This is a genomic window from Nodosilinea sp. FACHB-141 (genome assembly GCF_014696135.1).
In the GTDB taxonomy this organism is placed as follows: domain Bacteria; phylum Cyanobacteriota; class Cyanobacteriia; order Phormidesmidales; family Phormidesmidaceae; genus Nodosilinea.
Window position 1 is genome coordinate 574,142 of the sequence record NZ_JACJPP010000007.1, and the last position, 56,831, is coordinate 630,972.

General features: G+C 55.2%; 52 protein-coding genes, 2 tRNA genes and 1 riboswitch (2 of these 55 running past the window's edge). Of the genes, 24 read left to right on the plus strand and 30 right to left on the minus strand.

Going from position 1 to position 56,831, the window contains the following annotated elements; all coding sequences use genetic code 11:
• A protein-coding gene (locus H6F59_RS06020; protein WP_190696396.1) for a chemotaxis protein CheB crosses the window boundary here: on the plus strand, positions 1 to 1,468 show its final stretch. 2,660 nt of this gene lie to the left of the window's left edge; the window shows 1,468 of its 4,128 coding nt (coding positions 2,661-4,128); the start codon falls outside the window, past its left edge; its stop codon occupies positions 1,466 to 1,468.
• A 478-nt stretch (positions 1,469 to 1,946) separates the two neighbouring features.
• On the opposite strand, the gene H6F59_RS06025 is transcribed toward H6F59_RS06020, so the two are convergent.
• The 7 genes from H6F59_RS06025 to H6F59_RS06055 form a co-directional block, all read right to left on the minus strand.
• Positions 1,947 to 2,180: a hypothetical protein gene (locus tag H6F59_RS06025; RefSeq protein ID WP_190696401.1), complete on the minus strand. Its 234-nt coding sequence runs from the start codon at positions 2,178 to 2,180 to the stop codon at positions 1,947 to 1,949.
• A gap of 384 nt (positions 2,181 to 2,564) precedes the next feature.
• Entirely contained in the window at positions 2,565 to 2,780 is a 216-nt protein-coding gene (locus tag H6F59_RS06030) for a lysozyme (protein ID WP_190696403.1), read from the minus strand.
• Positions 2,781 to 3,130: 350 nt separating this feature from the next.
• A tRNA-Val gene (locus H6F59_RS06035) sits at positions 3,131 to 3,204 on the minus strand.
• A gap of 469 nt (positions 3,205 to 3,673) precedes the next feature.
• Positions 3,674 to 4,054 (minus strand): hypothetical protein, encoded by a 381-nt coding sequence (locus H6F59_RS06040; RefSeq protein ID WP_190696406.1) that lies wholly within the window; start codon positions 4,052 to 4,054, stop codon positions 3,674 to 3,676.
• Positions 4,055 to 4,447: 393 nt separating this feature from the next.
• The gene (locus H6F59_RS06045) at positions 4,448 to 5,662 is read right to left on the minus strand and encodes a SpoIID/LytB domain-containing protein (protein WP_190696410.1); all 1,215 of its coding nucleotides are present in this window, start codon (positions 5,660 to 5,662) and stop codon (positions 4,448 to 4,450) included.
• Positions 5,663 to 5,818: 156 nt separating this feature from the next.
• Entirely contained in the window at positions 5,819 to 7,177 is a 1,359-nt protein-coding gene (locus H6F59_RS06050; RefSeq protein WP_190696413.1) for an N-acetylmuramoyl-L-alanine amidase, read from the minus strand.
• A gap of 155 nt (positions 7,178 to 7,332) precedes the next feature.
• Positions 7,333 to 7,830: a GNAT family N-acetyltransferase gene (locus H6F59_RS06055; RefSeq protein WP_190696416.1), complete on the minus strand. Its 498-nt coding sequence runs from the start codon at positions 7,828 to 7,830 to the stop codon at positions 7,333 to 7,335.
• Positions 7,831 to 8,629: 799 nt separating this feature from the next.
• On the opposite strand from H6F59_RS06055, the gene H6F59_RS06060 reads away from it, so the two are divergent.
• The gene (locus H6F59_RS06060) at positions 8,630 to 10,108 is read left to right on the plus strand and encodes an alpha-amylase (RefSeq protein ID WP_190696419.1); all 1,479 of its coding nucleotides are present in this window, start codon (positions 8,630 to 8,632) and stop codon (positions 10,106 to 10,108) included.
• A 128-nt stretch (positions 10,109 to 10,236) separates the two neighbouring features.
• Here H6F59_RS06060 and truB read toward each other — a convergent pair whose 3' ends face one another.
• Positions 10,237 to 11,124, minus strand: coding sequence for a tRNA pseudouridine(55) synthase TruB (truB, locus tag H6F59_RS06065; RefSeq protein ID WP_190696422.1), 888 nt, complete (start codon positions 11,122 to 11,124; stop codon positions 10,237 to 10,239).
• Positions 11,125 to 11,167: 43 nt separating this feature from the next.
• Complete coding sequence (gene msrA / locus H6F59_RS06070) at positions 11,168 to 11,827, minus strand: peptide-methionine (S)-S-oxide reductase MsrA (protein WP_190696424.1); 660 nt, start codon at positions 11,825 to 11,827, stop codon at positions 11,168 to 11,170.
• A gap of 309 nt (positions 11,828 to 12,136) precedes the next feature.
• On the opposite strand from msrA, the gene H6F59_RS06075 reads away from it, so the two are divergent.
• From H6F59_RS06075 to H6F59_RS06090, 4 genes are all read left to right on the plus strand, one after another.
• Complete coding sequence (locus H6F59_RS06075) at positions 12,137 to 12,841, plus strand: FCD domain-containing protein (RefSeq protein ID WP_190697222.1); 705 nt, start codon at positions 12,137 to 12,139, stop codon at positions 12,839 to 12,841.
• An 80-nt stretch (positions 12,842 to 12,921) separates the two neighbouring features.
• Entirely contained in the window at positions 12,922 to 13,209 is a 288-nt protein-coding gene (locus H6F59_RS06080) for a DUF4090 family protein (protein ID WP_190696427.1), read from the plus strand.
• Between the two features lie 184 nt (positions 13,210 to 13,393).
• Positions 13,394 to 14,494 carry a hypothetical protein gene (locus H6F59_RS06085; protein ID WP_190696430.1) on the plus strand — a complete coding sequence of 367 codons (1,101 nt, stop codon included), beginning with the start codon at positions 13,394 to 13,396 and terminating at the stop codon, positions 14,492 to 14,494.
• A 250-nt stretch (positions 14,495 to 14,744) separates the two neighbouring features.
• Positions 14,745 to 15,683: a DUF3365 domain-containing protein gene (locus H6F59_RS06090; protein WP_190696433.1), complete on the plus strand. Its 939-nt coding sequence runs from the start codon at positions 14,745 to 14,747 to the stop codon at positions 15,681 to 15,683.
• Positions 15,684 to 15,749: 66 nt separating this feature from the next.
• Here H6F59_RS06090 and H6F59_RS06095 read toward each other — a convergent pair whose 3' ends face one another.
• From H6F59_RS06095 to H6F59_RS06105, 3 genes are all read right to left on the minus strand, one after another.
• The gene (locus tag H6F59_RS06095) at positions 15,750 to 17,789 is read right to left on the minus strand and encodes a protein kinase domain-containing protein (protein WP_190696436.1); all 2,040 of its coding nucleotides are present in this window, start codon (positions 17,787 to 17,789) and stop codon (positions 15,750 to 15,752) included.
• 334 nt (positions 17,790 to 18,123) lie between these two features.
• The gene (locus H6F59_RS06100) at positions 18,124 to 19,002 is read right to left on the minus strand and encodes a phosphate/phosphite/phosphonate ABC transporter substrate-binding protein (protein ID WP_190696439.1); all 879 of its coding nucleotides are present in this window, start codon (positions 19,000 to 19,002) and stop codon (positions 18,124 to 18,126) included.
• A 144-nt stretch (positions 19,003 to 19,146) separates the two neighbouring features.
• Positions 19,147 to 19,728, minus strand: coding sequence for a thioredoxin family protein (locus tag H6F59_RS06105; RefSeq protein ID WP_190696442.1), 582 nt, complete (start codon positions 19,726 to 19,728; stop codon positions 19,147 to 19,149).
• A gap of 51 nt (positions 19,729 to 19,779) precedes the next feature.
• On the opposite strand from H6F59_RS06105, the gene H6F59_RS06110 reads away from it, so the two are divergent.
• The 3 genes from H6F59_RS06110 to H6F59_RS06120 all read left to right on the plus strand — a co-directional run bounded on the left by H6F59_RS06110 (position 19,780) and on the right by H6F59_RS06120 (position 22,046).
• Entirely contained in the window at positions 19,780 to 20,229 is a 450-nt protein-coding gene (locus tag H6F59_RS06110) for a protein tyrosine phosphatase family protein (protein ID WP_190696445.1), read from the plus strand.
• Between the two features lie 86 nt (positions 20,230 to 20,315).
• A complete protein-coding gene (locus H6F59_RS06115; RefSeq protein ID WP_190696448.1) occupies positions 20,316 to 21,026 on the plus strand; it encodes a J domain-containing protein in 711 nt (236 codons plus the stop codon).
• A 66-nt stretch (positions 21,027 to 21,092) separates the two neighbouring features.
• Positions 21,093 to 22,046 (plus strand): pseudouridine synthase, encoded by a 954-nt coding sequence (locus H6F59_RS06120; RefSeq protein ID WP_190696451.1) that lies wholly within the window; start codon positions 21,093 to 21,095, stop codon positions 22,044 to 22,046.
• A 29-nt stretch (positions 22,047 to 22,075) separates the two neighbouring features.
• Here the strand turns inward: H6F59_RS06120 and H6F59_RS06125 are convergent, their stop codons facing one another.
• A complete protein-coding gene (locus H6F59_RS06125; protein WP_190696454.1) occupies positions 22,076 to 22,498 on the minus strand; it encodes a GNAT family N-acetyltransferase in 423 nt (140 codons plus the stop codon).
• A gap of 274 nt (positions 22,499 to 22,772) precedes the next feature.
• Between H6F59_RS06125 and H6F59_RS06130 the strand changes: the two genes are divergently transcribed.
• Entirely contained in the window at positions 22,773 to 23,204 is a 432-nt protein-coding gene (locus H6F59_RS06130) for a pentapeptide repeat-containing protein (RefSeq protein ID WP_190696457.1), read from the plus strand.
• A gap of 114 nt (positions 23,205 to 23,318) precedes the next feature.
• Here the strand turns inward: H6F59_RS06130 and H6F59_RS06135 are convergent, their stop codons facing one another.
• The 3 genes from H6F59_RS06135 to H6F59_RS06145 all read right to left on the minus strand — a co-directional run bounded on the left by H6F59_RS06135 (position 23,319) and on the right by H6F59_RS06145 (position 25,526).
• A complete protein-coding gene (locus tag H6F59_RS06135) occupies positions 23,319 to 23,774 on the minus strand; it encodes a DUF6220 domain-containing protein (RefSeq protein WP_242021285.1) in 456 nt (151 codons plus the stop codon).
• Between the two features lie 713 nt (positions 23,775 to 24,487).
• A tRNA-Cys gene (locus H6F59_RS06140) sits at positions 24,488 to 24,558 on the minus strand.
• A 149-nt stretch (positions 24,559 to 24,707) separates the two neighbouring features.
• Positions 24,708 to 25,526, minus strand: a complete 819-nt coding sequence (locus H6F59_RS06145) for a creatininase family protein (protein ID WP_190696460.1) — start codon at positions 25,524 to 25,526, stop codon at positions 24,708 to 24,710.
• Between the two features lie 158 nt (positions 25,527 to 25,684).
• Positions 25,685 to 25,740: riboswitch (Glutamine riboswitch) on the plus strand.
• Positions 25,741 to 25,780: 40 nt separating this feature from the next.
• Between H6F59_RS06145 and H6F59_RS06150 the strand changes: the two genes are divergently transcribed.
• The 4 genes from H6F59_RS06150 (at position 25,781) to H6F59_RS06165 (ending at position 29,230) form a co-directional block, all read left to right on the plus strand.
• Positions 25,781 to 25,951 carry a DUF4278 domain-containing protein gene (locus H6F59_RS06150; RefSeq protein WP_190696463.1) on the plus strand — a complete coding sequence of 57 codons (171 nt, stop codon included), beginning with the start codon at positions 25,781 to 25,783 and terminating at the stop codon, positions 25,949 to 25,951.
• Positions 25,952 to 26,127: 176 nt separating this feature from the next.
• Positions 26,128 to 27,486, plus strand: a complete 1,359-nt coding sequence (locus H6F59_RS06155; protein ID WP_190696465.1) for a PAS domain-containing sensor histidine kinase — start codon at positions 26,128 to 26,130, stop codon at positions 27,484 to 27,486.
• A gap of 165 nt (positions 27,487 to 27,651) precedes the next feature.
• Positions 27,652 to 28,419, plus strand: a complete 768-nt coding sequence (locus H6F59_RS06160) for a pseudouridine synthase (RefSeq protein ID WP_190696469.1) — start codon at positions 27,652 to 27,654, stop codon at positions 28,417 to 28,419.
• Between the two features lie 31 nt (positions 28,420 to 28,450).
• Complete coding sequence (locus H6F59_RS06165) at positions 28,451 to 29,230, plus strand: RodZ domain-containing protein (RefSeq protein ID WP_190696471.1); 780 nt, start codon at positions 28,451 to 28,453, stop codon at positions 29,228 to 29,230.
• Positions 29,231 to 29,308: 78 nt separating this feature from the next.
• Here the strand turns inward: H6F59_RS06165 and H6F59_RS06170 are convergent, their stop codons facing one another.
• Together H6F59_RS06170 and purM are read right to left on the minus strand one after the other, a co-directional pair.
• Positions 29,309 to 30,130 carry a prohibitin family protein gene (locus H6F59_RS06170; protein WP_348251273.1) on the minus strand — a complete coding sequence of 274 codons (822 nt, stop codon included), beginning with the start codon at positions 30,128 to 30,130 and terminating at the stop codon, positions 29,309 to 29,311.
• Positions 30,131 to 30,285: 155 nt separating this feature from the next.
• Positions 30,286 to 31,338 (minus strand): phosphoribosylformylglycinamidine cyclo-ligase, encoded by a 1,053-nt coding sequence (gene purM / locus H6F59_RS06175; RefSeq protein ID WP_190696477.1) that lies wholly within the window; start codon positions 31,336 to 31,338, stop codon positions 30,286 to 30,288.
• A gap of 619 nt (positions 31,339 to 31,957) precedes the next feature.
• On the opposite strand from purM, the gene H6F59_RS26130 reads away from it, so the two are divergent.
• The 3 genes from H6F59_RS26130 to H6F59_RS06190 all read left to right on the plus strand — a co-directional run bounded on the left by H6F59_RS26130 (position 31,958) and on the right by H6F59_RS06190 (position 35,892).
• A complete protein-coding gene (locus H6F59_RS26130) occupies positions 31,958 to 33,073 on the plus strand; it encodes a septal ring lytic transglycosylase RlpA family protein (protein WP_190696479.1) in 1,116 nt (371 codons plus the stop codon).
• A gap of 255 nt (positions 33,074 to 33,328) precedes the next feature.
• Positions 33,329 to 34,900 (plus strand): bifunctional pantoate--beta-alanine ligase/(d)CMP kinase, encoded by a 1,572-nt coding sequence (locus H6F59_RS06185; protein WP_190696481.1) that lies wholly within the window; start codon positions 33,329 to 33,331, stop codon positions 34,898 to 34,900.
• 131 nt (positions 34,901 to 35,031) lie between these two features.
• The gene (locus H6F59_RS06190; protein ID WP_190696485.1) at positions 35,032 to 35,892 is read left to right on the plus strand and encodes a shikimate dehydrogenase; all 861 of its coding nucleotides are present in this window, start codon (positions 35,032 to 35,034) and stop codon (positions 35,890 to 35,892) included.
• A gap of 90 nt (positions 35,893 to 35,982) precedes the next feature.
• On the opposite strand, the gene H6F59_RS06195 is transcribed toward H6F59_RS06190, so the two are convergent.
• Together H6F59_RS06195 and H6F59_RS06200 are read right to left on the minus strand one after the other, a co-directional pair.
• Positions 35,983 to 37,326 carry a serine hydrolase gene (locus tag H6F59_RS06195; protein ID WP_190696489.1) on the minus strand — a complete coding sequence of 448 codons (1,344 nt, stop codon included), beginning with the start codon at positions 37,324 to 37,326 and terminating at the stop codon, positions 35,983 to 35,985.
• Between the two features lie 118 nt (positions 37,327 to 37,444).
• Positions 37,445 to 37,816: a hypothetical protein gene (locus tag H6F59_RS06200; protein WP_190696491.1), complete on the minus strand. Its 372-nt coding sequence runs from the start codon at positions 37,814 to 37,816 to the stop codon at positions 37,445 to 37,447.
• Between the two features lie 66 nt (positions 37,817 to 37,882).
• On the opposite strand from H6F59_RS06200, the gene recR reads away from it, so the two are divergent.
• The 4 genes from recR (at position 37,883) to H6F59_RS06220 (ending at position 41,301) form a co-directional block, all read left to right on the plus strand.
• On the plus strand, positions 37,883 to 38,476 hold the full coding sequence (gene recR, locus H6F59_RS06205) for a recombination mediator RecR (protein ID WP_190697227.1): 594 nt from the start codon (positions 37,883 to 37,885) through the stop codon (positions 38,474 to 38,476).
• Positions 38,477 to 38,642: 166 nt separating this feature from the next.
• The gene (locus H6F59_RS06210) at positions 38,643 to 39,287 is read left to right on the plus strand and encodes a histidine phosphatase family protein (protein WP_190518490.1); all 645 of its coding nucleotides are present in this window, start codon (positions 38,643 to 38,645) and stop codon (positions 39,285 to 39,287) included.
• Positions 39,288 to 39,300: 13 nt separating this feature from the next.
• Entirely contained in the window at positions 39,301 to 39,954 is a 654-nt protein-coding gene (locus tag H6F59_RS06215; RefSeq protein ID WP_190696494.1) for a histidine phosphatase family protein, read from the plus strand.
• A 129-nt stretch (positions 39,955 to 40,083) separates the two neighbouring features.
• On the plus strand, positions 40,084 to 41,301 hold the full coding sequence (locus H6F59_RS06220) for a PQQ-dependent sugar dehydrogenase (protein WP_190696497.1): 1,218 nt from the start codon (positions 40,084 to 40,086) through the stop codon (positions 41,299 to 41,301).
• A gap of 366 nt (positions 41,302 to 41,667) precedes the next feature.
• Here H6F59_RS06220 and H6F59_RS06225 read toward each other — a convergent pair whose 3' ends face one another.
• From H6F59_RS06225 to grpE, 6 genes are all read right to left on the minus strand, one after another.
• Positions 41,668 to 41,892, minus strand: a complete 225-nt coding sequence (locus tag H6F59_RS06225) for a DUF2811 domain-containing protein (RefSeq protein WP_242021286.1) — start codon at positions 41,890 to 41,892, stop codon at positions 41,668 to 41,670.
• Between the two features lie 607 nt (positions 41,893 to 42,499).
• Positions 42,500 to 43,660 (minus strand): small ribosomal subunit biogenesis GTPase RsgA, encoded by a 1,161-nt coding sequence (rsgA, locus tag H6F59_RS06230; protein WP_190696500.1) that lies wholly within the window; start codon positions 43,658 to 43,660, stop codon positions 42,500 to 42,502.
• A gap of 3 nt (positions 43,661 to 43,663) precedes the next feature.
• Positions 43,664 to 43,906, minus strand: a complete 243-nt coding sequence (locus H6F59_RS06235) for a sulfurtransferase TusA family protein (RefSeq protein WP_190696503.1) — start codon at positions 43,904 to 43,906, stop codon at positions 43,664 to 43,666.
• Entirely contained in the window at positions 43,903 to 45,030 is a 1,128-nt protein-coding gene (gene dnaJ, locus H6F59_RS06240; RefSeq protein WP_190696506.1) for a molecular chaperone DnaJ, read from the minus strand. The genes H6F59_RS06235 and dnaJ overlap by 4 nt, the downstream gene beginning before the upstream one ends.
• 95 nt (positions 45,031 to 45,125) lie before the next feature.
• Positions 45,126 to 47,081, minus strand: a complete 1,956-nt coding sequence (dnaK, locus tag H6F59_RS06245) for a molecular chaperone DnaK (RefSeq protein ID WP_190696509.1) — start codon at positions 47,079 to 47,081, stop codon at positions 45,126 to 45,128.
• 223 nt (positions 47,082 to 47,304) lie between these two features.
• The gene (grpE, locus tag H6F59_RS06250) at positions 47,305 to 48,006 is read right to left on the minus strand and encodes a nucleotide exchange factor GrpE (RefSeq protein ID WP_190696512.1); all 702 of its coding nucleotides are present in this window, start codon (positions 48,004 to 48,006) and stop codon (positions 47,305 to 47,307) included.
• Positions 48,007 to 48,337: 331 nt separating this feature from the next.
• Here grpE and H6F59_RS06255 point away from each other — a divergent pair, with 331 nt between their 5' ends.
• The 3 genes from H6F59_RS06255 to H6F59_RS06265 all read left to right on the plus strand — a co-directional run bounded on the left by H6F59_RS06255 (position 48,338) and on the right by H6F59_RS06265 (position 53,082).
• On the plus strand, positions 48,338 to 50,341 hold the full coding sequence (locus H6F59_RS06255) for a GspE/PulE family protein (protein ID WP_190518470.1): 2,004 nt from the start codon (positions 48,338 to 48,340) through the stop codon (positions 50,339 to 50,341).
• A gap of 144 nt (positions 50,342 to 50,485) precedes the next feature.
• Entirely contained in the window at positions 50,486 to 51,610 is a 1,125-nt protein-coding gene (locus tag H6F59_RS06260) for a type IV pilus twitching motility protein PilT (protein WP_190696515.1), read from the plus strand.
• 251 nt (positions 51,611 to 51,861) lie between these two features.
• Positions 51,862 to 53,082, plus strand: coding sequence for a type II secretion system F family protein (locus tag H6F59_RS06265; RefSeq protein WP_190696518.1), 1,221 nt, complete (start codon positions 51,862 to 51,864; stop codon positions 53,080 to 53,082).
• A gap of 98 nt (positions 53,083 to 53,180) precedes the next feature.
• On the opposite strand, the gene H6F59_RS06270 is transcribed toward H6F59_RS06265, so the two are convergent.
• The 4 genes from H6F59_RS06270 to H6F59_RS06285 form a co-directional block, all read right to left on the minus strand.
• Positions 53,181 to 54,332 carry a geranylgeranyl reductase family protein gene (locus H6F59_RS06270; protein WP_190696521.1) on the minus strand — a complete coding sequence of 384 codons (1,152 nt, stop codon included), beginning with the start codon at positions 54,330 to 54,332 and terminating at the stop codon, positions 53,181 to 53,183.
• Positions 54,333 to 54,366: 34 nt separating this feature from the next.
• Complete coding sequence (locus tag H6F59_RS06275; protein WP_190696524.1) at positions 54,367 to 55,365, minus strand: homogentisate phytyltransferase; 999 nt, start codon at positions 55,363 to 55,365, stop codon at positions 54,367 to 54,369.
• Between the two features lie 90 nt (positions 55,366 to 55,455).
• Positions 55,456 to 56,541: an AI-2E family transporter gene (locus tag H6F59_RS06280; protein WP_190696526.1), complete on the minus strand. Its 1,086-nt coding sequence runs from the start codon at positions 56,539 to 56,541 to the stop codon at positions 55,456 to 55,458.
• On the minus strand, positions 56,531 to 56,831 hold the 3' portion of the coding sequence (locus tag H6F59_RS06285; RefSeq protein WP_190696528.1) for a DUF2288 domain-containing protein. It continues 5 nt past the right edge of the window; the window shows 301 of its 306 coding nt (coding positions 6-306); its start codon lies off the right edge, out of view — the gene reads right to left on this strand; its stop codon occupies positions 56,531 to 56,533. Before H6F59_RS06285 ends, H6F59_RS06280 begins: the two co-directional genes overlap by 11 nt.

Below are 56,831 nucleotides of genomic sequence, written 5' to 3' on the forward strand. Positions count from 1 at the left end.
GTTCCGCGACATGTTTCAGACGTCAGCATCAACGTTTGTGCGCTCGTCCCTGTTTGACCTCAGCAACGGACAGTGGAATAGTCACCAACTGCGATCGCGCTTAGCAGACGTGCTCAGCCATGACAGTCGGCTGCAAAATTTTGAGATGGACTATTGGTCTGAGCAAACTGGGCAAAAAACGCTGCTGTTCAATGCCTGCAAGCTACAGCGCGACGATGAGACGGCGATGGTTTTGCTTGCGATCGAAGACATTACCGAGCGCCAGCGTTCTGAAAGCGAGCGCTCCCAACTCCTCGCCCAAGAACAGGTCGCCCGTCAGCAGGCCGAAACAGCCAACCTCGCCAAAGATGAGTTTCTCTCCAACCTCTCCCACGAACTCCGCAATCCCCTCAACGCCATACTCGGCTGGGCGCAGCAGCTCCGTGCGCGCGCCCTCGAAGAAACGACTATTATCCGTGCTTTAGAGACGATTGAGCGCAATGCCAGGATGCAATCCCAACTGATTGAGGATATTTTAGATACCTCTCGGATTGTTAACGGCAGGCTCATTCTTCGCCCGGCTCCGCTCGAACTGCGCTCAGTGGTGCAGGCGGCGATCGAGACCGTTCAACTTTCAGCCGACGCCAAACAGATTGAAATTGTGGCTCAGCTCAATGCTGGAACGGTAGTTGGGGATGCCAATCGATTGCAGCAAGTCTTTTGGAATTTGCTGTCAAACGCGATTAAATTTACCCCGCCCAACGGGCGCATTGAAATTACCCTAGAGCGGGTGCAGGGGCAGGCTCAAATTCGAGTTACTGATACCGGGCAGGGCATTACAGCCGATTTATTGCCGCATGTTTTTGAGCGCTTCCGTCAGGGCGACTCTAGCACCACCAAAGCAAAGCCCGGTTTGGGCCTAGGGCTCGCGATCGCCCAGCAGCTGGTAGAACTGCACGGCGGTACCCTGCAAGCCACCAGCCCCGGTGAAGGACAAGGCGCGACATTCATCGTCAGGTTGCCGCTGGACGGGCGCTCCCAAGCACCGCCATTCAGTGTAGAGCCTGCATTAGAGAGTTCAAGCGCTCCAGTTGCGTCGGTAGACGGCCTGCAAATTTTGGCAGTCGATGACGAAATTGATACCCTTGAGCTATTCAAATTTGTGCTAGGAAACTATGGGGCTAACGTGGCAACTGTGGCCTCTGCCAGCGAAGCCCTAGCGGCTTTGAACGACAATCCCAATCGGTACAACATGCTGATCTGCGATATTGGCATGCCCGAGCAAGACGGCTATTGGTTGATTCAGCAAGTGCGATCGCTGAGTGCAGATGCTGGAGGGCAAATTCCAGCCATCGCGCTGACGGCTTATGTGGATGAGGCCGACCGACAACGGGCGATCGCCGCCGGATTTCAGCGTCATCTCGCAAAACCCGTGGACCCAGAAGACCTCATCAGAGCGATCGTGTCAGTCCATAGCGACTCTATGTAAACCGTGCTGTAGAGTTAGGTCGTTTCGCCTGCACAGGCAAAATACCCGTTCCATCGACTAAGTCAGCTAGCCGAGCGCATTTGTCTCCTGCTACTGCACCCAGCAAGCAGGGCACCATCGCTCCACAGCGGCGATCGCTTCGCTATTTGTGTAAATGCAATATGATGCGACGGGTGCGGCTATGGTTTCTGGGGAATAGCCATCTAATTGGCTAATGTATACCGTGCTGGGCTTTGACCTACTCTAGCTGATGGGCGTTGCTGTGCTGGCGGGGCTAGCGGACGTAGGCAGCAAAAAGCCCCAACGCTGACCAGAGGCTAAAGTGAAGTTCCGTTGGCCCTATTTTGCCTTCAATTGCTCCAATGTTACGATCACGTTTTCGATGCCTGCGCAGGTTTTATCTAACAGCGCTGCTTAAGCTTTGTCGGCGGGTTCGGCGTGCAAAATGCGGTTAAGAATTTGTTCTAAGGTCTGAATGTTAGTGTTCATCTTTGATGCCTCGCTGGCGTGGTTGCCTGCTTTGAGGTAGCGAATCTCGACGGGTACTACCCACCGTCCATCCCTTGTTTTTTTCTGTGTTCAAGCGATCGTGCTGGGATAGTACAACTATGCCATCTAGCTCTTTCATCAGCGTTTCAGCAGTAGCCGTGTCCCCGTCATTCGAAGCCTGAGTGTAGGCTTCTATCAAAATTCGAAATTCGTTGTTCATCATTTGCTATTCCTCTCAATGCTGCGTTAGTTGGTTTTCTCCATATACGAAGTAACACTCTTAGTTATTGAGGAGGCACAACCAAACGACAGATTCCTCAGTAATTTCTAACAACTTATACGCATCTAAAACATTTTCATCTAATAAGTTATACATGCCATCAAATAACTGCTAAATTGCAAAATTCAGATCCATCGGGGTGATTTTTCTCCAATAGGATGGCCGAACATACCGTAAGATTCTGAGATCAGCGTTCTGTAAAAATAGACCGCATCTTCCTCCCCTCGTGCTCAATCACCGTTGATTGATTGGGGTCGGTCGCGTTCAGCGTTATAACAACGTCAAACTCAGGAAACTCATATCTCATAACAAGGCCCGAAATAGTGGTTAACCTCCGAAGTAAACGGCTCGCTCTTTCTCGCGGCGCTTGACTAGGCGGCCCGGTGGCACCTTGCCCCCGGCCTTTGTCCAGCTCATTAGGGCATCGGCTTGGCGGTTGCTCGCCTGTGCGTGGCGGTAGGTTTCGCTGCCTATAAACTGGTGCGGGCCCACGTTGTAGCAGAAGCTGTCCAGGGCACTGGCCTGATACTCAGCGAGGCCCAAGGGTGCGATCGCAGGTAGGCATTTGCGCTCCAGGTAGGCCAGCAGCTCCCGCTCTGCTCTTAATCAGTTCCGTCATCCCCGGTGCATCGATAGCGGGGTTTGAGGCTGCGATCCTCATCGTCTTGCGCTGCCCCTGATGCCGCCACCTCAGGCGAATCCAGCCGTCTATGTTCCCAATTGAAACTTCACCTTTGGGAGTTCTAGCCATTTCGGGTACCCATTCTGTACCCATTGAAGCGCTAAAACCCTGATCGTTCCGTTTAAATCCGTTAAGTGCACACCCGTTTCTAGATGCGATCGCACCCCAGTGTCAATCATTAAAGGCCTTGAAATGGCGGCTTTTCAAGGAATGGACGTAACTGGACTCGAACCAGTGACCCCCACGATGTCAACGTGGTGCTCTAACCAACTGAGCTATACGTCCGGGCAGATATAGAAATTAGCACAATGGGTGGGGCGACCGCAACCTCTATCGCCACCGATCTAACGAGCCAGAGCAGGCTGGAGGGAGCGCGGTTGTTTAAGGCACCCACGAAATAGACGTTTCAGGAGGATAGGAGATATGTAAGAGATATATCTTATAGCTAGTGGGGGTTCTCGCAAGGGGTCGGTGTCGGTGCAATTGTTTCGTGGGTGATTGCGATCGCTAGTGGGCTGATCAAGCAGGGGGTAACAAACTTCACTTTAGGAGACGAAGTGACTGACAACTAATGTGCCACTCATTATTTAGGTGCGCAGTAAATAGAACACCCTCAGCCATAGCTAAGGGACAGTATTAGTAGGGGCGTGAATGGCAGTACTGAAGCTAGGTAAGGTTGTTGTAGATGGCTTGTGGACAGCTCACAACAGCCAGAGGGTTCCACACTAATATTTCTTTATTTCACAACAGTAAGTTAATAGGAGTCAAACAAATAGACAAATTCATTTGAATAATATCTATTAAAGGCATCATAGGTACCTTGTTCTGACTCGTAGTATAGGTCGCCCTCTTTATCCAATAGGACAAAGCGTAAATCCTCTTCGCCTTCTAGCTTGATTGACATGAGAGGGCGTTCTGAGATGATGCTTACGCCTATAGTGACTAGACCCTGATCAGAATTAACAATCAGATATCTGAATTCATTATCATCTACAGATTTTACGCAGATATTTGAGTTAATTACCCGACCTTCACAAACGCTTTCTAAATTGTTATAAGGGATAGTCTGCGCTTGGGCGGCTACGGGGAAAAGAACGGCTAAAGCCGTACCAAGAACCAATGAATGTTTGAGCATATTGAGCCTAGCAGGTGCTTCTCAAGTCTTCCCTAAAGAATCCGATGGATTGGAGCAGAAAGAATAATCTTTAATCAAATTAATACTTTCGCTCACAGAACCCCTATCCTAAGCGCTCCGCTCTGGTATGTCTGTCACTGGCATCACTTTTTCAACCCTTACTAAGCGAACAAGGCAGGGGTTGAAAGTTTCTTTGAAAGATGTGGTTTAGAGATGCACCTGAGACACGCTAGTTGCTGTATGAAACATAAAACGCTCTAATTTTCAAGCGTTCTAAGGGCTTACTATTCCCACGGTTTCAACGTGGTGCTCTAATCAACTACGCCATACGTCCGGGCAGACATGGAAGTTGGCATATCGAGCGGCGCGATCGCAACCTCTACCACCGCCGATTTAGCGAGCCAAGCCAGGTTGAAGCCCTCTAGGATTTAGCAGCAGCGGCCCATCTTGCTTAGGGGTAGCGGCTACTCGCAGATTAGAAAGGGCAGTGCCCTGATAGTAGTGGGCCAAAATTTGCTGGTAGTTGTGGCCTCGGGTGGCCAGCCCGCGCGCGCCCCACTGGCTCATCCCCAGGCCGTGGCCATAGCCGCGCCCATCAACCCGCAGGGTGTCGCCTGCCAAGGTGAGAGAACACAGTGAGCTGCGCAGCCCTAATGCCTGACGCAGCTCGGTGCCGGTCATGGTGCGGCTGCCCTGGGTTCCCTGGAGCCGAATGGAGGTGATGCGCCCCTGGGGAGTGGCGCGCTCAGTGACAACTCCGGTCAGGCGGCCAATGCCGGTAATGCGCTGCGCAACCTGCTGGGTTGAAAAGGTCTCAGACCACTGAAATACCGGGGCCTCTTGGTCGTAGTCGGCCACGCCGCGCAGGTAAGGGGTAGCGCGCTGCCAAATATCTTCGGAGTTTTCGGTATAGCCGCCGGAGGAGGAGTGGAATACAGCTTCAATTACCCGGCCTCCATAGGTCAGCACCTGGCCCTGGGTGGCGTTGACCGCAGCTTGTACAGAGGGAGCTTCGGCAGCCAGCCCTCCATAAACCTGGTGGGCCGTGGTGCCCCCCACATCAAACAGGTCGCCCTGGGTGCGATCGCGCCGATAAAGGGCATAGGAGCGAGCTGCTACCGCCTGGGCCTTAAGTGCTTCCTGGGGCCAGCTGGCGGGCATTTCGCCGCCAACAACGCCGTAGAGATAGGCTTCGAGATCCACCCAGTTGACGGCCGTCACTTTGCCCTCAATGGGCACCACCAGCACCTTACCCCGATACCATTTGTCGTTGATGAAGATGTAGCCACCACCAGTCGGCTCTACCCAAAAGGCTTGCCCCTGCCAGTCGGCTAGCTTCAGCCCGCCTCCCTGAGGAGTGACGGTGACCGATCGCCCCTGGGGAATCTGACCCACGCCCTGACCCGTGCCATTTTTGACCACCGCTGGAGTAGAGCTGCCCACCACCGCTTGATTGAGGCGATCGCCCACGGCCACCCGCATTTCGACCGCTGCTTGCACCGGCAGCGTCGCCAGCCACCACAGCACCGACAGACTGAGACCGTGCTTAAGAAAGCCTCGGGAGCGGCTGAGCAGCAGCCCAAACAGGGGTTGGCGAAGTAAAGTCATCGGTTGCGGCAGAACGTAGAGAACGTAGGGATCACCGGACAGCGCTTTTTACGGTATCACCGATGGCTCAGCCCGGCACATTAGGATCCAATCATCCCTGTGACGATCTCGGTACTCACAAGTTGCCCCAAAAGGGACAGCGATCAAACTGGTTGCTTAGGGCGGCACGATCGGCTCGTAAAGCCTTCTCAGGAAAGCCATAATTTTGCGGCCATATTCTGGGTCGGCGCTCCAGCGGCCGCTGAGCTGATCCACTAGAGGGGCAACTCCCCGCACCACAAACAAAAAGCGAGGATCGACCTGGCGCTGCACCAAGGGGTCGAGGCTAGCGTAGGCCTTGAGGTGCTGAATCTGCGCCCGCACCCCCACCCGAGCGCTGGGGAAGGATGATCCCTCTGGCCCGCCCGTGGGTGAACCAATGCCGCCAAAGTTGTTTTGGGCCGGGTTGAGGCTGCCGCCAAAGTTAAGGGAGTTGGTTTCGACCAGCATTTGGCAAAAGGCAATGTCGTGGTTGACCCCCTCGATCGCCGCTTCTTCTCGGTAAAGCTTGGGCAGGTCGCGATAGGTATTGACGGCACCCTGATTAACGCTCTGCAAAAACAGGGTCAACTGTGTATCTGACGTGCTGCCGTTGCCCATAATGCGATCCATCGAGCCAGGGCAGAATTGAGTGCCCGTGCGCGATCGCAGCCGAATCGTGCGGTTAGCCGCATCCCAGGTCACCGTCACGTTGTAGTTTTGCAGATCCACCGCTTTGATGTAGACCACGTTGGCGTAGCGAATGCGGGTGATGTTGGGAGAACTGGTCGCGTCCACCCCCAGCAAGTCGGCAATGTCGATGGGCACGTAGGCATTGCCGTTGACGATAATGCCGGTCTCTGGATAAATGCCGCCGTTAAGATTAATGCGAATTTCGGGCAGGTTGCTCCCCGGCGCAGTGGGGGTACCGCTGCCTACCGCCCGGCTCCAGGAGGCCAGCCCATCGGCAACACCCAGGGCCACATCGCGCCGCTGCCGCTGAATGACGGCCAAATCTTGGGGATTGCTCAGGTAGCCCACCTCCATCAGCAACGAAGGGCAGCCCAAGTTGCGACAAAAGGGCAGCAGACCCGTCGGCGACTCGGTGTCGGGCTTGACGCCGCGGCTGGGCACCTGGGGTATGCGGCGCAGCAGGGCCAGCAGCACAATCTCAGCGTGGGTGCGGCGCGTGTCGTTTTTAGCAATGTAGAATACCGCCGAACCCCTCACTGCTGGGTCACTGTAGACCCCGGCATGGATTTCGATGGCCACATCTTCAGGGCGACAGCGGGCGTTGATCCAGGCCAGGGTTGCGGCGGCGCTGAGGTCATCGGGCACAGACAGCACCGCTAGCTGGCGCGACCTGAGCTCAGCCACCACCAAGTCGCGAATCTGAATCATCTCCGCCGCTTCGGTGGTGTTGGGCAGCACGGCACCGGGGTCTACCACCCCATTCTCAAAGCCGCCGTGGCCCGCCGAGATAAAAATCTGTGCCATATAGAACCGAATTCTGAGACTCTCTGGCCAGAATCATACCTATGAAATGGGGAAGGGGAGTGAGAGAAAGTTTTGAGTGTTTAGTTTTGAGTTTTGAATTTCTGATCCTGGGCGTGAATTCAAAACCCAAAACTCAAAATTGAGAACTTGAATTTCTACATCTCCCCAAACGCCGCCAACGCTGCCCCCGTCACCCGGCAGGTCTGCCACTCGGGCTTAATCTCGGCCCCCATGCTTTGGTAAAACTCGATCGCGGGGGTGTTCCAATCGAGCACGCTCCACTCAAAGCGACCGCAGCCGCGCTCAAGGGCCAGCTTGCCCAAATGCACTAGCAACGCTTTGCCAATGCCCTGGCGGCGGTAGTCGGGGTACACGAAAATGTCTTCCAGGTAAATGCCGGGCTTCATTAAAAAGGTCGAAAAGTTGTGGAAGAACAGGGCCATGCCCGCTGGCTGGTTGTCAACCCAGGCCAATAGGGCTTCGGCGTAGGGGCGATCGCCAAACAGAGCAGCGGCCAAATCGTCGGGGCTGCCGGTCACCTCGTGGGCCAGCTTTTCGTAATCGGCTAGGGCTTTGATCAAGTCCACTAGGGCTGGCACATCGGCGGGAGTGGCGGGGCGAATCTCAAGCGGGCGATCGGCGGTGGAGGTCATATGCTCTAATTCAAGCTGGATGGAAACATGGGGTCGGGCGCGATCGCAGTATGAACTGGCTTACCGGTAAACCGCTAGGCCTGCCAACGATGGCTGGTAACGATTTGATCAATACATTCCTTTAGGGAAGCTGCTCAGAGCCATGGCAGAACGAGATATCCCGCGAAGCGGTAAAGCCTCCAGGCTGCGTGTAGCATACGCTTACCCCGGCGGTCTGGGGGTCGAGATGAGTAGGGCGGGGCTTAGCCCAGGAGAACTGAGGTGCCAGCGGCGATCAGCATAATTTTAGGCTTGGTACTGAGCTTAGAACTCACCGCATTTTTGTCGCACCCACCTCATCCATCGCGGAGCCAAGGCCTACTGGGATCAGTTTGAGAATTTTCCCGAGTTTGCGGTTCGGTTAAAGCCTTTAACCAGACGACGGGCTGTGTGGAGAACCGGGTGCTAGTGACAACGCGTAAATTCAAAGAATTGAGAGCAGCGATTGAGACGCTGGAGGGGTGCGATCGCATTCCCTGCTGCCTTGAAGGTGAACTGGCTGAAACTAACGCTCTTTAAGTTCTATCATTCACAAAAAAGAGTGCGTCTACGTATTAGGTAATGCATGTGAAGATGCCTATTTAGTGATGTCTAGAAACTAATAAAGCAGCATGCCTTTCCTACCCAAAAGCGTAACAGTAAACAGCTAAGCAGAAATCAGAACCTTTGGCAATACTCCAATAGGCAGACTAGAAAACCAAAAACATCTGCCATAATCGCGGAGCTAACATTTCTTATTGTTTAACGGAGCCCAAGGGTTATGTCTGAGCCGAATGGCGTGATGATGCAGTATTTCCATTGGTACATTGAGCCCGATGGTAACCTTTGGAATGAGCTTGCCAACAACGCAAAGGATTTGGCAGAAGCAGGCATTACCTCACTTTGGCTACCTCCTGCCTACAAAGGTAGCGCCGGTGGTTATGACGTAGGTTATAGCGTCTACGATTTATACGATCTCGGCGAATTTGACCAAAAAGGCAGCGTTCGCACTAAATACGGCACCAAAGACGAGTATATCCAGGCCATCAAAACTGCTAAAGAGGCTGGCATACGCGTCTACGCCGATGTGGTATTTAACCACATGATGGGCGGCGATGAAGCCGAAGAAGTCGAAGCCACTCCCATGAGCCACGATAATCGTCATGAGCAAATTGACGAAAATCGCACGGTTAAAGTGTGGACACACTTCAAATTCCCCGGTCGCCAGGGCAAGTATTCTGACATGGAGTGGCATTGGTGGCATTTTGATGCCGTTGACCACGACGAAAACGATCCCAGTTACGATGCGGTTTATCTCTTCAAAGGCAAATCTTTTGACGAAAATGTAGACCTCGAAAAAGGTGCCTTTGACTACCTAATGGGCTGCGACCTCGACATGGAATCGGACGAGGTGCGCAACGCCCTCAAGGAGTGGGGAACTTGGTACACCGACACCACTCAGGTCGATGGCTTTCGCTTTGACGCGGTCAAGCACGTGCGAGCCGGCTTCTTTCCCCACTGGCTACAGCACTGCCGATATCAAGCGGGCCGCAGGCTGTTTGCAGTGGGCGAATATTGGTCCTACGAAATTGAGGCGCTGCACCACTTCATTGAAGTAACCGAAGGCGATGTGCATCTATTTGATGCACCCTTGCACTACAACTTCAGCGAGGCCAGCAAAGCCGGTGGCGACTACGACCTCACCACCATTTTTGACAACACCCTAGTCAAAGAGCAGCCCGCTCTCGCCGTTACTCTAGTCGACAACCACGACTCGCAACCCCTACAATCGCTTGAATCGGTGGTAGAGCCCTGGTTTAAGCCCCTGGCCTACGCGCTGATTTTGCTGCGCCAGGATGGCTACCCCTGCATTTTCTACGCCGACTACTACGGGGCCCACTATAAAGACACCGGCAATGACGGCGGCGAATATGAGATCTGGCTCGATAGCCACAAATGGCTGATCGATAAGTTCTTGTATGCCCGCAGCACCTACGCTTTTGGCGACCAGTACGACTACTTCGACCACCCCAGCACTATTGGCTGGACCAGGCTTGGCACCGAGGCCAACCCCGGCGGTATGGCCGTGGTGCTAACCAACGGCGGCGACGGCCACAAATGGATGGAGGTGGGCCGAGCCAACTGCGTCTACTACGATATTACCGAACACATTCAGGAGCCGGTCACCACCAACGACGAGGGCTGGGCTGAGTTTAGCTGTCAGGCGGGTTCAGTTTCGGTGTGGGTGCCGAAGGAGTAGATGGGTGAAGGGGTAGATGGGTAGCGGGTGGATGGATAGGGGCGAATGGCATTCGCCCCAGTGCAGCAGCTATAGCGTCCGGTTAGAAGATGATTCCAACGGAGATATAGCAAGCACTCTACCTGTCCCTAGAGCACCATTTTGGCTTTGAGAATCGGCCCTTCTTCCCGTTCTTCGAGCTGGGCGATGCCTAGAAAGGTGCCGTCTGGCTCGTTGAGGACTCGGTAGGGAGTGTTAGGCGGTATCACCATGGTGGGTGGAAACTTTTGCCCCTGCTGCCAGCGCAGGGCAAGCTCGGCGGGGAGGACGATCGCCGGCAAATGCTCCAAGGCGATCGCTGGATCTACTAGCTCAAGCGTCTGCTTCTCCAGCAAATTCGTCACATCGTCCAGCGTGAGACTGTGCGACGAGTCAAAGCCGCCGCTGCGAGTGCGGATTAAGTGGGCCAAGGTGGCTCCGGTGCCGAGGCGATCGCCCAAATCCCGTGCGATCGAGCGAATGTAGGTGCCAGGGCCGCAGTCTACATCCAGTGTTAGCTCCGGCTGTTCCCCCGGCTGCCAGTGCTGCACTGTGAGGTTGTGGATCGTCACCACGCGCGAAGGCGGCGTGACGACTCGACCCTTGCGCGCCAGATCGTAGAGGCGCTGCCCCTGCACCTGAATGGCGCTAAAGGCCGGAGGCACCTGATCGATTGTCCCTTGGAACTCGGGTAGGCAAGCAGCAATATCCTCCACTGTCAGGCGATCGGCGGCTTGCTGGGTCAGCATTTCCCCTTCTAAATCGTCGGTGGTGGTGGTGAGGCCAAAGCGAATGATTGCACGATAGGCTTTGCCCTCGGGCAGGTAGGGCAGCAGGCGCGTGGCCCGGCCCACAGCTATGGGCAAAACGCCCTCGGCCAAAGGGTCTAACGTACCTCCGTGGCCTACTTTTCTAATGCCCGTCAGCCGCCGCACCGCCCCCACACAATCGTGGGAACTCATGCCCTGGGGTTTATAGAAATTCAAAAATCCCTGCACAACGTTGTATCCTGCTCATCCACCCGCCTACCCATTCACCTATCTACTCCCCGTCAGCGCCCCAAACTTCAGCCAACCGCTGGTCGCGCCCGCATGCCGTGCGGTAATACTTGTAGCGCAGCGGGTGCTTGAGGTAATAGTCCTGGTGGTAGTCTTCAGCGGGGTAAAAGGTCTGGGCGGGCTCAATGGCCGTCACGATGGGAGTTTTCCGAAACTTCGGCCCGGCGCTGAGCACCTGTTTAGACTGTTCTGCCAACGCCTGCTGATCGTCGTCGTGGACAAAGATTTTGGCCCGATACTGGCTGCCCTTGTCGCAGAACTGGCCTCGATTATCTACTGGGTCTACATTCTGCCAAAACACCTGAAGCAGCTTGTCGTAGCTGACTTTTGCAGGGTCGTAGACCACTTGCACCGCTTCCACGTGGCCAGTGCCCCCAGCGGAAACTTCGGAGTAGGTGGGGTTAACCTTGGTACCGCCGGTATAGCCAGAGGTGGTCGACACTACGCCGTCTAGCTTGTCAAAGGGGCCTTCCATGCACCAAAAACAGCCCCCGGCAAAAGTGGCGGTGGCTAAGCTGGGGTCAGAGACTGTAGTGGACTCGGGCATCGAGTCGGCATTGGCGTAGAAGGGTAGGGCGTCCCATATCAGCCCTAGGGTGGCTAGCAGCAGTAGGCCCAACAGCAGCCTGCGCACAATTTGCATAGTTACGTTCGTTACGGTTGATCTCAATTATCAGCTTACGGCAACAAGCTGAGATTCTCTTGAAGGGCTTGGCCGCCCGGTGCTGAGGCTAACGATAGGATGATGGGTCGGGAGGACTGAGGCAATGGCAGCTAGACTCTGATGGCGTTATTGCCGGTTTAGGGCAGCGTTTCTGCACCTTGAGAACTTTTTCAGCCCTCATTACGAGTCAACTTTGTATGATTAGGGAGTATTGCCGCTGTGGTCGCACCCCGCGTTGCGGCAGTCCATTGGGCCAGTATTCGCCCTGCTCCAGAGGTTAAGCCCCCCGTGATTTTATCGTCTCCCCCTACTATCAACCGCGGCAAGTCTCTGTATGAGCAGGTTTACCACGCGCTGCGATCGGCGATTTTGACCGGGGCACTTTCGCCAGGCGATCGCCTAGTAGAAACCCAGCTAGCTGAGTGGCTCCAGGTCAGCCGCACCCCCCTGCGGGAGGCCCTGCGCCAGCTCCAGCAAGATGGGTTGGTAACCGCCGATGTCAGCGGCGGCCTGCGGGTGACCACCATTACCGCCGCCGATGCCGAAGACCTCTACGACTGCCGTCTGGCCCTAGAGGCGCTGGCGGTGGCTGGGGCTTGTACCCACGCCACTGAAGAGCAGCTTGAGGCGATCGCAGCCTGCGTGGCCAAGGCTGAAGGGGCCGTCGCCAACAGCCACGGTAGCCTCTCGGCCGAGAGCCTGCTCGATGTCGACTACCAGTTTCACCATCTCATTGCCGAGGGGTCGGGCAATCGGCGGCTGGTGTCGCTGTTAGATAGCTTGTTTGACGCCATGGCGCTGCTGCGCATTCAAACCCTGCAGCAAAACCCCAACGTGCTCGACATTCGCCTAGAGCATCGCCAAATCTACGAGGCCATTCTCAGCCGCGATCCCGATGTGGCGGTGGCGGCCATTAGCCAACACCTGCGCGCTAGCAAGACCCGCGTGGTCAAAGAAATTGAGGGCCACCAGCCGATGGCGGCAAAGTTATAACCGCTGACTCTGCCCAGGCAACGCGGGGATCGCGGTCTGGTAGGATTTTGGGACTACTCACGTTAGCAGGACTAGCCGCTATGTCTCAAACACCAACCACCGGGGCCGATGCCGTCGATGCCGCGATCGCCGAGGGCATTGACCTCGATGGCACCCCCATTCCCGCCGCTAAGCTCGACCTCTACCACACCGTGATGGCCAAAGAAGCTGGGCGGCAGCGCAGTGGGGTGTCAAACTCGATGCGATCGCGCATTGTGCGCATTGGGGCCAAGCACTTCGCCGTCGATGAGCTCAACGCCATGCTGCAAGCGGCCGACTTTGCGCCCCTCAAAGACAAAGAGATCGCCTACTTTTATGGCGGCAAGTAGCCTCGGTTAGCTGTTTAATTGTGAACCCCCTGTATCCCAGTTCCGGGATGCAGGGGGTTTTGTAAGTTCTGAAGCGGTTCGAGCGATCGCTGAATCAACACAACTAGATGGCCACTCAAAGCAACAGAGCTGAACCCCCAGGGAACACTGAAATAGCTTTTGCGCTGATCGAGAAACAACGGTTATGGTGGCTCGTACATTTGGTTGTTTGGGTTCTGCACTGGTTACGGTGGCGGGGCTAGCTGGGGTAACGTGGGTACTCAACCTGCCCTACCCCATGATTCGCTGGCCCGTAGCCAAAACGGTCCCCCTAATTCTGCTGCCCAGCTACATCAAGATGGATCACGACTACCGGCAAGCGGTGTCGCTGGTAGAGCAGGCTGACCAATTGGTGAATCAAGCCACCTCGGCTCAAGATATTGAACTAGGCGAAGAAAAAGTCACCCAGGCCCAGACGCATTTAGACGGGCTGCCAGTGTGGTTTTTGGGCTACTATCCCCAGGGCTACTGCGGCTTCGTGGGCTGTAGCTGGCGGTTCACCCTAGATGAGTTTGAGACCGCCCGCGCCGAGATTGGCCGCATGGAAGCCGTAGTGTTTCAAGAGCGCAACGCCCAAACCTTACTGACAGCTGGGACAACAGCCGTCGATGGGGCACAGCAGGCTTTTCAAACGGCGGCATCTAGCTCCGACCGAGCCACAGCTCTCACCACCTGGCAGCAGGGGATGGATCGACTGAGCGAAATTCCGCCCGAGACATTGGCGGGGCGGCAGTCGGCTACCAAGCTAGACGCCTACCAGCGCGACTATCAGCAGGTGGCAGGCAACGTCGCCGGAGGCAACCGCTCTGGCACATTGGTCGATGCGGCTAAAGCCTTTGGGTATGAAGCGGCTGTCGCCGGCCAAAACCCGCCCCACAGTGCCGCTCGTTGGGAAACCGTTGCGGGGCTTTGGGAAACGGCGATCGCCCGCTTAGACGACATTCCCATCGATGACCCTGGCTATAGCGAAGCCCAGATCCTGCTAGCCCAATACCAAACCAATCTGGGCATCGTTCAAGAAAACATTGGCAAAGAAGAAGCCTCAGCTAGAGCCTTTGATAGTGCCACCGAAAAAAGCACCTACATGCTGGCCCAAAACTTAAAGGGCATGGAGCGCAATCAAATCGCCAGCCTGCTCCAAGACATCATTAATGACTTAGAAAAAGTTCAGCCCAACACCACCAACCATGCCCGAGCCAGCGAAATGCTCAGATCTGCTAACCAAAAGCTAGCTCAGCTTGAATAAAAAGCTTGACTCAAGCAAGGTTGTTGCGTCTCAGACAAGGCGGCAACCCAAGGCCAATTTTTGCAGATGTTGAACTGTTGTTAACCCCTTTGGAGAGGGCAGATTTCATCCTACAATCGGCCGCATCTGCGTCGCAGACGAGGGCAAGGGTAAAGGGAGTATTTCTCTTCTTTGCAAAACCCCTGGTGTCTCCGGAAGCAGGTCGGGTGCAGGTGTATTTGATGACGGAACCATCCACCCATGCCACTCCATGCCAAAGCTCAATAACTTACAACTCGGCCAAAAATTCACCTTGCTGCTGCTGCTCGTATTTTTGGGGGGCATCATTGCCAGCAGCATCGCCCTGTCTTCGGTTCTCAACAAGAGCGCCCAGGCTCAACTTACCACCAACGCCCTAATGTTGATGGAAACGATGAACTCTGTGCGAGATTACACCACCAACCAAGTCAACCCAGAACTGGTGGCGCGGCTAGATACCGAATTTTTGCCGGAAACCGTGCCTGCTTATTCGGCACGAGAAGTATTTGAAACCTTTCGTGGCAACCCCATCTATGCTGACTTTTTCTATAAAGAAGCTACCCTCAACCCTACCAACTTAAGAGACAAAGCTGATGGCTTTGAGGCTCAGCTCGTCGAACAATTTAAGCAGCAGAGCACGGCCCAAGAGACCAGTGGTTTTCGCCGTACCCCAGCGGGTGACCTCTACTACATTGCTCGCCCGATTAAAATTAGCAAGCCAAGCTGCCTAGAATGCCACAGCACCCCGGCCGCTGCCCCAGCCAGCATGATCGAGCGCTACGGAGCCAACAACGGGTTTGGCTGGCATCTAGATGAAATTATTGGCGCCCAGATGATCTCCGTACCGGCTGAAAAGGTGCTGAAGAGTGCCCGTCAGTCTCTGGTGCTGATCCTCGGCATTTTTGTGATTGCGTTTTCACTGGCGATCGTGCTGGTCAACCTCTGGCTCAAGCGCTACGTGGTGCGCCCCCTCAACCGCATGGCGTTGGCGGCGGAAGCGGCCAGCATGGGCGACCCGATGGCGGAGTTTAGCCAAGACTCTAACGATGAAGTCGGCAAATTAGCAGTGGCCTTCAACCGCATGCAAATGAGTTTACAGATGGCTATGCAGCGTCTAGAGCGCTACCGGGAAGGGCGACGCAGCTCAGGAGATTTCTCGGGTAAACAATAGATATTGATAGACGTCAGCCTAAATCAAATATCAAGTACTTTTTATCGGGGCTCAGCCTACTGGGTTCTACTGCATTTGTCGGCAAAATTCCTCTGCCTTTTTGGAGTCAGGAATTTCAGCGGCGAGGCGGTTAATCAGCTCTTGAGGCGAAAGCTGAGGAAAGTCGGCCAGGGTATCCTCGATTAGGTAGTTGGCCATGGGGCCAATGCAGCGGGTCAGGGTTTGCCGACAGCGGTTCAAAAATTCTGGGCTGGGGCGCTCTGCGGCTGGGGTGACAACACCCAATATTGACTCTGGATCGGCCGCCGTAAGCTCCTTGGAACTGTCTATTAGGCTGACAGCATTTTCGTCTACGGCGACCTGAATGCGACTGACAAAGTCTGTGGCCTGACGTCCGTTAGAAAGCTGACTCGCCAAAATTTCGACAAATTCCTCCGGTGTAGCCTGGGGGTGTTGCTCGATCATATCTTCGACAATCACGCTGGCCATGGGGCCAATGCAGCGGGCGAGTTCCTGGCGGCAGGCCTCCATGAATGATGGATTGCGCTGCTGGGGAAGGGTTGTTTTTGATGTGGCCCCTGGAGCATCCAGCCGATGGGCAGCTGGAGTCCAGGCCGGTTCAACGGTGAGGGGAGAGATAGGAGCTTTAATTGTCTTGGCTAGGGGCGCTAAGCGCTGCATTACGTCGCGGGCTGTTTGAAACCGGGCTTTTGGTTTCTGCTGCACCAACTGGGTGAGAATGTTGGCCAAACTTGGGCTCACGCTGGTGTAGGTCTGCCAGTGCCACTCCAGCGACTCTCGATCGATCAGGTCGCGGGGGTAGCGGCCGGTTAACAGGACGATCGCCGTCACCCCCAGCGCATAGAGGTCACTGGAGGGAAAACTCTGGCCCAAGTGAATTTGCTCTGGTGGTGAGTAGCCAAATTTGCCCACCATAGTGGCGGGTTGGGCATCGTCGGCTGCGGTCATCTCGTCGGAAAGCAGGGTACTAATGGCGTCGCTGACCAGGCCGAAATCGATCAGCACCGGCAGGCTGCGATCGCGGCAGTACATAATGTTGTCTGGCGAAATATCGCGGTGCACAATATTCAGACCGTGGAGGTAATCCAGCACCTGCAGCATCTGCATCAGCCACTGGACAACCTCAGCCTCAGAAAACTGGCTGTTTTGCTGACGGCGCTGCTTAATCAGCTGAGAATAGGGCACGCCATCGATATATTCCTGCACAATAAACAGGCGCTCTTTCTGAGTAAAGCAGGCCAGAAACTTGGGCACCTGGGGATGGTCGAGCTGGTATAGGGTTTTGGCCTCTCGCTTGAATAAATCTAGGGCCTTTTGCAGGTTGCTCCCAGACTTTTTGGTGGGAAAAAACTCTTTCAGCACGCAGGCTTCACCAAAGCGCTGGGAGTCTTCTACTAAATAGGACCGGCCGAAGCCGCCCTGCCCTAGCACTCGCTGAACGATGTAGCGACCGCCTACCTTAGTGCCGGGGGCCAGGAGCTTGCGGTCTATGGATGCTTCAGGAGCTACCTCAAGCCCTTCTTCGGTGGTGATTGCCGAGGGGCTGGCCTCGTTTGGCCCCCTCGGCAGGGCATGGACGTGGTAGGCCGGTACCAGCTCTTGAATGTTTTTGAGCTGAAGCGGCCCGGCGTAGGTGGTGTCTAAATCTAAGCGCGACTTGACCACGTCGTAGACAATTTTAGAAATGCAAATTCCGCTAGGGCGCGCTTCGGTCTGGAGGCGGGCGGCAATGTTGACCCCGTTGCCCATCACGTCAGACTGACTAAAAAACACATCCCCTAAATGGATGCCAATGCGGTGCAGCAGGGCTGGCTCATCCCCGGCAGTGGCATTGATGCGGTGCAGTTCTTTTTGAATTTCGAGCCCGCAGGTGACGGCCTGTACCGCACTGGCAAAATACATCAGCAGGCCATCGCCAGTCGATTTCAGTACTTTGCCCTCAAACTGCTCGCAGAGCGCTTCCATCAGTGCTTGGTCGCGCTGGAGCTGGGAGAGGGTTAATTCTTCCTGTACTGACATGCGGGCGCTAAAGCCAACCGCATCGGTCAGCATAATAGCGGCTAGGGTGCGATGTCCGTGGGTCACACGAGTCAGCTCCAAGGGTTGCTAGAGACGTCTAATAGCTAACGGACTGATGCGGCTGACTACAGTGAACCTCACCCAATGCGCCGCAATTTTCTAAAGGCATCCAAGACGGTAATGATGGTATGGCCTGCACCCCTACAGCCTGAGATTCATTGTTTCAAAAGCTGTTTTAACAGCAAAACACCGGCAAACTATGCGGTGAACAATGGCCCTCAGAAAATGGCTTTGGCCCTAATTCTAGCCTACCAACAGGTTCCTCGCCGTCTCACAACTCACGATCTAGACATCTCGGCAAAGGCGATGTGCAAGGGATTGAGGGCGCGTTGTCTATTCCTTAAGACCCTAGGGTGAGCACCGCAGGCTGCTCTTTAACGCGAGACTCTAACGGACGCACTTTGTTGACCAAGGCGATCAGCTGGCTTAAGTCAGGTGGGGGTACGTTCGGAACGTAGCCCGCATCAGCGGTGAGGTTGGATGGAGCATTTTGCATGGCCTGCTCAAGGTACTGCTGCTGGTTGCGATCGACGTTGGGGCCGATCAAGACTGCCCCGGGAGGAATGGCGCGACTGGCGTGCAGAATGCGAAAGGTATTGCCCTCAAACGCGCTGCGATACTGCTGGAAGGCGTCTTCTGACATGGCCCCTGCGGCCACTCTGCCGTTGGCAATCCACTCCAACGCTGTAGCGGGGGTGGAGGCAAACTCAATGGCCTTGAGGGTGAGGCCGTAGAGGTCGTAGAGGGGCAGATAGTAGCCCGTAGCGGAGCCGGCTTCTCCAAGGGCGAGGGTTTGGTTTGCCAGGTCGCCCAGCGCCTGAAACGAGCTATCGTTGCGCACCACCAGCACCGACTTTTGGTTGGGTGCACCCAGCATGGGGAAGATGGGTAGATAGTTAGCTTCGGCCATGGCGATCGCCGCTAGTCCTGAGGGCGCAAACATCAGCGACCAGTTGGCCGCACGAATTTGCTCAACGGCGCGAATTTCGTTAAACACTGGCTCTAGCTCGACGATCGCCTTAAGCTGCTCGGCCAGGTAGGTCTGGAATCGCTGATATTTTTCTAACGAGCTAGCGCCGTCGTCGTAGCTCACCAACCCTATGGTGAGTCGCAGTGGCTGGTCGGATACTTTGGCTGGGCCGCAGCCGCTCGCCTGGAGCAGCACCACCGCCATTAGACCCACCAGGCATGATTTAAAGAAACGACGCAGACGACTCATAAAGCTCCACAAACAGGTTGAGCGAGATTTCTACCCGAAACTCTAGCCAGTGTTTGCAGCTTAGATCGACGGCTTTAATAATCCAGATCTTCTTTGTATTCTGTGACGTTTGGTCTGCTGGAGGGCTATTACGGGGCGATCGCGCTACCCAAAGTAGTCCGGCTCATTCCCTGGCGTCCACTTGATATTGCAGCCAATGCTAGGTTTTTGGTGACCGGGCATAGCTTCAGCCGCTAGCACTGCATCTAGCGCCGTCCGCAGATCTTCGCCCGTAACCGGTAAGTTGTTGCCCGGGCGGCTATCGTCGAGCTGACCCCGGTATGCCAGGGTTTTAGCCTCGTCAAACAGAAAAAAGTCGGGGGTGCAGGCGGCGGTGTAGGCCTTGGCGATCTCCTGGGTTTCGTCGAAGCAGTAGGGAAAGGTGAAGCCCACAGCCTGGGCCTGGGCTTTGAGGTGTTCTGGGCCATCCTGAGGGTGGGTTTGTAGGCTGTTGGCGCTGATGGCGACGATGCCCACGCCCTTGGGACCATAGTCTCGACCAAGGCGGCCCAGCTCTTGCTCCACATGCTTAACGAAAGGGCAGTGGCGGCAGATAAACATCACCAGCAGAGCTGGAGCATCGGCAAACGTGCCGAGGTTGATGGTTTGGCCGCTGACGACGTCTCTGAGTTCAAAGTGGGGGGCAGCGGTGCCCAGGGGCAGCATGGTAGATTCCACCATAGCCATGGGATGAAGTCTCCAGGGTGAGTTTTCTTTATCGTACCGAGGGATCTGGCTATGACCGCTGATTCTTTGCAGGCTATCCGTAATTACCTGGCCCTTTCGCCCACCCTAGGCACCGCCGGGCAGCCCACCGCCGAGCAGTTTAAGGCGGTAGCCGAGGCCGGTTATACAGTCGTGGTCAATCTGGCGCTATCCACCTCCGACAACGCCATTGCCAACGAAGCAGAAGTGCTGAAAAGCCTGGGCATGACCTACTTTCACATTCCGGTGGTGTGGGAAGCGCCAACCCCAACCGATCTGGCCATCTTCTTTAAAGTGATGGATCGCAACCGCGACGTTAAGGTTTTGGTTCACTGCGCTCTCAACATGCGCGTCTCCGCCTTTGTCTATCTCTACCGCGTGCTCCGTCTGGATATTGATCCCGCTGTGGCGATCGCCGACCTACACCGCATCTGGCACCCTAACCCCACCTGGCAAACCTTCATCGACCAGTCCCTAGCCTAACCCCATCACCCCCCCAACCCATCACTCCCTACCCATCCACCCCTCACCCCTTACCCCCCACCCCCTCCCTCCCCTAAAATGTCTCTATGGCAAACGAGACCCACTACCAAACCCTTGAGGTTCAAGAGTCGGCGACCCAGGCAGAGATTAAGCGCGCCTATCGTCGTCTGGCTAAGGAGTATCATCCTGATAGCAAGAGCGATCGCGCGTCCCACGATCGCATTGCTCGCATCAACATTGCCTACGAAGTCATTGGCGACCCCTCGCGGCGTACGGTTTATGACCAGCAGCGTCAGGGGTTTGTAGCCGCTGACCCAGTGGAGAGTGCTACCAATCGGACGAAGCGCACGGCGGATATGCAGGCGGTGTATCGCTACGCTCGCGAGGCAACACAGTCGTCTGAGGCGCGCGAAGATGCCTGGCTAAAGCTGGTTTACGGCCCAGTGGACAGGTTGTTGGGCAAAATCATGTCGCCCCTAAAAACAGAGATTCGCAAGCTGTCGGCTGACCCCTTCGACGATGAGCTGATGGAGGGGTTTATGGCGTATTTAGAGCAGGGCCGCACCTGGCTGGAGCAGGCCCAGAGCAAGTTTAACTCGATGGCAAATCCGGCAAGTATGGCGGGGGTGGCGGCGGATATTTACCACTGTCTGGGGCTGCTGGAGGATGGGCTGGATGAACTCGATCGCTTCACGATGAGCTATGAGGAGAGCTACATTCACACCGGAACGGAGCTATTTCGGCGGGTGAAGCAACTGCGGGCTGATGCGAAGGAGCGGTTGAAGCGGTTGGTGTAAGGTGTCTCGTAGGGTGCATCCGCGCAGCGATGCACCGTTTAAGGGATTCGTAGCAACGGAACTGGTATGAATCAAGGATGGGTTTACACCGATCGCATCACCCCCGCCGAAGCTGGTCTCTCCGTCCTCGACTTCTATAGCAATCGCTACAGGTACTTTAGTCGGGTGATATGGCGCGATCGCATCGCAGCTGGCCAAATTCGCCAAAACGGTATTGCCATGGCCTCCGACGATCGCCTCAGTGCGGGGGACAGGCTGGACTACCATCGGCCTCCGTGGGAGGAGCCGGAGGCACCGCTGGAGTTTGGGGTGCTGTATGAGGATGAGGATTTGATGGCGATCGCTAAGCCATCAGGTCTGCCGGTGCTGCCTGGCGGGGGCTTCCTCACCCATACGCTGCTGCACCAGCTCAGGCTGCGCTATTCCGACAACCCGCCCATTCCGGTACATCGGCTGGGGCGGGGAACGTCGGGGGTAATGCTACTGGGGCGATCGCCTCTAGCTCGTGCTGTGCTCAGTCGCCAGCTGCGCGACTCGACCGCAACGGCCCACGATCCCCAAGCTCCACACCCCATTCGCAAGACCTATCGAGCTCTAATTGGGTTCACCAACTTACCCGACAAGTTCATCCTCACAACCTCTATCGGCAAAGTCGATCACCCAGCGCTGGGGTATGTGTACGCAGCCTCGCCCGCCGGTCTACCCTCCTACAGCGAGGGCCTGGTTATCCAGCGCAATGTAGATTCCACCCTGGTAGAAGTCACTATTCGCACTGGGAGACCCCACCAGATTCGCATTCACCTAGCGGCGGCAGGGTTTCCGCTCATCGGGGATCCCCTCTACGGGGTCGGCGGCCTACCGCTACCGATTAAACCGTCTGAGACTGGCAGAGTCCCCGTCCCCGGCGACGTTGGCTACCATCTGCACGCCTACCATCTAACCCTCCCCCATCCCCGCACCCAAGAACCTTTAGAAATTCTCTGCCCTGCCCCCACCATCTTGCAGAGTTCCAGCCGCTAAGCTCATTCACGTCGGCGAACTCCAACCCCCTACTCCCTGCTCCTTACCTCACAAGGCCGCACCATCAACAGCTGCTCCGCCTGACCAAAGCCATGTTTCTCGTAAAAGGGCTGCATCTCGGGGGTGCAAAACAGTTGAATGCACTCCACCTGGGCAATTCGGGGGTGGGTGGTGACATGCTCGATCAGCTTAGCTCCCAAGCCCTGCCCACGATAGTCTGCCGCCACGATTACATCGAATACGATCGCCCGATACACCCAGTCCGTCAGGACTCGACAAAAGCCTGCCAACCGCTGCGCCTCCTCGTCCCATAGGCCAAAGAGTAGGTCGCTGTTGGCCAGCAGGGGCGACACATCGGCCAAGGCTCGTTTGTTGCTCCACCACTCCTGCAAATACATCTGGTGAAGCTGCTCAACCTGAGCGGAGGTGAGCTGGTGAATGACAGTAAACATGGGTAAATTGCGATCTTTACAGTACGGATATCCTGCCCCAGCAGCTTAGAGAAAGGGCTACGATCGAGGGGTAGCACAGGCGCAAGACCTATCTTACTGCCGATGGCAAGGGCCAAGGCCACCGATACAGTTTGGGTATAGCTGCAACACAATTCCCCTCTCTGCTTAAAGCAGACTGCACGCGAGATTTGAGGGGCAATAGCAAGCTACTCCCATCAGCTAGGGCCAACAATGTAGCGCTGGCACTGACCACCATATATCGGAGGATGCCTCCATGAAATTTACTCTACTCGCTGGGACCGCAGTCGCTATTTCGTTAGCAATGGGTCTACCCGCTCAGGCCGAAAACCCAGCCCACGTACAGCAGCTACTTGAAACCAACCTTTGCCAGAGCTGCGATCTGTCGGGGGCCAATCTAACCCAGGCTCACCTAATTGGCGCTGACCTGCGCGATGCCAACTTGGAAGGCGCAACTCTCTTAGAATCCAACCTAGAAGGGGCTGACTTAAGCGGTGCCGACTTGACTGGTGCTAACCTCACCCGAGCTTTTTTGACCAACGCCCTGCTCGAAAACGCCATCTTTGACCAAGCTAATTTAACCGAAGCATCTCTCTACTTTGCTGAGGTGACTGGAGCGTCATTTCTCAATGCCAATTTGACCGGAGCCGACATTGTAGGCACCCCAATTAGCGTTGGCGGCGACTAGCATCCTGTCAATAAGTCCGGTTGGTAGACGCAGTCGGATATCGATTTTGGCCAGCAGAAATTTCTGCTGGCCAAAATACTTTAAAGTAACGCTCTTCTCCATAGGATTAGAAGTTTAGGTTGCTGTTTGAGGCCACACAACATGTCTCATTCGATGCACCAAGGTAGTGGAAGCTGAGAATAGCGAAAATCCAATCAAGGGATGCAAAACAGCGAGGGGAATTGACACTGAAAGCGGCATTTGAATATGAATAGTTAGAAATTGCAGTCCTATAAGAACGGGCAAACCTGTGGTAAGGGAATTAATGCGCTGCGGTACAGGTAAGTACCAGGCTCCGCCTAGCAACAGCAAGGACAGTCCGCCATAACCTCGCACCAGCCAAACATGGAGATTCCACCAGGTAGGATTATAGAAGTAAGCCAGTCCTACCGTTAAAACTTGAGCGGTCAAACAGAGATTAAAGAAGACTGCAGCCGCGTAATAGATCAGCATTACGGGTTGAGTTGAAGGCTGATGTTCAGCAGTTTGATCTGATAGCTCAGCGGAAAGTTTCATCGTTGATGGTTCCATGCCTAATCAATTGGTTGGTTGAGCTTACGGTTGGTGCTAGCCTCCCTGTAATTCGCTCGCAGGCGTATTGAGCGTGGCGACTTACAACTTTGCTCGATGACATCAATGGCAATTTAGCCTCTGCCCTCAGCCAGGCATAGACCTCGAATGAGTACACTTTGCCCTCACGGTTGGAGGTATTGCGAGTGAGCAGAGCCGTGGAGGTCTCGCTACAGTCGCTTTTTGGTGCGATGCTCAAACCCAAACCGAGTCTGTCCTTAAGCAGTCACTTATGGCTGCCCCAAGCGAGTACCTCGCCGCCCGCCGGTAAATGCTGAGCCTTTCAGACGGGCTGCTGGCTATTGATCAAAATACTTCCACACTCTGGCCGACGGGGCTATTGTGTTTGCTCCTATTGCCTAAGCTGGTGGCGCTGCGAGCTAATCCTGAAATAATGGGGTTTGCATGCAGCGGTATAACCCCTTGTGAAGCAGAAAGTACTGACCTCGTCATCCAAGGGCTCACCATAAAGAGATTGGAGCCACCCTCTAAATTGCCAAAAGCTCTGTAAAGTAAGCGCTAAAGCTCATCTTTTGTAAGCTCGATGTGTCGTCGCAAGCCAAAATAGAGGCAAAACTGTCTGCCCAATAGTTTTGGAACCTAGACTGGCGTTGTCTCTGCAAAATCAAAAATGGTCTGCATTTGCAGACCATTTGGCTCTTGGTTTACCGTTAAGGCGACACCCGGATTCGAACCGGGGGTGGAGGTTTTGCAGACCTCTGCCTTACCACTTGGCTATGTCGCCGCCTTATCAGTTTTCGAGTATAGCAAACTCAGGGCGCAATCCGGCGATCGCGCCACGCAGCCTTTGGCAAATCATTTTGGCCCAGAGACCAACAGATTAAATCGGCTGAGCTTTAAGGGGCGATCGCGACGGGCCTGTGCCTTAGAGCCCTAGGGCAAGGAGGCCGAGTCAGTGTGGGGCTGGCGAAATCGATAAATATCCTCCAGTGCCGTCGCCCAGCTACTAGCCAGAGAGGTAAGGAGCTGCTCCCCTTTTTCCCCAGTGGCTATAGTTGGGTCTCCCAAAACCCCGCTGGCGCTGAGATCGCGGGTCACCCAGGCAAAGGGCAATGCTCCCTCCATAGTGAGCCAGCTATCTGTCGGCAAATTTTGGGGAAACTCGGCTTTGGCCTCAGCCATGCGCACTTGCTCGGGCATGATCGACAGCATTAAGCTGGTTTCGGCATCCCCAGCGTGAATGCCCAGCTCCATCTCTTTAGGCGTCAGCAGATCGCCGGCGCAGTTGGGTACTGCCCACACAAATAGAGGAAACACCATCAAATCATTGTGGACCTGATGCAGATCTCGCGCGGCAATTTCTAGCACCTGGGGCTGGCCGCCGTGGGCATTGAGCAGTACCAGCTTGCGAAATCCAGCTCGGTAGATACTTTCGGCGACATCATAGATGACCTTCAGCAGGGTTTCAGCCGAGAGGGTAATCGTGCCTGGAAAATGCCAGTGCTCATTAGATTTGCCGTAGTACAGGGGAGGCAAGCTGTAGACCGGTACTGCGTCATCTAGCTGAGCCAAGGCGTTGCCGAGCACGGTCGTGCAGATGGCGCTGTCTACGGCGAGGGGCAAATGCGGACCATGCTGCTCGATCGCTCCCATCGGCTGCACAATCACCGCATCGGCGCGATCGGGCATAGCCGCAATGTCAGTCCAAGTGAGATAAGCAAAGTAGCGGTGGGGAGGAATGGGGCCGTGCATAGTTTTTTGGGATAAAGAATTTAGAGCTGCTCACATAGCTAGCATTCGGACTGCGGGGCTCTGCTTGTGCCTTAGTTCTAACTGTGAAACCCAGAGCTGTGAAAGCAAAAAGGACTTGACATTTATAGGTGAAACGGTAACAATGAATACAGAAACAAATCGTTCATCTCTCTGTGAGAGACGGAAGTAGAGCTCCAGCTCGAAGGAACGCGCCTCTGTTTATACACCTTCATTCACTTAAGGAGAGGCGAAAGATGTCCTTGAAATATCGCGGCGTTGATTACGAACCGGCTAATGCCCAAGTTAATGTCTCTGAAGAAGTTATTGGTCGCTATCGCGGCGCTGTTGCTACCCGCCATGTAGCACCTCAGGCCCATGCCGCTCATCCTCAGGGCCTTAAGTATCGTGGGGCCACTGTTCGATAGACCAAGTTTGCCCGGTTAGGCTAAGCGGTGGTTCTGGTTGCAAGACTAGGGCCGCCGCTGACTATTTTTAGGGCAGGAGACTACCTGAGTCGTCATTTTACTGAGGCACCTCTGTGGGGGTGCTTTTTTGTGCGATAGGCTTGGACAAGACGTGATCGCTGCGGCCAGGGAAAAGCTTGGTTATTTTTGCATATCTGCTGGGGCTAGCTACGGGAGCGCTACTGCTATTTTGGCAGCAGCGGCACCAGCGGCGCCGTGAGCGACGCTTGATCACAACTCTGCAAGCCACCGATTGGCCCACAGCTTTAGGACAAGTTGAGCAGTTGGTGAAAACCCAGCCTCAGCAACAGCGGCAACTGCGATCGCTAGGCACCAGCCGCGATACCCTAGAGCGCATTCTACAGACGGCTCCCATCGGCTATCTACAGGTCGATGAAGAAAATCAGCTGATCTGGTGCAACGATCAGGCCAATCGCCTGCTCAAGATGAATCAGCCCTTAACAGGGCCGGTGCAACGCCGCCGGCTGCTGCTAGAGGTGGCCCGCTCCTACGAACTCGATGCGCTGATCGAAGAAACCCGAGAGAAGCAAGCGTGTTGTCAGCGCGAATGGATGCTCTATCAAATTTCTCCGGATCCACTCCATCCTAAAGAAGAGCCTACCTTTCCTCTGCGGGGTTATGCTATTCCCCTAGATGGGGGTGAAGTCGGCGTATTTTTGGAGAACCGCCAAGAGGCCGCATTGTTGGTGCAGCAGCGCGATCGCTGGACCTCTGATGTGGCCCACGAGCTCAAAACTCCTCTCACGTCCATTCGCCTGGTGGCCGAAACCCTTCAGCCCCGCGTCGATGAGAGCCAACGCCGCTGGCTTGACCGTTTGGTCAACGAAACCATTCGCCTCAGCAATTTAGTTGAAGACCTGCTGAATCTCAGCCGTCTTCAGGGGGATCAGTTTCAGGGTCTGAGCCTCAAGCCTGTCGATCTGCCCCAGCTGGTTCAACGGGCCTGGGTTAGCCTGGAGCCTCTGGCGCAGGTTAAAGCGCTTAAACTAGCTTACGACGGTCCTTCCCACTGTCTAACCAATCTCGATGAGCCGCTTTTCCATCGGGTGCTGCTCAACCTGATCGACAATGCCATTAAACACAGTCCCAGTCGCGCCAACGTCTATGTTCGGTTATTAGAACCGGGAACTGCCCCAGCGTTAGGTCACGATGCCGAAAACCCAGAGCCAGATACGCTCATTCTCGACGTGATGGATATGGGTCCAGGCTTCAGCGCTAAAGATTTGCCCTATATTTTCGACCGCTTTTACCGGGCCGATCCCTCGCGCACCCGCACTGACCCGTTGGTTGACCTAGTTCCTATAAATACCGGGACCACTCCAGAAATTGGCCGCGGTACAGGACTGGGCCTAGCCATTGTGAGCCAAATTATAGAGGCCCACAATGGCACAATTACCGCCGCTAATCATCCCGAGCTAGGCGGCGGCTGGCTGCGGCTCCGGCTGCCGGCTACCCAGTCCGATAGCCTGTTATGAGAGGCGTTTTGTCGCCCCTGACCACCAGCCCACTGGCCGAGTTAAGCAGCGCTACTTAGGGATCTTAGTAAGAACTTATACTCAGATGCCCTGGATTGCTGTCATAATTGTTAAGCAGGTTGACTAAACCTTGCCGGGGTTACCCTATCTATGCGTTACCACGTCATGGCAGAACGGTTACAAAAAATCCTCTCTCAGTATGGGGTTGCCTCCCGACGGCAAGCCGAGCAGATGATTGAGGCCGGGCAGGTGCAGGTCAACGGAGCCGTGGCCTACTTGGGCCAGCGGGCTGACCCTAGCTGCGATCGCATAGAAGTCAATCAACAACCCCTTCAGGCTCATCATCGGCCTACTCAGCACTATCTGCTCCTGCACAAGCCCCTCGGCATGGTGTCTACCTGTGCCGATCCCCAGGATCGCCCTACCGTGCTCAATGCTCTACCCCCTGAGCTACAAACCGTCGGCATTCACCCCGTAGGGCGACTGGATGCCTACACAACCGGAGCGCTGTTGCTTACCAACGATGGTGACTTCACCTTTCGGCTCACCCATCCCCGCCACGACGTCTCTAAAACCTATCGGGTGCGCCTTGAGGGCCAGCTGTCTCCCTCAGCCCTCGATGCTTGGCGACAGGGTATCTGGCTCGATCGCCAGCTTACTCGCCCTGCCCAAGTTCGAGTGATCGCCACTAACCCCAACCATACCCAACTTGAGGTTATTCTTCAGGAAGGGCGCAACCGGCAAATCCGCCGGGTTGCCATGGCCCTAGGCCATCGGGTGATAGACTTACACCGAACCGCATTAGGTTCAGTTGCGCTGGGCAATCTAGGTGTGGGGGCTTACAGGGCTTTATCATCTGCCGAAATTGAGGCATTATTAGCTGAGTCATCGGTTCAATCAACTCCTCAGAAAACTACCTCCGTTATTAGTTAGCGTTCGCCGTCTTGAGCTAGATTTTCCCTGTATGAAGACAAAAGAGTTGGTTGACCCTAATGCTCTCTACCGAGAACAGCTCTCGGAGCTTGGTGCGATGCTGCAATGGGCTCGTCAGCAGCAGGGGCAAAGCCTAGAGGTCATGGCTGAAAAAACTTTGATTCGTCCTAGCCTATTGACCGCCATTGAACAAGGCGATCTGGACGGGCTGCCCGAACCGGTATACATCCGTGGCCTTCTGCGCCGCTATGGTGATGCTCTCCAACTCGACGGCGAGACCCTCGCCAGTCAGTTTTTTACTCCACCCCGCATTCAGCGGACCTCTTGGAAAGAGACTCCAGCAGCGCAACTCCGCCCTTTGCATCTCTATGGAGCATACTTTGTCCTGCTAGTGGCGGCCATTAGCGGCTTGTCCTACGTGCTGCGTCAGACGGCCCCAGAGGTCACGGTGCTGCCTCCTTTAAATCCCCTAGAAGGAGTCGAGGGGCCAGCTAATCCAGGCCCGAATAATACTCCTGCCCCCGCCGCTGCCGAGCCTGAGGATCCCAAAGCTCCGATTAAAGTCAAAATGACGCTCACTGCCCAGTCTTGGCTACGCATCACCTCTGACGGTAAAACCGAGTTCGAAGGTATTTTGCAGCCCGGCGACACCCGTCTGTGGACCGCAGACCAGGCATTGACGGTGCGAGCAGGCAATGCTGGTGCCGTGATGGTCAGCTACAACGACAAGCAGGCCGAAGCCCTAGGCCAGCCTGGAATGGTTCGAGAAATCACCTACTCCCCCATTGAAACTATCAGCCTAGCCTGGTAGAAACTCGCTTTGACAGAGGCTGTCCCTGCTTGTGCCGTTGTAATGGCACAAACAGGGTCAAACTTTTGAGGCCTTGGGCTAGCCTGGCTGATCCGCCTCGTCACTGGCGGCCTGCTGTAGGTCAAAGAGAAGCGGTACGTTGCTGCCCTGACCCATTACCAAGACTCGGGGGACTTGAGCGCCTCCTCCTTTCCAAGCCTCGATCGCCTCCTTTTGCAAAACGAGCTGACCGCCCTTAGCCTTCAGGGTTTCAGCGATCAGACGCTGAGCTTCGGCGCGACCTTTGGCGCGGTTGATCTCGGCCTGGGCCTCCTGCTCTGCCTCTTGGGCGATATAGACGGCCCGGCGGGCACGCTGCTCGGCAATTTGTTTGTCTTCGACGGCCTTGGCAAACTCAGTTGAGAATGTCAAATCAACTACGCTGGTGTCCAGCACCAAAATGCCGTACTTGTCGAGACGAAAGGTTAAGGCATCATCAAAGTCCTGCTTGAGTTCAGCCCGTTGGGTAATAGCCTCCTCGACAGTGCGACGGGCAGCAGCGATCTTAAATGACTCCTGGGTCTGAGGTGCCACAATTTTAGACACGATGTTTTCGAGCGTGCCCTGGGTGCGGCGAATATTCACCACCTCCGTGGGGTCAAGGCGAAAGTTGATGGCAAAGCGGCCGGAAAGATCCTGCAGGTCTTTGGTAGAGCTTTGGGCTGGCACCTCAAACTTTTGCACTGTCACGTCGTACACATCGACTGTAGACACTAGCGGTGGCTTCAAATGAATGCCTTCTAGCAACACCCCATCCTGAGACTTGCCGAGAATACTCAACACCCCGGCTTGGCCTGGGTTAATAATTACAAAACTGCTGGTCACCAGGGCTAAACCCACAATCGCGAGAAAGCTCAGCACCACCGGTGGCCAGTTCAGAGTCGAAGATTTCAACGGATGTTCCTAAATATGCTGCCCCTCTACGGTATCGGCTATTGAACCAGAACGGGGTAGTTCTTCAGCAAGGCTTCGGATCAGCGCTGTTGCTGGACGCCGCCGTGGTGCTCAGTCCATGCTCACTCGGGCAGGCCAGTGACTTTGCCTGATCCAGTGGTCACCTCGCCCACTAAATAGGCCTCGACCTGGTGCTCGGCCAACCATGCGAGGGCGCGATCGCTCTCCTGGGGAGGAACCACTAAAGCAAAGCCCAGGCCCATATTAAACGTGTTGTAGAGATCGGCGGCGGGCACCTGCCCTGCCTCGGCTAACCAGCTAAACACTGGGGGCACCGGCCAGCTGCCTTCTTGAATGTGAATGCTCTGATCTGGCCCCAAGCAGCGGGGCAGGTTTTCGGGCAGCCCACCACCAGTGATGTGGGCCATGCCGTGGATAGTGAGCCCTTCCCGGCGAGCTTTGAGTACGGGCTCTACGTAGATGCGCGTGGGGGTGAGAAAGACTTCCCCTAAGCTGTGATCGCCTAGAACCGGTACAGTTTCGTTCCAGCTATAGCCAGTGTTAGTGGTGTCTGTTCGCTGGCCCTCGGCCACTACCTTGCGCACTAGGCTAAAGCCGTTGCTATGCACACCGCTGCTGGCTAAGCCAATGATGCGATCGCCCACCTGCACCTGGCTGCCATCTAAAATTTGAGACTTCTCAACTACACCGACGCAGAACCCCGCTAGGTCGTATTCACCGGGGCCATAGAAGCCTGGCATCTCGGCAGTTTCGCCCCCCAACAGAGCACAGCCGGCCAGCCGGCAGCCGGTCACGATACCCTCTACCACCTCCGCTAGGGCCGCAGGCTCAAGCTTGCCTGTGGCCAAATAGTCGAGAAAAAATAGCGGTTCCGCTCCACTGGTAAGAATATCGTTGACGCACATGGCCACCAGATCGATGCCGACGGTGCTGTGGCGCTGGGTGATCTGGGCAATTTTGAGCTTGGTGCCCACTCCATCGGTGCCCGACACCAGCACGGGCTCACGGTAGCCGGCGGGCAGTTCGCAGAGGCCGCTGAAGCCTCCCAAGCCCCCTAACACCTCTGGACGGCGGGTGCTGTCTACCATGGTGCGAATGCGCTGCACAAAGCTACGCCCTGCCTCTACATCTACACCAGCATCCCGATAGTCCATGGGTTAATCTCCTGTGTGGCCAGTCTCTTACCTTAGAAACGGGGGTGAGCTTCGTCAATGGGCAAGGAAATCAGCAGCGGCGATCGCCTCAATTAATGCCCTCATGTTCTAATTTTTGGATCCAAAAAATTCTATTTTTGGAGCGGCTGTCTAAGGCGTTAGAGAGTTAATTCTGACCTCAATAGGGCATTGTCATCAAAGGCATTCGGTGACCAAAAGCACGTTAAGGGTTCTGACAACTTCACGTCTTCTTGATGGAACTCTGTCAAAACGGTGAATAGACTGATTAATCTTACATAACTCATTGACTCCATAGATAAATAATTTGAAAGTTGACCGAGATGGGTTCAAGCCCAGAAAACCCAGGTATGACGGCGGGTTGAGCCAGTTACTGCAGGTCAGCTACTTTTTTATTTTGTGACGAAGTGCTACGCCTGCCGGTAGATGCCCGGATTCGCAATGTCATCCGAACGTGCTAGGTTACATTTCGTCAAAAAAAGCCGAAGACCAATTTGCAACGAGTGTGGGATTTAAGGCAATTCCTGTGCTGCCTGTTCTGAGTCATTTTCCGTGACCAGGATCTATCCCCTGCTCTTCCTGCTGAATTCTTTTGGTGTAAATGAAACATCGCGTATTGGGCGGACTGACGGTTGCCGTCGCTGTGTCCGTCTTCGGAGCACCCTTGCCCACTCAAGCCCAGGATAGCGGCGATAACAGTCTCTCTCTGGAGCCAGAATCAAAGCATCATGCTGACGTTCTTCCTCAACCCCCTGAAGCAGGTTCGCCAGCGGACTCTGACCCTTCAACTCTTGAGCCTAGCCAACCTGAATCAGCGTTATTACTTCAACCCTCTGATTCCACCGACGACATTCTCGAGACAGCTACTGTCTTCCCCCACGCCCTCGACGCCCGCCCAGTCGTTTCTGCTCAACCTGACTCAGCGCTATCGCTTCAGCCCTCTGGCTCCACCAGCGATACGCTCGAGACAGCTACTGTCTTTTCCCACGCCCTAGACTCCCGTCAGGCAGCTACCGTCTATATTCGCTCAATTCCGGTTGTCACCTTGGTGGGCGGCGAGCTAGAAACTCTGAGTGCCGGCCTTGGCACCGTCGCCGTCGCCTCAGATGCCCAAGAGCCCCAGCACCGAGCCGAGACGGTTGTGTCTCGGCTACAGGAACTAACCGCTAACGGCAATGCTGACGCTATCGTGGCCCGTTGGGACAGCGATGATGAGTCATTTGTGGTGGCTTGGGGAGAAGAATCCTTAATCACCCTTGATGGCAAGACGATTTTGCCTGATACCACCGACAACCCTGGTGAAGACGCGCTCCAGATCGCCAATCGACTGCGGCGGCTGCTGGGCGATGCCCCTCCCCTGGCTAGCGTTGAGGGCCTACCTGAACCTTCGGCTCCCGACACCCGAGTTGGCATAGTAACCTCTACCCTCACCGGCATGGCCTCCTGGTATGGGCCTGGGTTTCACGGACGACGCAGCGCCAGCGGCGAAGTGTTTAACCAAAACGACTTGACGGCTGCCCACCGCACTTTGCCCTTCGGCACTAGAGTGCGGGTCACCAATGTATCTACGGGGCAGTCTGTGGTGGTGCGCATCAACGATCGCGGCCCCTTCAGCCACGGTCGGGTGATTGACCTCTCAGCCGCAGCGGCTAATAATATTGGCCTGAGAGCCAGTGGAGTGGCCCGGGTACAGCTAGAGGTATTGTCGGCCGAGTAGTTAATCTGACCAACTTTGCTGCTCTGGAGGTTGGTTCTCTGGGGGTTTAAGCTAGCCCTTTCCAGCTGAATTGGTGGAGAGGGCTTTTGATGGTGTGCCCTAGCCTTGGCGCTACAGAAGAGCTGAAGTAAAGTCATGGCAAGGCAGGGCACTGGCGATATGCTCATGACTTTAAATCTGGTACGGTATTACCTTTGGAGCGAGGTGGCCAGAAGTTCAGCTGTCACACACTCACGCAGTAGAAGGTAGGGGATTGTGCGAGTACTCAAGACGGTTGAAGGAGTAAAACGCTATCTTGGCCAAGCACGCCGCCAGCAGAACGCGGAGGACGGCGTTGCGGTAGGGCTGGTGCCGACCATGGGTAATCTGCACCGAGGCCATCTAAGCCTGATTGAACGGGCTCGGTTGGAGAACTCGGTGGTTGTGGTCAGCATTTTTGTGAATCCGCTGCAATTTGGTCCCCAAGAAGATTTAGCTCGTTACCCCCATACTCCCGAGCAAGACCTGCGTCTCTGCGAACAGGCTGGGGTCGATGCGGTGTTTATGCCCACTGTCACTGCCTTCTACGGCGCTGCTCAGCCCCATTCCGACGCTATGACTCGGGTGATGCCTTCAAAGGCGATGGTGGCAGTGCTGTGCGGCTCCCACCGGCCGGGACACTTTGAGGGGGTGGCGACGGTGGTAACTAAGTTGTTGAGTTTAGTGGCTCCCGATCGCGCCTACTTTGGCTATAAAGATGCTCAACAGTTGGCCATTCTCAAGCGCCTGGCCCACGACCTCAACTTGCCTAGCCAGCTGGTTGGTTGCCCTACGGTGCGCGAGGCGAGCGGCTTGGCTTTGAGCTCTCGCAACAGCTACTTGAGCGAGGTCGAGCGTCAGCAGGCGGCAGTTATCTACCGAGGGCTATTGGCAGCCCAACAGTGCTTCCAGGCTGGTGAGCGGCTGAGTTCGGCCCTAACAGCGGCTGTGGCTGCTGAGCTGGCCCAGGAGCCATCCCTGCATCCTCAATATGTAGAACTGGTGCATCCCGAAACCCTGCAACCTCTAGAGCGGGTGGAGACGCTGGGGATGCTGGCGGTGGCGGCTCACCTGGGTGCTACGAGGCTCATTGACAATATTTTGCTGCGCGATCGCCAGCCGATTGTGGCCATTGATGGGCCGGCCGGGGCCGGTAAGTCAACGGTGGCTCGCCAGGTAGCCCAACGGCTAAACCTGCTTTACCTCGACAGTGGCGCGATGTACCGGGCGGTGACCTGGCTGGTCCTAGAGCGCGGCATTGACGTGCAGGACGAGGTCGCGATCGCAGAACTCGTGCAGGACTGTGAAATCCGTCTAGAGGCCTCAGGTAATGACTCTGCCTTTGCTGCTTACCCCAGCCGCATCTGGCTCAACGGCCAGGAAGTCACCCAAGCTATTCGCAGCACGGCCGTCACGGCTGCGGTCTCGGCGGTGTCAGCCCAGCCCACGGTGCGCGAAGTTCTCCTGCGCCAGCAGCAGCAGTATGGCATTACCGGCGGTGTGGTCATGGAAGGTCGAGACATTGGCACCCAAGTGTTTCCCCAGGCGGAGCTGAAAGTTTTTCTCACCGCGTCGGTGGGTGAACGGGCTCGCCGCCGCCAGCGTGACCTCGCCGCCCAGGAGCAGCCAGCAGTGTCCCTTAGCGACCTGGAGCAAGCCATCGACGATCGCGATCGCAAGGACAGCAGTCGCCGAGTGTCGCCCCTGCGTCAGGCCGATGATGCGATCGCCCTCAACACCGATGGCCTCGCCATCGAAGATGTGGTGAACAAAATAGTCCAGCTATTTGAATCGAGGGTGGAGCGATGAGTAGATGGAGAGACGGGGAGATGAGGAAGATAAGGGAGGTGAGGAAGCTAGGGGAGTAACCTCAGCGTTTCTAGACAAAACCAAATTGTTCCACCTCCTCATCCCCTCACCGTCCTTATCTCCTCACTCCCATGCCCATCACTGGAACCACTCAAATCCTTGGCGTCATCGGCGATCCGGTTACCCACTCCCTGTCGCCGGTAATGCACAATGCCGCGCTGGCAGAACTCGGGGCCGACTACGTCTATGTGGCCTTTCCGGTGCTAGCAGAAGGGCTTGAAGCTGCGATCGCAGGCTTTGCCGCCACTGGGGTGCAGGGGTTCAGTATCACCATTCCTCACAAGCAGGCCATTCTGCCTCTGTTGGCAACGGTTACTGACGAAGCTCAGGCGGTAGGGGCAGTGAATACAGTGTGGCGCACCGAGCAGGGTTGGGCAGGCACTAACACTGACGTAGCCGGGTTTGTGGCCCCGCTCAAAGCATTCAGACCTTGGGCTGGATGCACGGCCTTAGTCTTGGGCAACGGTGGAGCAGCTAGGGCCGTAGTAGCGGGCTGTGCGCAGCTAGGGTTCGATGCGGTGCAAGTGGTGGGTCGCAGGGCCGAAGCTCTGGTTGCCTTTCAGCAGGGCTGGGTCAATTCGCCCCTGCAACCTCCGCTCACGGTTCATGCTTGGGAGGAGTTGCCCACCTTGCTGCCCACCGCCGATCTAATTGTCAACACCACTCCCCTCGGCATGCACACAACCGCTGGGCAAACGCCCTTGGCCGCAGAGGCTCTGGCTTTAGCTCCGTCCCATGCCGTAGTCTATGACTTGATCTATACGCCCAGGCCTACCCGCTTGCTTGCTCTGGCCGATCAGCGGGGGTTGTCCACCTTAGATGGATTAGAAATGCTGGTGCAGCAGGGGGCCGCCGCCCTGGAGATTTGGTTGAACTGCCCCGTGCCTGTAGACACGATGCGCCAAGCCTTAATTGATTGGTTGGAGCGGTAGCTAAATGTTTGAGGCAGCTTGCCTGCCGCGCAGAGCGGTTGGAGCATTTGAATTGTCTGCGTTATGTCGAGGCCAGAGGCGATCGCTTCTTTAAGGCAAAAAGGTTCTGCGATCGGTAACCATATCGTCAGCCCTGGCTAACTCATTCTCAAAGCCGTTGTGGGTGAGCAAGTGCTGAATGACCCCGGCAACAATCCTTTGCATGGCCGTGTCGTTGCCGCTGTGGTCGAGGGTAGCGGTGATGACATAGCGCTGGCCGCTCACCCTAACCGCTGTAGTGGTGCCCAGCACCTTAGAATTACGTCCAGTCTTTTCGCCCAGCCAGTCGACGGGGGAACGCACGGCCGCGTGGCCTAGATTGCGATCGCGCTGATTGGCCAAAGCTGCTTCTATCAAGTGGGCTCCCGCAAACTCCTGGTTGTAAATAGCCACCATCATGTCAGTTAGCTCGTCGGTGGTGATGACGTTGGGGGCGCTGCCGGCGTTGGCAGGGTAGGTCGTTTCCCCGACCAGCTTTTTGGTGACGCGGGTGGTTTGGTATCCCTGGCTACGCAGACTGTGATTGATGCTATGCCATCCCATGTAGTCAATCAGCTGGTTGGTGGCGATATTGCCGCTGGCGCTAATCATGTCGGCCATGATCTGCTCTAGGGGATATGCGGTTCTAACCCAAAGGGATCCGGCGTCCTCGGTCCAGTTGCTGGGACTAATCCAAATGGGCGTGCTGGGGGCAGTGCCCTCTTGGTGAAGCTTGGTCATGAGTGCGATCGCCACTGGTACTTTGATTAAGCTGGCAGAGCTAGCTGGCGGACGATTGCCCTGCCAGCGCCGACACTCTCGCTGCAGCGAGCACACGGTCAGACGTACCCGCGAAGCTAGGCCTGTCTGCTCGACAATGGGTTTTAGAGAAGCCGAGCGGGCTGTGTCGTAGTGGTAAGCGGCGGTCGCCCGCTGCTGCTCGTACTGCTGTTTTTGGGCTGCTGCTTGGGCTTCACCAAAAGTGTTGGGTGCGATCTGGTTCAGCGCCGCTACGGCTTTGTCCCAGTGGCTGTAGGCGACGGCTAGCTCCTTGGCGGGCAGGGCGGCAGGATCTCCTAGGGCGATCGCGGCGGCGGCAGCCTGCTCGGCTTGCTGCTGAAGCTGTCGGGCTGTCTCTTCTTGCCGTAGACGGTAGTTGATCGCCCCCAGCTGGTCTAAAAAAGCGGCAGGCGGTGGATCCACCGCTCCCATAATTGTGGGGTAACGGCTGAGTTCAACCCCCAAGCGATCGCGCAGACGATACAGCTCCGCTAAGGTATCAACCTTAGGCACGGCAACCGTAGCCTGAGAGTTTTGCTCAGGTGCCGCCACCGGGAACTTGGGCAGCGCCACATTGGCCATCAAAACACCCACTACCACTGTGGGCTTTAACACCTGCAACCAGACAGAATGCATCGATTCCCGCTCCTCATTACGGTATCGAGATTGCCTGGGGCAACCAGATATTACGAAACTTAAGCCCTTTTTGAGCCGAAAAAAGCCAGCTAAAGCACAAAAACTCGGTTTCTGGGCTTTAGGTGAGGGTTGATGCCAAATTTTGTTGTAAAAGCGCCTGCCAACTAGCGCTCAAGTCGTCCTCGCTGCGGTGGGCCTCCCAGGGGCCAGCATCGAAACCGCCAATACTCCACTGCCCGGTAATATGGTCACCGTCTTCAGACACTGTGCCTATATAGTCAATGGCCGCTTGCCCTCGGCCCAAATAGCGTTTAACAAACTGTACCCGGCGACCAACCACGGTGCCACTGAGTTGGGCTTCGCCCAGATAGCCGCTGTCGAGAATGCTGCCGCTCAGGGTGTTGCCCCCCTGCACCAGGGTGGCTTCAAAGCGGGTTGGGGTATCCCGCTGCCAGTAAGTGCCTAGCCACATGCCGCTCAAATCTGCCATTGCCCACCTTCATTCACAGCCTTACACGTACAATTTAAATAATGAGCAACCCTAGGAGTTTGTCCCATTTACACCCGTCCCCTGGCTCGACTGATCGAAGAATTCCAGCGGCTGCCGGGGGTTGGCCCCAAGTCGGCCCAGCGTCTAGCGCTACACGTTCTCAAGCGCCCCCAAACCGAAGTCCAAGCCTTGGCCCAAGCGCTCCTAGAGGCCAAAGCTCAGGTGGGGCAGTGCTCGGTGTGCTTTCATCTGTCAGCCGAGCCGGTGTGCGACATCTGCCGGGCTACCAACCGCGACCTTCAGACCCTTTGCGTCGTGGCCGACTCGCGAGACGTCATCGCCATTGAGAAAACCCGCGAATATCGAGGCCGTTACCACGTGCTGGGCGGCCTGATCTCACCGATGGATGGCATTGGCCCCGAACAGTTGAATATTGGTCCCCTGGTGCACCGGGTCAGCAAAGAAGGCACTCAGGAGGTGATTATGGCCATTAGTCCCAGTATTGAGGGTGACACTACCACTCTCTATGTGGGTCAGCTGCTGAAGCCCTTTACTCGGGTAACTCGCATTGCCTTTGGTCTGCCCATGGGGGGCGATTTAGAATATGCCGACGAGGTCACCTTGGCCCGCGCCCTAGAGGGGCGCCGAGATCTAGACTAGGCCAAGATTTGGCTAGGTCTTATACAATTCTGAACCTGTTTTGGGTTGCTCGGCCCGTAGGTTAGATTAGGGGTGATGAGCCCTTTGCCATGGGTTAAGTGTTTTAGGGCTTGCTGGGCGAAGGTGGTTCCAGGGCACTACCGCGATTGTTTACCGCCAGGCACCGATGGGAGTCTTTCTCTATTTTTTACGGCATGGCCAAACGGCCTATAGCCTCACGGGGGGCTACTGCGGCACGCCCGAAAACGACCCCGGCCTAACCTCCGAGGGAATGGCTATGGCCCAGGAGTTTGCCGAAACCTATGCCCATCTACCCTGGAGCGCCGCCTACGTCAGCCCTCTGCGGCGGGCGGTAGAGACGGCTCGTCCGCTGTGTGATGTGCTGAACTTAGAGATGCGGCTGCGCGACGGGCTGCGGGAGGTGATGTATGGTCGCTGGGAAGGCATGCACCCGACCGCCGTTGACCGCGATCACCACGACGAGTATGTGGCTTGGTTAACCGACCCGGCCTGGTATGCGCCGGTGGGGGGCGAACGCGCCGTAGATATCGCCCGCCGCTCGGCTCAGGTGCTCGACGAAATTGAGCGCACCCACCCCAGCGGACACATCTTGCTAGTGTCTCACAAGGCCACCATTCGCATTATGCTCTGCACTTTGCTGGGTATTGATGTGGGCCGCTACCGCGATCGCATGGATATGCCGGTTGCCGCCGTGAGCGTAGTTGAGCTGGGCTCACGGGGGCCGCTGTTTCACACCATTGCCGATCGCTCTCACCTGAGCGACCAGCTGCGATCGCTACCCTCCACCTGAGGTCAAGTGCCCTATGCCCCTGAGGCTTTACCTACTCCGCAACGCTGAAACCGAGTACTGCCGTACAGGTCGCTACTGTAGCCAAGATGGGGTAGCGCTGACGGCCCAGGGTCAGCAGATGGCCGACTATTTTGCCAAGGCCTACCACCACCTCGACTGGAGAGCGGTCTTTTGTAGCCCGCTTAGCCATGCTGCTGCCACCGTGCAGCCCCTGTGCCAAATCACGGGGCTGACGGTACAACGTCGCGAGCATTTGCGGGAACTGTCCTTTGGGCAGTGGGAAGGTATGGGTCCCGCCGAGGTCAACACTGCATTCCACGACGATTACATTCGTTGGCTGGCTGACCCTGCCTGGAATACGCCCACCGATGGCGAAAAGGCTATGCAGGTGGCCCGCCGCAGTTCTGATGTGCTGGCCGAAATTGAAGAGGCCTATCCCGACGGCAATGTGCTGATCGTGTCCCACAAGGCCACCCTGCGGATTATGTTGTGCACCTTGTTGGGGATTGATGTCGGGCGATATCGCGATCGCCTGGCCATGTCCGTCACCGCCGTATCGCTAGTGGAGCTGATGGAGTACGGCCCCTTTGTGCGCCAGCTGAACGACCGCGCCCACCTGCCTTTGCACCTGCGGCGTCCCTGGGCTGGCAATGGCTCTGACGGCTAAGGGCCGTGCCTAGATTGGTAGCTCTGTCTGTGGGTAGATGGCGTTGGCTATAGACCCTAAGGAGATTATTTATGGAGTGCGATTGCCCTGACTGCGATCGCTCCTGGTTTCAAACGCGCTGCGGTATTTATGGTATCTACTCGGTTTACTTCTATTCTTGTACCCGGCCTCATTCTGCTTGCCATGGGCAGCTGCGCCTCAGCCCCCAGCCCCACCGCCCCGCCTGCGACTGACACCGCCCAGGTTGAATCCACCGCCCCTGAGTCGCCACCTGCCGATGTAGTGGTGAACAACGTCGAGCCGGTCACAGTGGTAGAGGGTCTAGAGCATCCCTGGAGCATGGTCTGGCTACCTGACGGTGACATGCTAATTACCGAGCGTCCTGGACGTCTGCGCCGGGTCAGCAACGGTGTCCTAGACCCTACTCCCATCGCTGGGGTGCCTGAGGTATTGGCCTTTCGTCAGGGAGGACTACTCGACATTGCCCTGCACCCCGAGTTTGAAAACAATGGTTTTATCTACCTGGCCTACGCCGACGGCACTCAACAGGCCAACCGCACCCAGGTGGCCCGAGCGCGGCTAGAGGGCAACACCCTCACCGACTGGACGGTAATCTTCACCAACAACCGCGATAAATCAGATGGCCAACATTTTGGCTCACGCCTGCTGTGGCTGCCCGATGGCACTCTGTTGGTAGCCCTGGGCGATGGTGGTAATCCCCCCTTACGACTCGACGGTGAGCTGATTCGTAACCAGGCTCAAAACCGCCAAACTCTACTGGGCTCGGTGGTGCGTCTTACCGACGAGGGTGAGGCTCCTACCGACAATCCCTTTGTGAATGATTCGGGTGCCAACCCGTTGATTTGGAGCTACGGTCATCGCAATATTCAGGGTTTGGCCTTGGATCCTGAAACCAGCCAGGTGTGGTCTACAGAGCATGGCTCTCGGGGTGGGGATGAACTCAACCGCCTGGAGCCTGGCAAAAACTATGGCTGGCCAGTAGTGACCTATAGCGAGGAGTATTCGGGCGGTCCGGTTTCCACCGAGCGATCGCGTCCGGACATGGTCGATCCCCTCACCTACTGGACGCCCTCAATTGCACCCTCGGGGCTGGCGGTATACCGGGGCGATCGCTATCCCCAGTGGCGAGGGCAGCTGTTCGCCGGCGGGTTAGTCTCCCAAGATGTGCGCCGCATTGAGGTAGACGCCAATGGTGCCGTGGTCAATCAGGTTTCAATTCCCATTGGTCAGCGGGTGCGCGATGTGCGCCAGGGTCCCGACGGCTTTCTCTACGTCCTGACCGACGATCCCAACGGTCGTTTGGTCCGTCTAGAGCCAGCTTCGTAGCTCAGTCACCCCAAGACTGCATGAAATGCGAAAGGGCGCCCGTCTTGGAGCGCCCTTTCGCAAATTTGTAGCTGCCGCCCGAGCCTTGTGGCAAAGAAGTATTCGGCGATTGTGGCCACCTATCCAGGTTTGGCAGCGAATCAGTTAGCTTTGTTCTCGGTTAGCTCGCCAGGGCTACAAAGCTTGGTCTGGCGATTGATTGAGCGTGGTGCCAATTCGTACTTAAGCTTTTACAACAACCAAAAATCAAGGTTTGGGCGATCGCCAGGCACTGGCTATGGCGAGGCATTAACTTACGGACCCCGATGAATCTACCGTTACCTAATTGGATTATCTGAAAGCACAATGTCAGAACCCCCCACAAGATTAGGCAGCGTAGTCGAATACTGCGTCTAGGTATAGACGATTGATACGGCGATCGCTAATGCCGTTCTGCATCAAAAATAGTGACAGCGCCGCGCAGAACACCCGGTGTTGGCTCCACGATGGGTGGGTCTCTACATAGTCACGCATGGCCTCAAACAACTCCTCCGGCACCTCTACGCTGAGGCTGATTCTCGATGCCATAGTCGCCATTGATTGCTCACTCATTTCCACTTCCCCAATCTGAAATTAGACAGCAAAATACAGCCCCCACCAACTGTTTAACAGGCTGGATCCCTTGCTGGAAGGGAACTTAAAGCCTGTAGACGAGCTGGAACAGAAGCGCTGTGTAAGCTGGTCGCACCATTGTCACCAGAGGGCAGGGGGATGTCAATCTTGCCAACTACACCCTGATCCGCTATCCCCGATTTTTGGTAACGAGGTCTCAAGGGTTTCAGCGATCCCTGTCTAGGCGATTTGTAATTGCCAGCACACAAGCGATCTGATGTACCTGTGAAGAATCCTGATTTTCAGTTTTGGTCTCAATGACTACTCCGCCGTTAATTTCTGTGGAAAACTCCGTTAAATCTGGGGAAAACTCTGGGGAAAACCCCATAAGAAAAAAAAGAAAATATAAAATCCGGTAGGGTTTCAAATTTTTAATAGTTTAGGCAAGTAAAGCGTCAGCATGTTTTGCAGGTCTGAAGACTTAGGCTCTGAGGGCTGGCCATTATCTGGCGCTCTATTCATCTAACTGCAAGCGATCAATCAGCGCTAAGCGGCCAGAACCTTAACGATTGCAGCCTAGCCAGCACCGAATTCAAGCCCAGTTTGACTAGCTCAAGCCGTCGTCTTCGGGCCAGTCACCATCACTAGACTGCGAATCGAGACTATCGCCAGACCCATCTAGGTCGTGGCGTAGATAGTCAAGCCTTTGTTTCTGGTGGCGGCGTGACGGGCGACGATATTTTTTAGTCTGAAGCCTGGGCTCTTGGCGCTGCTGTCCCTGCTCTCCCATTCTGAGCTTGAGGGGGGCGTCAGGGTCACGCTGCTGCTGTTGGCCCTCCTGGTACTCAAGGGCTTCTTTCAGCAGGGTGAGGTAAAAGTCATAGCGAGACCAGTGGGGGTCCACAGCGCAGCCCGGCGCGTCCTGGTGTAGACAATCGTTGAATTGGCAAACACCCTCGGCTAGACGTGACCGAATTTCTGGAAAACACTGACCCAGGACTAGCGGGGTCAGTGCTAGATCGGGTTGGTTAAAGCCAGGGGTATCGGCTAAAAAACCGCCCCCCGGCAGCTCGAATAGCTCTACATGACGAGTGGTATGTCGGCCCCGCCCCAGCTTGCCAGACACCGCCCCTGTTCTCAAGCTAGCCTGAGGAATGAGCCAGTTGATTAAGCTTGATTTACCTACCCCAGAGGGCCCAGAGATGATGGTTGTGCGACCCTGTAGCCGAGGTAGCAGGGTTTGTACGGTCTCATCCTCTTGAAGACTGATCATCGTAGCTGGGTAGCCCCAGGCGTCTAGCTGCTCCTGCCAATAGCGACGGGTGGCGGTGCTAACTAGGTCCTGCTTGTTGAGACAGAGATAAACAGGCACCCCTGTCGATTCGGCTTTGACTAAGAACCGCCCAAGCTGCTGGGGATCAAGATCAGGCTCGGCTAGGGCAAAGACTAGCAAAATTTGATCAGCGTTGGCCACGGGTGGACGGTCCAACACTGATCGGCGGGGACCAACTGCAGCGATTGCGCCCCGTCCTCCGGCCCAGTCGACCGCCTCTACCTGCACGCGATCGCCCACCATCACCTGCTGACCGGTTTTTCTCAGTCGAGCCCGGCGAGTACATAGCAAAATCTGACCTGACTCGTCATTAAGCAGGTCACTGTTTTTGTCTAGTTTCACCCGATAGTAGTTGGCTTGTATGGCTACCACTAGGCCCCAGAGGCTTGCTCTCGGCTCAGCGAGTACTGTGTCATCAAACTCAGAAGGTGCCATCACCTAACTGGGGCAGCGCACGTAGACAACAAAGTAATCAGCGCAATCCTCTAAATGCTCTACTTTGTAACCTTCCATGGTGAGACTATCGGGTACCTGCTCAACGGGTTCCCCAGCATCGAGCCATACCTCTAGCAAAGCTCCAGATGCCATTTTCTCCAGTCGGAGCTTAGTTCGCACAAAGTTGATTGGGCAGGGGGTACCCCGCAGATCTAAACGCTCATCGGCAGCCGTAGAGTAGCTCATCCGCGAAACAGCCCTCCTAAGAAGCCCTCAATACCACCTCGATTGACCTTCTCACCACGAATTTCTGCCAGTTTTTCAACTAGCTCTCGCTCCTCCGGCTTCAGGCGCGTGGGAATGTCAACCTGGACAGTGATCAAGTGGTCGCCACGGCTAACGGGATTGCCCAGCTTGGGCACACCGCGATTGTCGAGGGTAAGGACTGTACCAGGCTGTGTACCCGCCGGTACGTCAAGCTCTTCGGGACCTTCGACAGTATCAATAGTCAGCTTGCAGCCCAAAATTGCTTGAAGATAGCTAATCTTGAGATCAGAGAGAATATTGATGCCATCCCGCTTGAAGGCAGCATCTTCGGCTACAAATAGGTAGACATACAGATCTCCAGCGGGACCACCCCGCAACCCAGCATCCCCTTCATTAGACACCCGCAGCCGAGTACCGTTGTCGACGCCAGCTGGCACTGTAATCTTGAGTTTTTTGGTTTCCTGGTTCTGACCGCTACCACCACACACGTCGCAGCGGTCTTCAATCACCTCACCTGTACCGCTACAGGTCGGACAGGCCGATACTTGGGTAAAACTGCCGAAGGGGGTGCGAGTAGCCCGGCGAACTTGGCCAGTACCACTACAGGTGCCACAGGTGGATGGGCGAGTGCCCGGCTTGGCACCGCTGCCTGTGCAGGTACCACAGGTTTCCAAGTGGCTGATCTTAATTTCTTTCTCGCCGCCAAACACCGCTTCTTTGAAGTCAAGCCTGAGGTCAAGGCGAAGATCATCGCCTCGGGTTGGCCCTCGTCGGCGGGTGCCCTGGCCCCCACCTCCCGAAAAGCCGCTAAAGAAGCTCTCGAAGATGTCGGCAAAGCCACCCATGTCGCCAAAGTCCTGGTAGCCGCCAACACCGGCACCAGCACCGAGCCCAGCTTCTCCAAAGCGATCGTAGCGAGCTCGAACCTCGGGCTCAGAAAGCACTTCGTAGGCTCGGTTGATCTCTTTGAAGGTGTCTTCAGCCCCAGGATCTTTGTTGACGTCGGGGTGATATTTGCGGGCTAAGCGTCGGTAGGCTCGCTTAATGTCGTCCTGATCGGCGTTGCGCGAAATACCGAGAATCTCATAGAAATCACGGGCCATAGGGGCTACCTAGACAACTCCAGCAACAATCAACATTAAACCATTTTAAAAGGAGTGCCCACCTTGGCTAGGTGGGAATACCCGCCCCCTTAGCCTTAGTCTATGGCTTCGTAATCGGCGGTCACGGTAGCGTCTAACCCCATATCATCGTCGTAGTCAGGATCGTAGGTCTCGTCGTTCCCGGCTTCAACACCGGCATAGGCTGCTGCTGGAACGCCCATATCTACCTCGGCTCCGGTGTCTACGTCTCGGTAAACGTTGGTACCGACAGCAAAGATGGCCGATTGTAGGGCATCAATACATCCCTGGAAGGTAGCGACATCAATGCTGGGGTTGTGGGTGGCGACACGGAGCTGGCTGACTTTCTCATCCAAATCGGCCCGAGTTGCCTCATCTAGCAGACTGCCATGGTCACGCAGAGTGGCTTCGTAGCTATAAAACAGGTTGTCTGCTCGATTAGTCAGTTCTGCCAACTGTCGTCGTCGCCCGTCCTCATCAGCATAGGTTTCGGCCTCCAGACGCATGCGATCGACTTCGCTATCAGTTAAGCCACCCGTGTTGGTGATGCAGATGCTCTGAGCGCGACCCGTACCCTTGTCGAGGGCGGCTACTTTCAAGATACCGTCGGCGTCGATTTCAAAGGACACCTCAATTTGCGGCACTCCCCGCGGAGCAGGGGGAAGACCAGTAAGCTCAAACTTACCCAGGCTTTTGTTGTCCTTGGCCATGGCCCGCTCACCTTGAAGAACATGGATTTCTACAGAGGTTTGGCCATCGGTGGCGGTCGAAAACACCTGAGACTTGCTAGTGGGAATAGTAGTGTTGCGCTCAATGATCTTGGTAAATACTTCTCCCAAGGTTTCGATACCTAGGGAGAGGGGGGTGATATCGAGCAGTAGTAAATCTTTGACTTCCCCCCCTAATACGCCCGCTTGAATTGATGCCCCTAAGGCCACAGCTTCATCGGGGTTCACAGAGCGATCGGGAGCTTTGCCATTGAAGTAGGCGCTAACCGCCTGCTGCACGGCCGGAATGCGGGTAGATCCGCCTACTAGTAAGATGCGATCGATCGCATCAGGGCTCAAGTCTGCATCTTTAAGGGCTTGCTTAACCGGATCTAGGGTGGCCTGCACCAGTTCTGACGCAAATTGCTCGAACTGAGCACGAGTTAGCGTCATCTCTAGGTGCTTTGGCCCAGACTCGTCGGCGGTAATAAAGGGGAGGTTGATAGAGGTCGAAGGCATGCTCGACAACTCAACCTTGGCTTTTTCAGCTGCTTCACGAATGCGCTGTAGCGCCATGCGATCGGCAGATAGATCAATGCCTTCTTGCTCGCGAAAAGCAGCGGTCATCCATTCGACGATGCAGTTGTCAAAGTCGTCACCGCCTAGATGGTTGTTGCCAGCGGTGGCCTTGACCTCAAAGACGCCATCGCCTAGCTGTAAAATAGACACATCAAAGGTACCGCCCCCCAGATCAAACACCAATACAATTTGGTCTTGGTCCTGCTTGTCGAGCCCGTAGGAGAGGGCTGCAGCGGTGGGCTCGTTGATAATGCGCAGGACTTCTAGGCCCGCGATGGTGCCGGCGTCTTTGGTTGCCTGGCGCTGTGCGTCGGTAAAGTAAGCCGGTACGGTAATAACTGCTTGGGTTACTTCGGTTCCCAAGTAAGTCTCGGCATCCTGCTTGAGCTTTTGCAAGATCATTGCAGAAATTTCTTGGGGCGTAAACGCTTTCCCGCGGATCTGCACGTCTACGGTGTTGTCACGACCGCTAACGCAGACGTAAGGTACGCGGCTGCGCTCTGCCTCGGTGTCTTCCCAGCGACGACCAATGAATCGTTTAATGCTGTAGACCGTATTCTCTGCGTTTGTAACCGCTTGGCGTTTGGCCAACTGGCCTACTAACCGCTCGCCGTTTTTGCCAAATCCAACAATGCTGGGTACCGTACGGCCCCCTTCAGTGCTGGAAATTACAGCTGGTTTGCCGCCTTCGAGGACAGCGACACAACTGTTCGTTGTTCCTAGGTCAATGCCGATTACTTTACCCATAGCCCACGGTGCTCAACTTAATCGTTCGCTTTACCTTCGAAATTAGCTCAGGCCTGTAACGGTCTGAGCTAATTGTGATTAGGTTGCCCGCTTACACCAAAGAAGTTATCGTTCGCCACGGTAACTTTTGACTGCATTGCTCAAATGCGGGTGTTTGTAGAACCTAGAGCACAGTGATAGGGCTCTCCTACTCATCACAATTAGCAAGCACCCAGTTAGTAGATTATTCGAGGGAGCCGGAACTCTCAATGTCTGGGTTTTGAGAGCTATCCTCTGGGGGAGCAGCTACTTTCACCATAGCGTGGCGCAGCACCCGATCGCCAAGCTGGTAGCCCCGTACAAACTCTTCAATCACCACCCCCTCAGCATGGTCGGCTGTTGGTTCGCGCATGACAGCCTCGTGCAGTAGCGGGTCAAACTCTTGCCCTTCAGCACGCATGGCTGAAACTCCTAAGCGCTTTAGGGTTTCCACTAGCTGCTTGTACACGCTTTGATAACTTTTATGAATAGTCATCTCGGCTTCGGTTTGGGGTTTGATCTGCGATCGCGCCCGCTCAAAATTGTCAACCACTGGCAGCAGCTCAATAACGGTGTCGCCCTTAATTTGAGTGGCTAACTCGTCTTTTTCTTTGCTGGTGCGTTTGCGGTAGTTCTCAAAGTCGGCTGCAATTCGCATTGATTGATTTGCCCGATCTTCAAGCTGGGCCTTTAGCCCTGCCACCTGGCGCTCTAGATCTGTCACTAAACCCGCATCAACGCTACCTCCATTAGAGGGCGGTGCTGCTGCAGCGGCTTCAACTGTAGCTGCAGCAGCTTCGACCACGTCGTCAAAGTCAATATCCACAGCGTCTTCTTCAAGAATCTCTTCAATAGCTTCAGGGTCAGAAGCGGGATCGTGGGCCGTGTGGTGAATGTCGTCAACCATGCTGATATGTAACTCGGCGGGTGAATGCAACAACTTTGCTTAGGCCCAAGTGTATCTCAGTGACTTGCCCTTAGCACTGCTTTCAATTCTATCGTGGAATGTGGGTTTGACTGCCCTGGGTTGAAGCGCTGCCTTATTCCCAAAGATTGACGAGCCATTGACCTGCCGTGGTGCAGATAAATTAGATAAGGGTATTATCGACACTACGGGGTCAACGCGGGTAAAGGCTTGCGATCGCGCTAGCTTAGGGGTATATCTCCCCGTTTAGGGAATACTGCCTGCATACAATTGGGTTTAAGCCTGTTTCACACCAGCACTTTGGCATCAGCGTATGACTAATTCCTCCTCCCGGCGAGCACTAGTACTTCAGCGGAGTTTCTCGCCCTTCGGCAACAAGCTCATTCAAGCGGGCTATGTTGACTCTGAGCAGATGCAAAAGGCCTTGGCGGAGAGCCGCAAAAGTGGGCAGTCGCTGACTGATGTGCTTGAGTCGCTCACCGGCCAACAGCTCTCCCCCGAACTGCTGCGGCAGTACAAGAAACAGCAGCTTTTTGAGCTCAAAATTCTTTACGGGGTTGAATCCCTCGATCCCGAACTTAACGATATCTCCCCAGCCCAAATTGGGCAGCTAATCGATACCCTGGTGCCGGTCGATATCTGCCGACGTCACCGCTTGGTGCCTCTTTCCAAGGATCAAGGTGAGACCCCTTCGGTGCTCGTTGCCATGGTCGATCCAGAGAATTTGGAGGCTCAGGACGACCTCAACCGTATTCTGCGGGCTCAAAACCTCTCTCTTCGGCGCATGGTGATTACCGTTGAAGACTATCAGCGGCTGATGTCTACCTATCTGGACGATGCAGTAGCTAAGCAGAAGAAAGAAGAACTAGATGCCGCCGTTGACGTTAACACTAGCCTGGAAGAGCTCGATTTTGGCGCGGGCAGTTTAGAAGATGTTATCGACGAAGAAGCTGACCTGGGCATGGCCCTCAAGGACGCCGGTGCGGCTCCGGTCATTGCCCTAGTCAACAAAATCTTAGCCAAAGCTCTACAAGAGGGCGTCTCTGATATCCACGTTGAACCTCAAGAGGAATATCTGAGGGTACGCTTCCGTAAGGATGGGGTGCTTAAAGAAGCGCTGCCGAAGATGCCCAAAAAGATTATCCAGGCGGTCACTGCCCGCTTTAAAATCATTGCCGAGCTAGACATCGCCGAGCGCCGAGCACCTCAGGATGGTCGTATTCGGCGAGTGTTCCAGGGGCGCAAAGTTGACTTTCGAGTCAACACTCTGCCCAGTCGTTGCGGCGAGAAGGTGGTACTGCGGATTCTAGATAACTCAGCGACTCAGCTAGGTCTAGATAAGCTAATTACTGACCCCGACTCTCTTCGCATTGTGCAGGAGATGGCCTCTCGTCCCTTTGGCCTTCTATTGGTGACAGGGCCGACCGGCTCAGGCAAGACCACGACCCTTTACTCGGTGCTGTCAGAGCGGAACGACCCTGGCATTAATATCAGCACTGCCGAAGACCCGATCGAATACACGCTGCCTGGTTTAACCCAGGTGCAGGTAATTCGCGAAAAGGGCATGGATTTTGCGTCAATTCTGCGCGCTTTTTTACGTCAGGACCCAGATGTGATTCTGGTGGGTGAAACCCGCGATCGCGAAACGGCTAAGACAGCAATTGAAGCTGCTTTGACGGGGCACTTGGTGCTGACTACGTTGCACACTAATGACGCTGCTGGGGCGATCGCCCGTCTCGACGAGATGGGAGTAGAGTCATTCATGGTTTCTAGCGCTCTGATTGGGGTACTAGCCCAGCGTCTAGTGCGGCGAGTGTGTACTGATTGCCGGATTTCCTACAGCCCTACTCCTGAAGAACTAGCCCACTTTGGTCTGAGCTCTGCCTCTGAATCAGATATCACCTTCTATAAGGCTAATACCCTTACCGTAGAAGAACTTGTGGCAGCTAAAGATAACAATACCCTTTGCCCCAAGTGTCAAGGTGGTGGCTACAAGGGCCGAGTCGGAGTATACGAAGTGCTTCGCGTTACCGAACGGTTGCAGAAGCTGATTTCTGAAGGAGCCCCTACTGAGATGATCAAAGAGGCAGCGGTAGAAGAAGGTATGCAAACTCTGCTTTCCTACAGCTTAGACTTGGTGCGACAGGGATACACCACCCTGGATGAAGTGGAACGGGTAACCTTTACCGATACAGGATTAGAAGCAGAACTTAAGTCGAAGCGTAAAGCCTCTCTAACCTGTGCTAGCTGCGCCGCTGAGCTTCAGCAAGATTGGCTCGACTGTCCCTACTGCCTCACTCCCCGCTTTCACGATTAGCGGCTAGTTGACAGCATTTTGTCTCGAACTGGGCATCTTGTTAGCAGCAACGGACGCTACGGCACCAACTGCTTTATTAGCCTAGCCTAAGCTTTTCTAACGCTAGATTCTCTCGACGTTTCTCAAACCCCATGAGGTAGCCCTATGGAATTGATGATCGAAGATTTGATGGAAGAGGTGATTGAGCGGGGTGGCTCTGACCTACACCTCTCTGCAGGTTTGCCCCCCTACATCCGCATTAGCGGCAAACTCACTCCTACCGAGCACGAGCCAATGACCGCCGAGTCTTGTCAGCGGCTAATCTTCAGCATGCTCAACAACACCCAGCGCAAACAGCTGGAGCAAACCTGGGAGCTGGATTGCTCCTATGGGGTAAAAGGGCTTGCCCGCTTTCGGGTCAATGTCTACAAAGATCGCGGTACCTATGCTGCATGTTTGCGAGCACTGAGCTCCAAAATTCCAAGCATGGATGCGCTAGGGTTGCCCAACATTGTACGGGAACTGTCAGAGAAACCTCGGGGCTTAATTCTGGTGACCGGACCCACCGGTTCTGGGAAGTCGACCACCCTGGCTTCGATGATCAACAACATCAACCTCACGCGGCCTGAGCACATTCTCACCGTTGAAGACCCGATTGAATTTGTCTATGAGCCTATCAAAAGCCTGATTCACCAGCGCCAGATTGGGGAAGATACCAAGAGTTTTGCCAATGCCCTACGTGCTGCCTTGCGGGAAGACCCCGACGTAATTCTGGTGGGTGAAATGCGGGACTTAGAAACCATTTCCCTAGCTATTTCGGCCGCAGAAACGGGGCACCTAGTCTTCGGTACTCTGCACACCAGCTCAGCAGCCCAAACCGTCGACCGGATGATCGACGTGTTTCCGCCTGAGCAGCAGCAGCAGATTCGGGTGCAGTTGTCAGGTTCGCTAGTGGCGGTGCTCAGTCAGACCCTTGTGCCTAAGGCTAACCCCAAACCCGGTGAGTTTGGCCGCATTATGGCCCAAGAGATTATGGTGATTACCCCAGCGATCGCTAACATGATTCGGGAAGGTAAAACTCCTCAAATCTACGGTGCTATCCAGACCGGGGGTAAGCTGGCGATGCAGACTCTAGAAAAGGTTCTGGCTGATCTCTATCAGGCCGGCACAATTTCCTTTGAGGCGGCCATGTCCAAGACCTCCCGCCCCGATGAACTGCAACGGCTAATTGGGGGAGCTCCAGCACCTAATGTGGCTGCTCGCCAAGGGGCAGCCGCCGGACGCCACTAAAATCTGAGGTAAAAGACCTTAGATAACTAAATAGGGCGCTCAGGAAAAATTTAAACTGAGTGCCCTAGCCTAGAGAGAGGGAGCACAGATTATCTTTCTTGCTACTGGTTTGGGGTTAGACCTAGGGTCCACGTGATCATGCCGCGAGAGCAAGGCACGCCCCACGCGAGTTCAGGTAGATTTAGCGGGTTCGGCAAGCTGAACCCGTCGCTATAATTGCAGTACTTTTAAGCCGTTGAGCTAACAGAGCTATGCCTACCTACGTTGCCATTGGTCGCGATACCAGCGGAGCCCAGCGCAAAGAGCGGATCGCCGCCGAGAATCCCAATGAGGCCCGCAATCGTCTAAAGGATCAGGGCCTCTATGTAATGGATATAAAGGAGGAATCCGGGTTCAATATTGACCTGGAGAGCATCAAAACCTCCATGACCAAGGTGACGGTTAAGGATAAGGCAATCTTTTCCCGTCAGTTCGCTGCTCTCGTTAACGCTGGTGTTGCCCTGGTGCGAGGGTTAGGGGTACTGGCAGATGACTGCGCTAACCCCAAACTCAAGAAGGCACTAATGGCTATCAACGCTGACGTGCAGCAGGGCACCAACCTGTCTGACGCCATGCGTAAGCACCCAGCTTGTTTCGATAATCTTTACGTGGCGCTGATCCAGGCGGGTGAGGTAGGTGGCGTACTCGATGAAGTGCTCAATCGTCTGGCTAAGCTACTGGAAGATTTAGCTCGGTTGCAGAACCAGATTAAGTCAGCTATGGCCTATCCAGTAACGGTAGGATTCTTAGCCGTGATTATCTTTGTCGGTATGACAGTATTTTTGCTGCCAATCTTTGCCGATATGTTTGAGGACTTAGGCACTGAACTGCCGGTCTTTACTCAGATCATGATGATGATCAGCCGGTTTTTGCGCCAGCCCTTGAACTGGGTGTTTATGATAGCAGCGATATCGGCATTGACATTTGCCTATCGCCGATATTATGCCACTTTGAACGGGCGACGAGTGATTGACCGTTTATCACTCAAGATGCCTCTGTTTGGTGATCTGATTCAAAAAACCGCGACTGCGCGCTTTTGCCGCACCTTTGGTTCTCTGTCGAAATCCGGGGTGCCGATTCTAACAGCCTTGGAAATTGTGCGGGACACGGCAGGTAATCAGGTGATTGCTGAGGCTGTGGATGAGGCCCGTAAGGATGTACAGGGGGGAGGAATGATTAGTCTGGCACTTCAAAAGCACGCGGTGTTTCCTGGTATGGCGATTCAGATGATCAGCATCGGGGAAGAAACGGGAGAACTAGACGCAATGCTGATGAAGGTGGCCGACTTCTATGAGGATGAGGTGGAGCAGGCCGTAAAAGCTCTAACCAGCATCATGGAGCCGATTATGATTGTGGTACTGGGTGGCATGGTAGGGTCGATTCTGGTGTCAATGTACTTGCCAATGTTCAAGATTATGGATGCGATTGGTTAAGCTCCAGGGCTTCCTATTGTCTATTGTTGACAATTTCCTAAAAACAACGGCCAAGGCATCTTTGCCTTGGCCGTTGTTTTGTCTAGTAGCTAGTAGAGCTAAGACAATAGCCCTTTGCTGAGCCGCTGGATAGCTCTGTGAGCTACCTCTCCATAGCTGGTCTCACCGCAGAATACTTTTACCATGGTTAGGGTGCTAGAAGGCCGCTTCACTCCGGCCCGATAGGCTAGGGCTGGTGCGTTGTAGACTAGGCGGGCTAAGCGTCTGGCCCAGCGCATTTCTTGGCCCCATTCTGTATTCATTATTTGGCTGTAGTTTGCTAGGGCTCGATGCCCCTTCGATCTTGGGAGTTGATTATCTTCTTTAAGAGCCTGGGCGATCGCATCTGCAGCCTTGAGCCCGCTAAAGATGGAGGGGCGAATACCCTCGGCAGTGAAGGGATCAACTACGCAGGCGGCTTCCCCTGCCAGCAGGGCTCTGTGAGTATGTAGATCTTGGGGACCATCCCAGATGAATATGGGGTGGCCAAAATGCTTCACTGTGCTGGCATCTACATCAAAAGCGGCGGCATAGTTGCCTACAGGAGTGCGCAGGTCTTGCTTGCGCTGGGCTCCGGAGCGAAACACACCCCCACCAATGGAGTAGCCGTCGGCTTTGGGAAAGTTCCACAGGTAGCCCTGCTGCATAAGGCCCAGGTCAAAATGCACTACGGGTTCACTGGGAACCTCCAATCGGGGCTCGGCTTCTAGGGCTGCGGCCAGTTTGTATCGCCGTTGGGAAAAGCCCAACCATTTGGCCATTGACCCGCGTGCCCCGTCTGCCGCAATTAAAAAACGCCCCTGAACCGAGCCCTGAGTAGTATTGACCTGCCAGAAATCTCCTTGATTTTCGATGCCTTGGGCCTTAGTACCATCCCACAAGGTGGCCCCTTGTTTTTGGGCTTGTTGCACGATGAAGTAGTCAAACTCGTCGCGCCGCACCATCCATAGAGCTTTTTCGGCGGGCAGTTCGGCTTCAATGGGGTCGGCCATATTGAAGGTGTAGCGCACCTTGCGCACCTTTACAGAAATGGCGGGAGCAAAGTCAAAGTCAAACCACTGAGCTACCTGGGGCGAGACGCCGCCACCACAGGGTTTGTAGCGAGGAAGTTTGGCAGCATCGAGCAGCAGAACTTGGTGGCCCGCTTTGCTGAGGTGGTAGGCGGCAGTGGATCCGGCGGGTCCGGCACCGACAATGACGCAGTCATACATAGGTTTACTATCCTTTACGCTAGGCTGCTTTGCTCTAGGCCAGCCAGCAGGCTAGGGGAAACATCAGGTATTGCAGGAAAAATAGCTTCCAGATGAATTGGTAGAACTCAGGATAGGCTAGGTTTCTCTGAGCTGCAGCGTTTTGGCCGCTGTGAGATACCCGCAAACTCATCCACCATAGGAAAGCTAGCACCAACAGGTGTGATCCGGCTAGGAAAAGTCGATTGACCCCCGTTAGCCAGGGGGCAACTAGCGCCATACCTAGATAGCAGACGGTCAGAATACCCAACGCCAGCTTAAACACGGTGCGCTGACCCAGCTTTAGAGACAGAGTGCTGATGCCGTAGCGGCGATCGCCCTCAATGTCGGGAATATCCTTAAATAGCGCAATGGCAATGCTAAATAGTAAAACAAATGCCGTCAGCGCCCAAACTCGTCCAGGAACAGTGAAGGGAAGATTGAGGCGATCGCTAAAGTGCAGAAACAAGCCCAAATTCACAATGGTGCCCCGCACTGCCAAAATGCACACCGAGGCCCAAAATGGAAACCGTTTGAGCCGTGCCGGGGGCAGTGAATAGGCTGTGCCGATCAGCAGGCTCAGGCCCACGGTCACCAGCAGCCAAGGACCGCCCAAGACCGCTAAACTCATAGCCCCTAGGCCCGCTAAGCCAACAATCCAGCGGCCATCAGCAACAGAAAATTCTCCAGCGGCCAGGGGCAAGTGGGGCTTGTTAATGCGATCGATCGCAATATCTTCAAGCTGATTGAGCCCAACAATGTAAAGATTGCCCAACAGACAGGCCACCACGGCAATCCCAACTAAACCCAGCAAAGACTCAAAGGGAGCAGGGTTTTCGAATTCCAAATCAGCCAAAACAATGGTAGCAACGCCCATTACGCTGAGGCTAGTACCAATGACTGTGTGAGGTCGCCAAAATTTCCAAAGAGCGTAAAGCCAGGGGCGGGGAGATTGGGTAAAGCGCAGCCGCTTCCCCTGGGGCATAGAGGAGTTCGGCGGGGCAGCGTTGGTCATAAATCAAATCTTATCGCCAGGGGTTCAGTGTTCTAGCTTATCGGCTGATGGTTATTTATTGGCCTACTTTAGCCAGGCCAGACTAGATTTTTAGTCTTGAGTGGGCTTGCCCCGCATCGCTTCAATATCCAGACAGGTAACGATTACTCCGGCAATTGGCACCGCTAGAAAAAGCCCTAGAACTCCGGCTACCGTAGCCCCTACAATCAACGCAAAAAACATGACTACAGGATTAATATCTAGAGAGTCTTTCATGATGTAAGGCAGCAGCAGATTTTCTTCGATCTGTTCTACAGCAATGCAAACGACAACAGCTTGGATGGCTAACCATACCCCTTGGGATAGCAGCAGCAGGGATACAATGCTGATGCCCAGGGTGGCTCCAATGCCTGGAATTAGATTGAATAACCCGGCAATGACAGCGAGCACCAGCGGAAAGGGCATGCCTAAAAAGGCAAAGACTGCAAAGGTGGAGGTAATAGAAAACACAGCCAGCAGCAGGCGACCCCAAAAGAAGCCCAGCAAGTTGTGCTGAATGACGGTGTTGAATCGCACTTTGTTGCGAATAGGCAGGTTGTTGAGCAACCACCACCAAATTTTGGCCCCATCCAGCATCATAAACAGAGTTACGACCGCGATGAGAACGGCGAGCACCAGGTTGGCCAGGGTTGATTGCAGGAGTCCTAGCCCAGTTGTGAGAATGGCTACAGTCTGGTTTTGGAGCTGAGGCTCTAGACCCTGTAAATCGACGGGCAAATTCAGCGTTTCTAATAGATCTTCGACACTGCTGAGCCAGGGTATCACTGAGTCAGAAAAGTTTTGTACGCTGGCGGATAGCTGCTGCCCTTGAGATAACACCGCCATGCCCAGGGTGAGGGAAAGGCCGACAATGATGGCTAAGCAGGTGAGAAACACGGCGATCGCCGCCACCCCGCGCGGTAGCCACCGGCTGAGCCAGGTGACCGGATGATTGAGCAAAAACGCCAGAATAGTGGCGGTGACAAACACCACTATTAGTACTTCAAAGTAGGCTAGCAGCTGAACTGCGGCCCAACCGCTGGCAAACAACAGCAAGAATCGCACTAGGGTGCTGGTGCTCAAAGCAGCCCAGATACTAGCTTTGCTTTGGGGCGACGCTCCTGGGGCAATTTCTTCTTGGGGTTCCTCAGTTTTCATGGACTGGGGCTTCTTGCACGAGCACAAAGGGTTGCACAATCAACGACTGAAACTGCTTTTTGGCCGCTTGATCCCACACTTCTAGCTGCAAGGGCGAGGGCTTGGTGATTAGAGCTTCGGCAATCCAGCGGTTGACGGCGGCAGTATTGTCGGTGGCAATCGCCATCCCCACCTCGACTAAATCTAGCTGTCGATCGACCACCACCACTGCCCCCCGATTGGCGTGGGGGCTGATCCAGGCCCAATCGGCAGGGGCAAGCATATCGGTAAGTTCTTGTTTGAGGTCTTGG

Bases quoted from the DNA above. Each gene is read 5' to 3' on its own strand.
- H6F59_RS06025 (WP_190696401.1), bottom strand. From the start codon at position 2,180: ATGATGAACAACGAATTTCGAATTTTGATAGAAGCCTACACTCAGGCT.
- H6F59_RS06040 (WP_190696406.1), bottom strand. From the start codon at position 4,054: ATGCTCAAACATTCATTGGTTCTTGGTACGGCTTTAGCCGTTCTTTTC.
- H6F59_RS06045 (WP_190696410.1), bottom strand. From the start codon at position 5,662: ATGACTTTACTTCGCCAACCCCTGTTTGGGCTGCTGCTCAGCCGCTCC.
- H6F59_RS06050 (WP_190696413.1), bottom strand. From the start codon at position 7,177: ATGGCACAGATTTTTATCTCGGCGGGCCACGGCGGCTTTGAGAATGGG.
- H6F59_RS06055 (WP_190696416.1), bottom strand. From the start codon at position 7,830: ATGACCTCCACCGCCGATCGCCCGCTTGAGATTCGCCCCGCCACTCCC.
- H6F59_RS06060 (WP_190696419.1), top strand. From the start codon at position 8,630: ATGTCTGAGCCGAATGGCGTGATGATGCAGTATTTCCATTGGTACATT.
- msrA (WP_190696424.1), bottom strand. From the start codon at position 11,827: ATGCAAATTGTGCGCAGGCTGCTGTTGGGCCTACTGCTGCTAGCCACC.
- H6F59_RS06080 (WP_190696427.1), top strand. From the start codon at position 12,922: ATGTCTCAAACACCAACCACCGGGGCCGATGCCGTCGATGCCGCGATC.
- H6F59_RS06085 (WP_190696430.1), top strand. From the start codon at position 13,394: ATGGTGGCTCGTACATTTGGTTGTTTGGGTTCTGCACTGGTTACGGTG.
- H6F59_RS06090 (WP_190696433.1), top strand. From the start codon at position 14,745: ATGCCAAAGCTCAATAACTTACAACTCGGCCAAAAATTCACCTTGCTG.
- H6F59_RS06100 (WP_190696439.1), bottom strand. From the start codon at position 19,002: ATGAGTCGTCTGCGTCGTTTCTTTAAATCATGCCTGGTGGGTCTAATG.
- H6F59_RS06105 (WP_190696442.1), bottom strand. From the start codon at position 19,728: ATGGCTATGGTGGAATCTACCATGCTGCCCCTGGGCACCGCTGCCCCC.
- H6F59_RS06110 (WP_190696445.1), top strand. From the start codon at position 19,780: ATGACCGCTGATTCTTTGCAGGCTATCCGTAATTACCTGGCCCTTTCG.
- H6F59_RS06115 (WP_190696448.1), top strand. From the start codon at position 20,316: ATGGCAAACGAGACCCACTACCAAACCCTTGAGGTTCAAGAGTCGGCG.
- H6F59_RS06120 (WP_190696451.1), top strand. From the start codon at position 21,093: ATGAATCAAGGATGGGTTTACACCGATCGCATCACCCCCGCCGAAGCT.
- H6F59_RS06125 (WP_190696454.1), bottom strand. From the start codon at position 22,498: ATGTTTACTGTCATTCACCAGCTCACCTCCGCTCAGGTTGAGCAGCTT.
- H6F59_RS06130 (WP_190696457.1), top strand. From the start codon at position 22,773: ATGAAATTTACTCTACTCGCTGGGACCGCAGTCGCTATTTCGTTAGCA.
- H6F59_RS06135 (WP_242021285.1), bottom strand. From the start codon at position 23,774: ATGGAACCATCAACGATGAAACTTTCCGCTGAGCTATCAGATCAAACT.
- H6F59_RS06145 (WP_190696460.1), bottom strand. From the start codon at position 25,526: ATGCACGGCCCCATTCCTCCCCACCGCTACTTTGCTTATCTCACTTGG.
- H6F59_RS06150 (WP_190696463.1), top strand. From the start codon at position 25,781: ATGTCCTTGAAATATCGCGGCGTTGATTACGAACCGGCTAATGCCCAA.
- H6F59_RS06160 (WP_190696469.1), top strand. From the start codon at position 27,652: ATGGCAGAACGGTTACAAAAAATCCTCTCTCAGTATGGGGTTGCCTCC.
- H6F59_RS06165 (WP_190696471.1), top strand. From the start codon at position 28,451: ATGAAGACAAAAGAGTTGGTTGACCCTAATGCTCTCTACCGAGAACAG.
- purM (WP_190696477.1), bottom strand. From the start codon at position 31,338: ATGGACTATCGGGATGCTGGTGTAGATGTAGAGGCAGGGCGTAGCTTT.
- H6F59_RS26130 (WP_190696479.1), top strand. From the start codon at position 31,958: ATGAAACATCGCGTATTGGGCGGACTGACGGTTGCCGTCGCTGTGTCC.
- H6F59_RS06190 (WP_190696485.1), top strand. From the start codon at position 35,032: ATGCCCATCACTGGAACCACTCAAATCCTTGGCGTCATCGGCGATCCG.
- H6F59_RS06195 (WP_190696489.1), bottom strand. From the start codon at position 37,326: ATGCATTCTGTCTGGTTGCAGGTGTTAAAGCCCACAGTGGTAGTGGGT.
- H6F59_RS06200 (WP_190696491.1), bottom strand. From the start codon at position 37,816: ATGGCAGATTTGAGCGGCATGTGGCTAGGCACTTACTGGCAGCGGGAT.
- H6F59_RS06210 (WP_190518490.1), top strand. From the start codon at position 38,643: ATGGGAGTCTTTCTCTATTTTTTACGGCATGGCCAAACGGCCTATAGC.
- H6F59_RS06215 (WP_190696494.1), top strand. From the start codon at position 39,301: ATGCCCCTGAGGCTTTACCTACTCCGCAACGCTGAAACCGAGTACTGC.
- H6F59_RS06220 (WP_190696497.1), top strand. From the start codon at position 40,084: ATGGTATCTACTCGGTTTACTTCTATTCTTGTACCCGGCCTCATTCTG.
- H6F59_RS06225 (WP_242021286.1), bottom strand. From the start codon at position 41,892: ATGAGTGAGCAATCAATGGCGACTATGGCATCGAGAATCAGCCTCAGC.
- rsgA (WP_190696500.1), bottom strand. From the start codon at position 43,660: ATGGCACCTTCTGAGTTTGATGACACAGTACTCGCTGAGCCGAGAGCA.
- H6F59_RS06235 (WP_190696503.1), bottom strand. From the start codon at position 43,906: ATGAGCTACTCTACGGCTGCCGATGAGCGTTTAGATCTGCGGGGTACC.
- dnaJ (WP_190696506.1), bottom strand. From the start codon at position 45,030: ATGGCCCGTGATTTCTATGAGATTCTCGGTATTTCGCGCAACGCCGAT.
- dnaK (WP_190696509.1), bottom strand. From the start codon at position 47,081: ATGGGTAAAGTAATCGGCATTGACCTAGGAACAACGAACAGTTGTGTC.
- grpE (WP_190696512.1), bottom strand. From the start codon at position 48,006: ATGGTTGACGACATTCACCACACGGCCCACGATCCCGCTTCTGACCCT.
- H6F59_RS06255 (WP_190518470.1), top strand. From the start codon at position 48,338: ATGACTAATTCCTCCTCCCGGCGAGCACTAGTACTTCAGCGGAGTTTC.
- H6F59_RS06260 (WP_190696515.1), top strand. From the start codon at position 50,486: ATGGAATTGATGATCGAAGATTTGATGGAAGAGGTGATTGAGCGGGGT.
- H6F59_RS06265 (WP_190696518.1), top strand. From the start codon at position 51,862: ATGCCTACCTACGTTGCCATTGGTCGCGATACCAGCGGAGCCCAGCGC.
- H6F59_RS06270 (WP_190696521.1), bottom strand. From the start codon at position 54,332: ATGTATGACTGCGTCATTGTCGGTGCCGGACCCGCCGGATCCACTGCC.
- H6F59_RS06275 (WP_190696524.1), bottom strand. From the start codon at position 55,365: ATGACCAACGCTGCCCCGCCGAACTCCTCTATGCCCCAGGGGAAGCGG.
- H6F59_RS06280 (WP_190696526.1), bottom strand. From the start codon at position 56,541: ATGAAAACTGAGGAACCCCAAGAAGAAATTGCCCCAGGAGCGTCGCCC.